Source organism: Candidimonas humi, from assembly GCF_019166065.1.
Lineage (GTDB): Bacteria > Pseudomonadota > Gammaproteobacteria > Burkholderiales > Burkholderiaceae_B > Candidimonas > Candidimonas humi.
This window is the reverse complement of record NZ_JAHTBN010000012.1, coordinates 1-56279: the sequence shown is the minus strand read 5'-3', so window position 1 is coordinate 56279 and position 56279 is coordinate 1. Positions and strand designations below refer to the sequence as shown.

The following is a 56279-nucleotide window of genomic DNA, read 5'->3' as shown; positions in this document are numbered from 1 at the left end:
CGGGCGACGCCAACCTGCAGCGCGCCTTCGCCCAGGGCGAGGACATCCATCGCGCCACGGCTTCCGAAGTGTTCGGCACGCCCCTGGCCGAGGTCACCGCGGAACAGCGGCGCGCGGCCAAGGCCATCAACTTCGGCCTGATCTACGGCATGGGCGAATTCGGCCTGGCCTCGGCCCTGGGCATCACGCGCGATGCCGCCAAGTCCTACATAGACCGGTATTTCGCGCGTTATCCGGGGGTCGCTTCGTACATGGCCGATATCCGCGTCAGGGCCAAGGAACAAGGCTACGTCGAGACGGTATTCGGCCGGCGCCTCTGGTTTCCGGAACTGCGCGGCGCCGGCGGCCCGCGCGTCGCGGCGGCGCAGCGCGCGGCGATCAACGCGCCCATGCAGGGCACCGCGGCCGATCTGATCAAGATGGCGATGTCGGCCGTGCAGGACTGGCTGGACGCCGAACACTTGCGCACGCTCATGGTCATGCAGGTGCATGATGAACTGGTGTTCGATGCGCCGGCCGACGAGGTCGAACTGCTGGTGCGCAATCTGCCGGGGCTGATGTGCAACGTGGCGACCCTGGCCGTGCCCCTGGTTGCCGAGGTCGGCGTGGGCCCCAACTGGGAACAGGCGCACTGAGGGAATCGCGCCCGTGGCGGCGGCCGCTCGGGCGGCCCTGGCCATAGCGCTGCGGCGGGACGGGTCCGCGGCCGCGGCTTGGCGCAGGGCCGGCGTCAGGCCTATTCGCGGGGGCCGGGCCGGCGCGACATGTTTTCCTGGTTTTTTTTGCGCGCGCTTTTCTTGGCCTGATCCATTATCAGGCTGATCAGCGCGAACCAGACGGCGCAGCAGGCCATCAGGAACAGCATGGGCGCGGGCCTGGCCCCGCCCTCGGTCATGAGCCACAGCGGGCGGCCGAACACCAGTCCGTAGATGGCCAGAAAGAAGCATAGCTGCAGCTTTCTGGAAGTGAGTTTGATTTTCATGGCTTAGGCAGGCCCGCGCCGTAGGCCATGCGATCGGCGCGGCAGCTTGCAGCATGGCGCCGCCACCCGGCCGGCGCACATGGGATGGCTCTTTGATTCTAGCGCATCGCCCGGGCGATATAAAATTTGTGCACGATTCTTTGTGCACGATTCTTCCAAGGAGCTGAAATGTCTTTTTCTCCCATCACCGGAGCCGCCGACACCACCTTGCATACTTCGGCCGAAGGGCTCAAGCATGGCCTGGTGGACATGCCTACTTTCGACGGCACGATCAAGGCCTATTTCGCCGCCCCGGCCGACCGGGCGCATTGCCCGGTGGTGCTGGTCATCCAGGAAATCTTCGGCTTGCACGAGCATGTCCAGGACGTCTGCCGGCGCTTCGCGCACGAGGGCTACTTCGCGGTCGCGGTCGAGCTCTACCAGCGCCAGGGCGATGCCAGCGCCTACACCGAAATCCCCAGCCTGGTGAAGAATATCGTCGCCAAGGTGCCTGACGAACAAGTGCTGGCCGATCTGGACGCCAGCGCCAAATGGGCCGAATCGCAAGGCGCCGATGCCAAGCGCCTGGGGGTGACGGGCTTCTGTTGGGGCGGACGCCTGGTGTGGCTCTATGCGGAACACAATCCCGTATGCAAGGCGGGGGTCGCCTGGTATGGGCGCTTGACCACCGGGCATGGCCCGCTGCAGGTGCGCAATCCGATCGACGTGGCCGCCAGCCTGCATGCGCCGGTGCTGGGCCTGTACGGGGCGCAGGACACGAGCATTCCCGTGGAAGACATACGCAAGATGGAGGCCGTGCTGGCCCACGGCGGGGCCGCTTCCAAGGCCTCGCGCTTCGTGGTTTATTCCGATGCCGGCCATGCCTTCTACAGCGACTACCGCCCCAGCTTCCGCAAGGCCGAGGCCGAGGACGGCTGGGCCAAGGCCCTGGACTGGTTCCGCCGCTATCTCTGAACCCGGGTTGCCGGCCTTGCCGGGGGGCAGCCCCGATCTGGGCCTGTATCCATGCGGCGCCCGGCTTGCCCGCCCGGCATGCGGCACATGAGCGCCGCATGCCCTTGCATTGCTACGCACACATCAATTCGTCCGTATCACTCAGCTCGTATCACTTAGCTCGTATCACTCAGCCCGTATCTCTTTTGTGGATCTTTCCATGGACCAGCCGACACCGACTTATGAAGACGTCGCCGCCGCCGCAGGGCGGCTGCGCGGCCACGCGCACCGCACTCCCGTGCTGGTGTCGCACACCGCCAACCAGGAGTTCGGCGCCGAGTTGTACTTCAAGTGCGAGAACCTCCAGCGCATGGGCGCCTTCAAGTTCCGCGGCGCCTTCAACGCGCTGTCGCGTTTCAACGCAGAGCAGAAGCGCCGCGGCGTGCTGGCGTTTTCCTCGGGCAACCATGCGCAGGCCGTGGCATTGGCGGCGCGCGTGCTCGGCATAGAAGCCACGATACTGATGCCGCAGGATGCGCCGGCCGCCAAACTGGCCGCGACCAAAGGCTACGGCGGCCATGTGGTGCTCTACGACCGCTACACGCAAGACCGCGAAGAGCTCGCACAAACGCTGGCCGCAGAGAAGGGCCTGACCTTGATCCCGCCCTACGATCACCCCGACGTCATTGCGGGGCAAGGCACGGCCGCCCGCGAACTGCTCCAGGAAGCGGGCACGCTCGACTACTTGTTCGTGCCCCTGGGCGGCGGCGGCCTGTTGTCGGGCTCGGCGCTTGCGGCGCGCGCCTTGTCGCCCGACTGCAAGGTGTACGGCGTGGAGCCCGAGACGGGTAACGACGGCCAGCAATCCCTGCGATCCGGTGCCATCGTGCACATCGACACGCCGCGCACCATTGCCGACGGCGCCCAGACCCAACATCTGGGCAAGCACACTTTTGCGATCATCCGCCGCGATGTGCAGGACATCGTGACGGCTTCCGACGCCGATCTGGTAGCAGCCATGCGATTCTTCGCGGCACGCATGAAGATCATGGTGGAACCTACCGGCTGCCTGGGCTATGCGGGCGCGCGCGGGCTGGGCGCGGAATTGCGCGGCAAGCGCGTGGGCGTCATCCTGAGCGGCGGCAACGTCGATCTGCAGCGCTTCAGCGAGCTGCTTGCGTCCTGAACCCCCGCTCCGGGGCCGCGAGGCGGCGCCGGGGCGATAACGCCGAGCCAAGCCTGAGCCGCGGCTCGGAGCCCGCCTGTCCGCCGCTCGGCCCACACAGATGTGGACGCTGTACAGAATATTTGCTATCTTATTGTGTACGCCGTACACAAATATCCGGAACACTCTCCGGAAGGACTGCGTATCGCGGCTTGCCGCAAGAGGCCTGCCGCAAGAAATTCCCGTTTTCGTATCTATCGCCCAAGGAGCAATCCATGCAGCTACATCCTTATCTATTCTTCAACGGCCGCTGCGACGAGGCCCTGGCTTTCTACGGCAAGGCGCTGGATGCCGAAATCGTCGATCTCATGCGCTACAAGGATGCGCCGGCGCCGGCCGACGCCGGCCAGGGCTCTTCTTCCGCAGCATGCCCGTCAATGGCCGGGCGCCTGGAAAAAGTGATGCATGCCACTGTGCGCATCGGCGACACGGTATTGTTCGCATCCGACGGCAACGAAGACGGCGGCCCTCAGTTCCGCGGTTTCGGAATAACGATAGAGGCCGCCGGCCAGGCCGAAGCACGGCGCTTTTTCGACGCACTGGCCGATGGCGGCCAGGTCACGATGCCGCTCGGGCCGACCTTTTTTGCCGAGTCCTTCGGCATGGTGGCCGATCGCTACGGCGTACTGTGGCTGATCATCGTCCACGCGCGTTGAGTACTGCCGGGCCTGGTGTGGCCGCAGGCGGGCAGCATTCCGGCGCCTGCCGCAACCGCCCGTGCCACGTATTTGGGGGCGCGGCACAGTAGCGGGGCCCGGCCCGGCACACATGCGCCAGCCCGCGCCGCTGCGCGGTGGCCTGCGTTCGTGATATATTTTTTTACGCGGCCGTCAGCGGCCGCGACGTTCTCAGGGCGGGGTGCAAGTCCCCACCGGCGGTGATTGCGCATGCGCGCACAGCCCGCGAGCGCCCGTCGCCATGGCGGCGGGGTCAGCAGATCCGGTGCGATTCCGGGGCCGACGGTCATAGTCCGGATGAAAGAGAGCGGGTCTGCGGCTGTGTGTCCGCGCCGATGCGGGCGGGCTCCCGCGCGATCGCTCTGCGCCCTATTTATGCGACATTGATAAATAGGAGCTACACAGAATGTATCCCCCGAAAATTTCCCCTGCAGCCGTTCCCTCCGCGGGCGATGCCGTGCGCGGCGCGCTCAGGGTCGCCTTCGTGCAATCCTGCTGGCATAGGGACATCGTGGACGAATGCCGCGAGGCTTTCTGTTCGACGTTGCGGGCGCGCGCCGGCCAGCACGACATCGTCGACGCCTTTGAGGTTCCCGGCGCGTTCGAGCTGCCGCTGCATGCCCAGTACCTGGCCCGCAGCGGGCGCTACGATGTGATAGTGGCGGCCGGGTTCGTCGTCGACGGCGGCATTTATCGCCACGAATTCGTGGCGCAAGCGGTCATAGACGGCCTCATGCAGGTCCAGCTTTCGACCGGCGTACCGGTGATATCGGCAGTATTGACGCCGCAGAACTTCAATGCCCAGGCCGAGCATGTCTCGTTCTTCCGCGGCCATATGCAGGTCAAGGGCGCCGAGGCGGCCCATGCCTGCTTGTCGACGGTTGCCGGCTTGCGGGCGCTGCAAGGCCCCGGCCTTGCGCCCGTCGGCGCCCCGGCCCCCCCTTACTTGCGGAACAGCCCGCGTAGCAGGGTGAGCACGGCCAGCACCAGAAAGATGTAGAACAGGATCTGGGCGATCGAAGCGGCGCCGGCCGCTATGCCGCCGAATCCCAGCACGGCTGCGATGATGGCAATGATGAAGAAAACGACCGCATAGTACAGCATGATGATTCTCCTTTAGTCGGGAACATGTCGGTCTGCGACATGCCGGCGCCGGTTTGTTCGGCATTGGCGCCGATGGTTGGCGATATTGTTCCTGAGCTGCGCGGACGGGTGCTTCGTTTCGAGTTTCCCTGGTCTTGACATGGCCACACTAACTGGCGCCGATTTGCCGGGTCAAGCCTGCGAGCGGCAAAATGTAACAGGTCGCGGCACGGGCTATCGTGCTTGCGGCCCGTCCTTGGCATAGACGGAGGCACGGGCCCGCGTACTGGCCGCAAGCGCAACATCTACTTAACAAAGAGATGCGCCTGTAACTCGAATGACTCCCGGTAACGTCCGGTTCGCGCATTGCGGCCGTTCCAGGCCGCGGGGACTCATGGGCGCTGCCTCGCCGCCATGCGAAAGACGGCGCCGCGCAGGCGCAGGAGGATAATGTCCCTGCAACGGCCCCTGCGCATGCACACATTCCCGAGGGCCGGTATCGTGCTGCGCCGGGAGGGCTTTGATTTTGACCGAGCATCATATCGTCGTCCTGGCCGGTATCGGCATCGTCGGAGTCTTGTGCCAATGGGCCGCATGGCGCGTGCACTTGCCGGCTATTTTGTTCCTGCTGATAGCCGGCCTGCTGCTTGGGCCGGTGGCGGGGTGGCTGCATCCCGACGCGTTGTTCGGAAACCTGCTCTTTCCATTCATTTCCCTGTCGGTGGCGGTCATCTTGTTCGAAGGCAGCCTGACTCTGCAACTGCACGAGATCCGCGGCCTTGAAAGGGTAGTGCGCAGGCTGGTCGGGGCGGGCATGATGATCACCTGGCTGGTCACCACGCTGGCCGCGCACTGGATCATGCGGTTTCCCTGGCGGCTCTCCTTCCTGTTCGGCGCCATTACCGTAGTGACCGGGCCCACGGTCATCGCGCCGCTGTTGCGCACCGTGCGGCCGGTGGCGCGCGTGGCCAACACGCTGCGCTGGGAAGGCATAGTCATCGATCCGCTGGGTGCGCTGCTGGCGGTGCTGACTTATGAATTCATCGCCTCCATCCAGGGCGGCATGGTCTGGGGGCATACCCTGCTGACGTTCGGCGAAATCGTGATCATCGGCGCCGGTATGGGCCTGGTCGCGGGTATCGCCCTGGGCGAGGTACTGCGGCGCAACTGGCTGGCCGACTATCTGGTGAACGTGACCGTGCTGGCTGTGGTGTTCGCGGTCTTTGCCTTGTCCAACGCCATGCATTCCGAATCGGGCCTGCTGAGCGTGACCATCATGGGCATCTGGATGGCCAACCAGCCCGACCTGCCGGTCGACGAAATCCTCGAGTTCAAGGAAACCCTTAGCCTCATGCTGCTGTCGGCGCTGTTCATCATCCTGGCCGCACGCATGGACCTGGGTTCTTTGCTGCAACTGGGCTGGCGCGGGCCGGCCGTGCTGGCCGCGATGTTGTTCGTGGCCAGGCCGCTGAAAGTCGCGTTCGCCACCTGGGGCTCGGGGCTGCCCTGGCGCGAGCGGGCGCTGCTGGCCTGGATCGCGCCGCGCGGCATTGTCGCCGCGGCGGTGTCGGCGCTGTTCGCCATCCGACTGCAGCATCTGGGCCTGCCGCATGCCGATCAATTGCTGCCGCTGACTTTCGTGGTCATCATCGGCACCGTGGTGCTGCAAAGCGCCACCGCCAGGGCCATGGCCGTGGCGCTACGGGTGGCCGAGCCCGACCCGGTGGGCTTCCTGATCGTGGGCGCGAATCCGGTGGCCCTGGCCATAGGCCTGGCCCTGCAAACCGAGGGCGTTCCGGTGCGCCTGTGCAGCAGCGATTGGGACGCCATCGCCCGGGCGCGCATGCAAGGCCTGCCGACCTATTACGGCAGCCCGGTGTCCGAACACGCGCAGCGCAACCTGGACTTGTCCGGCCTGGGCAGCATGCTGGCGCTGGGGCCGCGCGACGACTTCAACGCGCTCGTGACCACCCGCTACCGCGACGAGTTCGGCAAGAATCGCGTCTATGTGTTGCCCAGTTCGCGCCGCGACGATGTCGCGCGCAAGCACAAGGTGGCGTCTCCGCATCGCGGCCGCAGCCTGTTTGCCGAAGACGCTACCTACTGGAAGCTGGCGAGCCTGCTGGGCCAGGGCGGCGCCATACGCGCGACCAGCCTGACCGAGGCTTTCGGATTCGAGCAATACTGCGAGAGCTACGGCGGGCGGCTCATGCCCTTGTTCGCGCTCTCGCCCAAGGGGCTGGCCGAGCCCTACACCACCGAACGCAGGCCGGACGTCGAGGCGGGATGGACAGTGCTCAGCCTGTTTCCTCCGGACGTCGAGAGCAGCCGCAGTGCGGCGCGGTCCGAAATAGAAAAACCCGGCCGCGAGGGCCGGGTTCCAGCGTGATGTGCGCTGTTGTTGCAGCGACTATCAGTTGCTCAGCACGATCTGGGCGATGAGGCCAGTGGCGATGGCGGCAAGCACGTAGTCGCCCCCGGCTTGCACCCAGTAATAGCCGCGCGGAGGTGCGCTGAGGTGATGGGCGCGCCAGTTGTCTATGACATATTGCCGGCTCCGGTATTCGGAGGGCAGGCGATCGCCTTTGTAGAAGTTATGATGCGGGCCGGCTCCGCGTCCCCGGTGCTCGACCGGATGAGGGGGGCGATGCGGGGGTGCCGCATGGCGTGGCGGCGGGGCGTGACGTATGGCCGGCGGCGCCGAATGCTGGGGCCCACGATGGTCATAGCCTTGCGCCAGAGCGGAACTGCCTGCAAGACAGGCGGCTACAAAGGTGGAGACAAGGATCTTGCTTTTCATTTTCATGTAAAGGCTCCTGCTGTTTGTGGTGCTACGATCCGCGACGCCGCGGGTTGTCACGATGCCCGAAGATCCGTCATGCGGAAGGCGGGTCGGTTCCTGCCTTGGCTCTATTTGAGCATCAAAAATATTTCAAACCAATGGCGCAGCGGCATTCGTAGTTACAAAGTTTATCTCTCCGCGGCCGTCGTCGCCATGGTGGTATAAAAGAAATGTAAAGAACAGCGCCGGCCGGCTTGGATACTTCTGGCCGGCGCTGCTTTTGCGGGCCGGCGGCCGCCGGATTCCTGTCAGTAGCAAAGCAGAGGTGCATCGATGCAAAAACGCATGTTGGGCAGAACCGGTCTTGAAATCGCGCCCTTGGTATTCGGCGGTAATGTGTTCGGCTGGACGGCGGATGAAAAGACTTCCTTCGGCCTGCTCGATGCCTGGGTGGACGCTGGGCTCGATGCGATCGACACCGCCGACATCTACTCGGCCTGGGCGCCGGGCAACAAAGGCGGGGAATCCGAAACCATCATAGGCAAGTGGCTGGCCGCGCGGCCGGCCAATCGCGACAAGATCACGCTCATCACCAAGGTCGGTTCCGAGTTCAGCAAGGAAAAGAAAGGCCTGTCCGAAAGATGGATCATGCAGGCGGTGGAAGATTCGCTGCGCCGCTTGCAGACCGATCACATCGATCTATATTTGTCGCACTGGTTCGACCCGGCGACGCCGTACGAAGAAACGCTGGGCGCGTATCAAAAACTGAAAGAGCAGGGCAAGGTCCGCGCGATCGGAGCGTCCAACCTGAACGCGGAGCAATTGGCCGAGTCGCTGGAAGTGGCGCGCAGCAAAGGCCTGCCACGCTACGACGTGCTGCAGCCCGAGTACAACCTGTATGACAGGGCCGCTTTCGACGGCGCGCTGAGCGAACTCGCGATACGTGAAGACATAGGCGTCATCACCTACTATTCGCTGGCCTCGGGCTTTCTGTCGGGCAAGTACCGGTCCAAGGCCGATTTGAGCAAGAGCGTGCGCGGAACCCGCGTGGCCAAGTACCTGGACGCGCGCGGCGCACGTATCCTCGAAGCGCTCGAGCAGGCGGCCCAGAGCCTGGATGCCAGCATGGCCGAAGTGGCGCTTGCCTGGGTGATGGCGCGCCCCGGCGTGACTGCGCCGATTGCCAGCGCCACTACGCAACGCCAGCTCGAAAGCCTGGTGCGATCCGTGAGCCTTGAACTCGGCCCCGCACAGCAGGCCTTGCTGGATGCGGCCAGCCGCTGAGCCGATGTGTCCAATGGTAATGCAGTGTCCCACCATGTTGCCTGTAACAATGGCATGAGCGCGCTGCGGTGCGCGTTCGCCTGATGCCTATGCCTCGCGGCTTGTAGAGGCGGTCTCGCGCCCGAACGAGCCGGTGCCTAGGGCAGGGACGTGGCATGGCGCAGCGCTGCGCCTGGCAAGGTTTTCCGGCCTTGTCTGCAGCCCTCCGCTTGATGCTTCCCCAATATCTATATACATCACCGTATATTTATTTACATACGCAGACGCCGCCTCTTTATAAACTTTATGTGTATTAATTGTAGAGTCGGCTGACGCAGGCTACCCGATGGCGGGAACCGCGGATCCGATGGGCGCTAAGGGGATATCAATGGAACAAAAATGGCTGAAGCTGGCTCTGGCCGGTGGCGCATTTGCTATGTCGGCAATGGCTTACGCCGAAACTTCGGTAACGCTCTACGGCGTGGTCGATGAGGGCATAAGCTATACGCAGGTTCGCGGCGGCAGCGGCAAGCGTTCCCGGTTTGGCCTCAGCAACGGGCTGGCGAGCGGCAGCTTGTGGGGCTTGAAGGGAACCGAGGATCTCGGCGACGGCCTGCAGGCGACGTTCCAGCTCGAAAGCGGTTTCGATGCGCGCACCGGCTACTCGCAGCAGGACGACCGGCTCTTCGGCCGGCAGGCGACCGTGGGTCTGCGCTCCGATTCCTGGGGGCGCATCGATCTGGGCCGCCAGACCAACATCGCTTCGAAGTATTTCGCCAACGTGGCCAGCCCCTTCGGATATAACTACGGCCAGGCTTCGGTTGGCACCGCCTTCAGTTCGGCCAACGAGTTGCGTTATGACAATATGGTCATGTACCAGACGCCGAATTTCTCGGGCTTCCAGGCGGGCATAGGCTATTCCTTCAACGCATCCGGCTCGCAAGAGTTCCGCCATAGCGGCGACGGGGAACCCAACACCCGCGCGCTTACCGCCGGCGTGCGCTATGACAATGGTCCGCTGGGCGCCGCCCTGGTCTACGACCAGTTCAAGACTGCCGATAACGGCCCGGTCATCGGCGAGCATGGCATCAACGTCCGTTCCCTGGATCTGGCGCTGAGCTATGACTTCGACGTGGTCAAGCTGTACGCTGCTTATGGGCAGACGCGCAACGGCTGGTTCTCCGGCCCGAACATCGGCGACAGCGTGCCCAGCAATATGTGGGCGCGCAGCGGCCTGCGCGTGAACTCGTACACCGTGGGCGCGAGCGTTCCGGTTACGTCGAATGGCAAGCTGATGGCGTCGTGGACCATGGCCGATCCCAACGACGATTCCTACACGCAGCATGTCTACAGCCTGGGCTACGACTATTCGCTGTCCAAGCGTACCGACCTGTACGCCATGGCCTCGTATGCACACCATGTGCTGTTCCAGCCCGAAGGCAGCATGAAGGCCGCCACGGCCGGCGTCGGCATCCGCCATCAATTCTGACCACGAATAAGCCCGGCCGCAGCGCGGCCGGGAGTTCCTGTTGCACGGCGCAAGCGAGCAGAGCGCTATCTGGCCCCTTTACCAGGGGCTTCTTTTTTTGTGGCGCCGGCGCTTCGGGCGGCGGCGCGCCCGGTTCGATGTCCGATGGCGGTCCGCGGCCGGCCACGGCAGTCGCATGCCTGCATGGGCGAGCACGCCGGCAGGCCGCGCATTTACTGACAGATTGCTTAATTTCATCATCCCGCAAGCTGCGGCATGAGGCAAAGTGCGCGGCGCGCGACGGCAGCAGCGGATTCTGCTGGAAAATGGGCCGCACTAGCCTTATGCTAAACGCACCGATGCAGGAGCGCCCGCCTATTGCGGCGCATGTTCGATGACACACAGCGATGCCCGCGCAACGCGGCTCGCGCGGCCCGCGAGGCCAGTCATCTCGAATCATCACCACGCAGGTCCTGCGACGGCTATACCATGCTGCGGGCGGTCTTGCCCGCTGGGGCCGGGCGCCCAGGCATGCCGGACGTATCTACCCGGGTAGATATGTCCCTGCCTCGCGCCGGCGTTGTGAGCGCCGGCGGACTTCATCATTCGGAAGGCGCAGGAGATATTCATGAACGTTCCACAATCCGCGGAAATTGCGGCCAGACTCGACCGGCTGCCGCCGTCGCGCACGGTCTGGACCATGGTGATACTGATATCGCTGGGCGGCGTGTTCGAGTTCTATGATTTGTTCTTCACCGGCTACGTGGCCCCCGGCATGGTGCAGTCGGGGCTGTTCAAGCCCGAGTCGCTCGGGGCCTTCGCGTCCCTGGAGCCTCTCGCGGTGGCCGGTTTCGGCACTTTCGTATTCGCCACGTTTGCGGGGCTGTGGCTGGGCACGCTCATATTCGGCTATGTGGCCGATCGTTTCGGCCGGCGCCAGATCTTCACCTGGTCGCTGATCTGGTACATGATCTGCACCGCCATCATGGCATTCCAGACTTCGGGCTTCGCGCTGAACGTCTGGCGCATCATCGCCGGCATCGGCATAGGCGTGGAACTGGTCACCATCGATACTTATATTTCGGAACTGATTCCCAGCGCCGAGCGCGGCCGCGCCTACGCCGTCAATCAGTTCATTACATTCGCGGTCGTACCCGTCATCGCCTTTCTCGCTTTCGTGATGAAAGGCACCAGGCCCTTCGGCCTGGAGTACTGGCGGGTGCTGATCCTGATCGGTTCCGTCGGCGCCATCATCGTCTGGATCTTGCGCCGGCATATCCCCGAAAGCCCGCGCTGGCTGGCGCGCAACGGGCGCGGCGCGCAAGCCGACCGCATCGTCAGCGAGATCGAGCGCAAAGTCATGGCCGAGAAGGGCCTTACGGCACTGCCGCAGCCGCAGGCCCTGCGGCCCGAGAAAGAAGGAGAGGGCGCGCTTGCGGAAATCTTTCGCGCACCCTATCTGGGGCGCACGGTGCTGCTGTCCATTTTCAACATGGCCCAGGTCATCGGCTTCTATGGCTTCGCGGCCTGGGTGCCGACGCTATTGATCAGCCGCGGCATCCATGTCACGCACAGCCTGGAATACGCCTTCATCATCGCCATCGCCAATCCGTTCGGCCCCTTGCTGGGAACCCTGTTCGCCGATCGCATCGAGCGCAAGACGCAGATCATCGGGGGGCTGTTGATCATGGCCATCGTGATAGCGTTGTTCGCGCGCTCGTCGGCGCCGTGGCTGCTGATCCTGCTGGGCGTGTTGTTCACGCTGGCGGCCAATGTCATGTCGTACGCCTATCACAATTATCAGGCCGAGCTGTACCCCACGCGGGTACGCGCCCGCGCAGTGGGTTTCGTCTATTCGTGGAGCCGGCTGGCCGCGGCCTTCGCCGGCCTGGCGGTCGGCATATTGCTGCATGGCTACGGCGTGCAGGGCGTGGCGACCTTCGTCGGCATTTCGATGCTGGTAGGCATCGTGATGATCCTGCTGGGGCCGAGCACCCGCGGCCGGGCGCTGGAGCACATCAGCCATTGACCGGCGCCGCCGCGGCCGGCCCGCAGGTTAATAGTTGCGGACCCAATGCCCGGGCACCCACGCCCACTGGTTGCCATACCAGCGGTAGTGGCCCTTGACCCAATGGTAGCCGGGTGCGGGGGCGCGCGGCATCACTTCCACCCGGGGCGCCGGCCGCGGCGGCCGGGCGGGCTCGACCACGCAGGCCGACAGCAGCGTGGAACAGGCGCCGGCAAGCAGCACGGCGCTCAGTGTCGATCTTATCTTCATTGTAATTCTCCTTGTGCTTGGGGAGGCCGCGGCGGCGAGCCGCCGCGCGCCTGGGTGCGGGGCAGCGGCGCAGCACCCGGCCTTCAGCGCCGGCTCCAGTGGCCTTCCATCCAGCGCCAGCCGCGACGGCCCTGGACCCAATGGCCCGGGATCCAGCGGTGGCCGGGGCGGACTCCCTGCCAGTGTCCCGGCACCCAGACATAGCGTCCGTGCGCCCAGCGCCAGCGGCCTTGATCCCATATATAGCCAGGCCGGGGCGCAGGCACGACCTCGACGCGCGGCGGCGGCGGAGCCGTCGGCGCAATGATGATGGCCTGGGCGAAACAGGTCGATACTGCCAGCGAGGCGCCTGCAGCGGCTGCCAGCCGTTCAAGGTTGATTAGCCTCATGCGTTTCTCCTTGATGTTGCGCGAGGCCGCAACCGGCCTCTGCACTATTTGAACCCGGCGGCGCGGAAAAATCGCTGCTCTGACACAGCTTGGAAATAGTTTCTTGAAACGATCTGTGTCCGGTGCCGAGTTCTGCGCAGAGTCCTTTTGCCGGGGGCGGGCCGATGCCGGCGGGCCTGTGGCTGCAGCAGCCGTGAGGGCATGCCGGCCGGCCCCTTTGATGTGCGTTTTTCCGGGCCGCCGGGTGCTGCGCCGGCCGCGCCCGCATTCTTGTTATCCGCAGCAGCGTCCCGCGGCTTCGCCGCCGTCGCAGCAGTCGTCTTCTTCGATCTGCACGGTTACATGCGTGATGTTGTAGCGTTCGGCCACGCGCTGCTTGACCGCGGCCACGACCTCGCGCGGCTGTGCATGGCCGCTGGGCACCACGTGCACCGTCAGCAGATGCTGGCCGGAGGTAATGGACCAGACGTGGATGTGGTGTGCGTTGCGGATCTGGACGACGTTCTGTTCCAGGTCGTCCTTGATGGCGGCTATGCTGATGCCAGCCGGCGTGCCTTCGAGCAGGATGTGGCCCGAAGAGCGGATGATCTGCCAGGCGCCGCGCAGCACGATGAGCGCCACGAAAATGGACAGGATCGGGTCTATGGGCACCCAGCCCGTGGCCATGATGACCAGCGCTGCGACGATGGCGGCCGCCGAGCCCAGCATGTCGCCCAGCACATGCAGCAGCGCGCTGCGCATATTGAGGCTGTCGTGGCTGCCGCCATGCAGCACCATGAATGCCGCGATATTGGCGGCCAGGCCGGCGCATGCCACTGCCAGCATGGGGCCGCCCATGACGGCGACTGGCTGACGGAAACGTTCGATTGCCACGGCCACGATCCATAGCGCGATCAGGAACAGCGCCAGGCCATTGACGAAGGCGGCCAGGATCTCCATGCGGCGATAGCCGTACGACAATTGTTCGGTGGCCTGGCGCCGGCCCACGCGCAGGGCGAACCAACTGAAGCCCAGCGCGGCCGCGTCGCTGGCCATGTGGCCGGCGTCGGCCAGCAGCGCCAGCGATCCGGACAGCAGGCCGCCGATCACCTCGACCACCAGGAATACGACGATGATGCCGAAGGCCAGGATCACGCGGCGCTCGTCGGCTACGCCCGCGGCATGGCTGTGGCCGCCCGGGCCATGGTGATGATGGCCGTCATGGCCGTCATGGCCGTGGGCATGATCGTGGCCGCTCTCGGGTGTTTCGGTGTGGCCATGCCCCTTGTCGGGCTCGTGGACGTGGCCGTCTTCGCACTGGTGCTCGTGCCGGTGTTCGTGTTCTGCGCCGGTATGGCTGTGCTGGTGCATGCGTCTGGCTCCGCCCGCTGCAGGCTGGGCTGCATTTTCGGGGCCTGTGGATGGAGCCTTTATTGTATGCTGCACGGCCTCGGCCGAGGCCGGAGCCGCCACGACCGGAGCCGGCTTGCCGCGGTCGGCCGAGGAACGGACATGCGCGTCCGGAAGGAGAGGCCGATGCCGGCCCCGGGCCGTTCAGTTCAGGCCGGCCTTGTCCAGGCCGTAGACGGCGTCGGCCGAGCCCGGGACTGCGCTGAAAGCGATTGAAAGCCGGTTCCAGCCATTGATGGCGATGACGAGAAACGTGATGTCGGTGATTTCCTGCTCGGAATACACCTTGCGCATCTGTGCATAGCTTTCGTCGGAAATGCCGTGGGGCGGCAGCCGGGTGACGATTTCCGTCCATTCGAGCGCAGCGCGCTCGCGTTCGTCGAACAGCGGCGACTCGCGCCACACCGCGACATGATGCAGCCGCAATTCGCGTTCGCCGTGGATCTTGGCTTCCTTGACGTGCATGTCGACGCAGAACGCACAGCCATTGATCTGCGAGGCGCGCAGGAAGACGAGGTCCTTCAGCTTTTCAGGTATGGATCTGTCCTTCAGCGAGTTGCTGAAGTCCCGGTATTTCGCGGCGACTTCGGGGGATTGTTGGAAATAGTTCAAGCGTGCAGTCATGCTCGGGATTCCTCTGATAGGGCTTTGCGCTGCGCCACGCGATATTGGCGGAGCCCGCGTTGCGGTCGTTGCCGGCCCGGCTGGCGCAAACAGGCAAAGCATATAGGTATGCAAGCCGCCGGGCCCGGCATCACAGGCATATCATGCCGCCATATGGCCTGTCCAGAAAGTGCCAAGAAATATATTTTGTATTGGGCCATGATGCTGCGACACCTGCGACACCTGCGACACCTGCGACACCTACGACACCTACGACACCTACGAGCCGGCAAGAGGTGGCGGGGGCAGGCTATCCAGGCGCAGAGGGCATACCGGGCGCCATTCGGGCGCTGCGCCTACCGGGCTCGCGTCGCCTCGGCCCGCGTCGCCCCAGGCCTGCGTTCGCGCCGTTTCAGCCTTGTTCCGCGTAGGGGTAGATCCGTTCCCTGTGATCCGCGATGACTTCGCGCAGCGCCTGCGTGAATGCCTCCAGCACGGCGGGCTGTTCGCGGCCGCGCTTCATGATGAGCTGAAAACCCAGCGACAGCACCGGTTCGGTAAGCAGCGCGGTGGATATCTGCGCATCCATGCCTATCGGCGCGACGAACGAGGGAATGATGGTGGGGCCGACACCGGCCGCCGCCATGCCGATCAGGGATTCGAGCCGGTTCATCCTGATCCCGTCCGATCGCTTCATGCCGCGGGCGGCCCGGCATTTATTGACCTGTTCCTGCAGTTCCATGTCGGGCTGCATTTCGACGAAGGGGACATCCGGCAGCTCGCTCCAGGGCAGTTGCCGCGCTGTCTTGCCGCGCGTCTTTGCTCTCCAGGGCGCGGCGCGCGATTCGAGGTAAATGAAATCGAACTCGAACAGCGTGCGCCGCGAGACTTCCGGAATACGGCGCGGGAAGACCCCCAGCCCGCAGTCGAGCTCGCCGCTGCGGACCCCGAGCTCCACCTCGGGCTTGGGCAGGTCGTGGATGTGCAGGTCCAGAGTGGGCTGTGTCTGCCGCAGCTTCATGTATACCTTGGGCATGACGGTGGCCGAGAAAATGGGCGGCACGCCCACCCGCAAGGTGCGCCGGCGCTTTTCGGAAAGCTGGCTCAAGACGGGAGCAATGGCTTCCACTTCGTCCACGACCTGCTGGGCCACGGGCACCAGGCGCTGGCCCGCCGCCGTCAGGCGCACCGAGCGGGTGGTGCGCTCGAACAATCGGCAGGAAAGCTGGTTTTCCATGTCCTGCATCATGAGGCTCAGGCCGGGCTGGCTGATGTGCACGCGTTCGGCCGCGCGCGTGAAGCCGCGCGTTTGCACAATGGCCAGGAAAGCCTTGAAATGCCGGATCGTCAGATTCATAAGCAATGAAAATCAATAGATATTAGATATATATTAGACAAATCAAGGGATAGATTCTAGAGTTCTTGCAGCAGACGAGACCACAGACAAGAACACTTCAGGAGATCCCTCATGCGCGTCGCCAGCCACTACATAGACGGCCATTGGGTCGACGCCGTCGATGGCGCTGCTGCCGTGGGCGATGCTTTCAATCCGGCTACAGGCCTGGCGGTCGCGCGCTATGCCGACGCAGGCGCGGCCGAGGGCGAGGCCGCCGTCGCCGCGGCGCGGCGCGCCTTCGGGCAGACTGCGTGGCGCCACTCGCCGCGGCTGCGTGCCGACGTCCTGCTGCGTTTCGCCGACCGGCTGGAAGCGCGCAAGGACGAGGTGGCCGACTGGCTGGTCACCCTCAACGGCAAATTGCGCAGGGAAGCCATGAGCGAGATCCTGGGGGCGGCTTCCGAATTGCGCTATTACGCGGGCCTGGCGCGCAATCTGTTCGGCCGCATAGCCGAGGTCGAGCCCGGCTGCTACTCGTCCCTGGAGCGCGAGGCCGCCGGCGTGGCCGCCATCATTCTTCCCTGGAACGCCCCGATCATATTGTTGGTACGATCCCTGGCGCCGGCGCTCGCGGCCGGCTGCGCCGTAGTCATCAAGCCGGCGTTCCAGACCGCGCTGGCGCACAATCTGGCGCTTGAATGCCTGGTCCAGGACGAACGCATCCCGGCCGGGATCGTCAATTCGGTGATCGAGTCGGGCGCGACGGTGTCCCAACTGCTTTGCGCCTCGCCCGATGTGGACGTGGTGAGTTTCACCGGCTCCACCGCCGTGGGCAAGCGGATCGCGCAGGCCAGCGCCGGCACGCTCAAGCGCCTGTCCCTGGAGCTGGGCGGCAAGTCTCCCGCCGTGGTGTTCGCCGATGCGGCGCACGGGCGCAGCGCCGCGGGCATCGTGGCCGGCAGCCTGATCCAGGCCGGCCAGCAATGCACGGCGATCAGCCGGGTCCTGGTCGAGGACAGCGCATACGCCGATTTCACGCGCAGCCTGGCCGAGGCCTATCGCGCGGTGCGCGTAGGCCCGGGCAACGATCCGCAATCGCAGATGGGCTGCCTGATCGATGCCGCAAATCGCGATCGCATCGCCGGCCTGGCCGAACGCGCCGGCAGCGCCGGTGACGTGCTGGTGCAGGGGCGCATCCCCGGCGGCGAGCTGGCGCGAGGGGCATTCATCGAGCCCAGCCTGGTAGCCATCGAGGACTTGTCCTCCGAGTACATACAGCGCGAGCTGTTCGGCCCGCTGATAGTGGTCGAACGTTTTCGCGACGAGGACGATGCCATCGCGCGCGCCAACGCGACGCGCTACAGCCTGGCATCGAGCGTCTGGACGGCCGACGCCGCGCGCAGCCGCCGCATGGCCGGCCGCATGCGCTTCGGCACGGTTTGGGCCAATACCCACAACAAGCTCTTTGCCGAAGCCGAGACCGGCGGCCATGCCGACAGTGGCTACGGGCGCTTGCACGGACAGGAAGGCCTGAACGACTTCCTGGAAACCAAGCATTTTTACTACGAGGTATCGGCTTAGCCATTCCTTACACAATGACGGCCGCGGCGCGAGACCGCGGCGATTGGAGACGCAATGAACCAAGCAGCATCGCCCGCCGCGGCGGCCGCGGCTCCGGCCATGTCCGATGAGCCGCGCAGCACCGCACACTATTTTCTCGAAGGCCTGAACGATGTCGGCGTCGAATACATCTTTGCCAACCTGGGCACGGACCACGTCGAGCTGATCGAGGAGATGGCCCGCTGGCAGCGCGAAGGCCGGCCCATGTCGCGCATGGTCCTGTGCCCGCACGAGACCGTGGCGATACACATGGCCGCCGGCTATGCCGCCCTGACAGGACGCGGCCAGGCCGTGATGGTGCATGTCGACGCCGGTACGGCGAATTCCGCCATGGGCATGCACAATATGTTTCGCGGCCGCCTGCCGGTGATGCTGATCGCTGGCAAGGCGCCATACACCATGCGCGGCGAGTTGCCCGGCTCGCGCGACAACTATGTGCATTTCGTGCAGGACCCATTCGACATTGCCAGCCTGGTGCGGCCTTATGTGAAATGGGAATACACCTTGCCTTCGGGCGTGGTGGCCAAGGAGGCGCTGCGGCGCGGCCATACTGTGATGCACAGCGACCCGCCGGGCCCGGTCTACGTGAATCTGCCGCGCGAGACCCTGGCCGAGGAATGGCGGCCTGCGCAGGTGCGGGACTTTCCGGCCGAAGGCTATGGCAAAGTGGCCGTGGGCGGCATCGATCCGCGCGAGGCGGAGGCGATTGCGCGCCGCTTGATCGATGCGCGCAACCCCATAGCCGTGACCTCCTACCTGGGGCGCAAGGCGCATGCGGTGCAGGCGCTGGAGGCCCTGGCGCAACGCTGCGGCGTGCGTGTATACGAATTCATGCCCACATACCTGAATGTGTCGCGCGACTTGCCTTGCTTCGGCGGCTTCGATCCCAAGCCTGGGCTTGCCGATGCCGACATGGGCCTGCTGCTGGACGTGGACGTGCCCTGGCTGCCCAAGTTCGCCAGCGCCCGCGCCGAAACGCATTGGACGCATATCGATGTAGATCCGGTCAAGCGCGATTTTCCCATGTGGGGGTTCGCCACGCATACCCGCTTGCAGGCGGATTGCGGCCGTGCGCTGGAACAGGTGCTGGCGGCGGTCGAGCAACTGGCGACGCCGGAGTTCGAGGCGCGCGTGGCGCAGCGTGTCGCGGGCTGGGAGCAGCCCAACGCGGCGCGCCGCGCGGCCATGGTGCGTGCCGCCGAGGCTCCGGGCGCGGTGGGCGCGATCTCGCCGCATTACTTGTGCGCCACGCTGGGCGCGGCGCTGCGGCAGGACGATGTCGTCGTCAATGAGGCTATCCGGAATTCGCTGGCAGTGCTGAACCAGATCCGCCGCACGCAGCCGCTGACCTTGCTGGGCTGCGCGGGCGGCGGCCTGGGCTATAGCGGCGGGGTGGCGCTGGGCGCGAAACTGGCCCGGCCGGGCAGCCGTGTCGTGCAAATCGTGGGCGACGGCGGTTTTCATTTTTCGGCGCCCACCGCGGTGTACGCGGTGGCGCAGAATTACCGGCTGCCCATCCTGACCGTGGTGCTGGACAATGGCGGCTGGCAGGCGGTGAAAGAGGCCGTGCTGCGCGTCTATCCCGACGGCGAGGCCATGGCCGGCAACGAGTTCCAGGCCCGCCTGGAAGGCGAGCGGCGCCGCTTCGACGAGGTGGCGCAGGCTTTCGGCGCACATGGCGAACAAGTTCTTGATCCGGCCGAGCTCCCGGCGGCGGTGCAGCGCTGCCTGGATGCGCTGGATCGCGGCCAGGCCGCGCTGCTCAACGTGCGTATCGGGCAGGTCTAGAGCGAGAGGCCTTGCATGAATGCCGATCGACTTCGCATACTGGTGGTGGGCTGCGGCGCGATGGGCGGCATCTTCGCGGCTCACCTGGCCCGCGTGGCGGATGTGGCCGTATTGGATACAGACGCCGCCCACGTGGCGGCGATACGCCGCGACGGCCTGCGCCTCGAGGGCGGCGAGGGCTGCGCGGCTGCCCTGCGCGCCGAGACCGACGCTGCAGCCCTGCACGGCGAGGTTTTCGACACGATATTGTTCCTGGTCAAGTCGGGCCACACGGCCGGCGCCCTTGCCGGGCTGCAATCGCTGCTGGCTCAGGGGCCGCTATTGGTCACGCTGCAAAACGGCATGGGCAATAGCGAGATTCTCGAGGCCGGTTCCACGTGCAAGGTATTGCGGGGCATCGTGCTGGACGCCGGCCGCTACCTGGGTCCCGGCCGCGTCGAACATCTCATCCGCGGCAATCCCACTTGGCTGGGGCCCACGCGCGGTGCGGTCGGCGACTGCGCCCGGCTGGCCGAAGCCTTGAACGACGCCGGCCTGCCCACGCGTACCCTGGCCGACCCGATGGATGCGGTCTGGTCCAAGCTGGTCTTCAATTCCGTGATGAATCCCATCGGTGCGCTGCTCCTGGGCGTCAACGCCGCACGTTACGGCTCGCCCGAAGTCTGCGCGCTGGTGGACGATATGGCCGGGGAGTGCGCGCAGGTGGTCCGGGCCCTGGGCGGGCGTTATGCCTTCGACCCCATGGCGTTCGTCAAGGAAACGCGCGCCGGCCTGCGGCCCGTGACCCGGCATGCCGGGTCGATGGCGCTGGATATCGCGAATGGCGCGCCTACCGAGATAGACGAACTGACGGGATTCTTCGTGCGCGAGGGAGATCGTTTGAATGTGCCGGTGCCGGCCTGCCGCACGGTCTACCGGCTGGTGAAGGGGCTGGAAGCCGCGCGTGCCTGGCAGTTGCGGCAGCCGTGACAGATTCGGAACACGGCGCCGCGGCCGCCGAACAATATCAATATTCGAGGAGACAAAACACATGAAACAATCTGCTTTCTTTACGCGCCGTCGTGGCGTGCTGGCGCTGGCGCTGGCCTGCGCGGGCGGCATGGGGGCGGCGCACGCGCAGGGCGACTACCCGTCGCATCCCATCACCATCGTGGTCGGCTATAGCGCCGGCGGAGCCAACGACATCCTGGCGCGCATCCTGGCCGGCAAGATGTCCGACCTGCTCAAGCAGTCCGTCATTGTCGAGAACAAGCCCGGCATTTCTTCCATCGTGGGCGCCACCTACGTAGCCAAGTCCAAGCCGGACGGCTATACGCTGCTGATGGGAGCCAGCGGGCCGATTTCATTCAATCCGGCGCTGTACAAGACCCTGCCATATTCGCCAGACAAAGACCTTGCGCCCATCTCGCAAGTGGGGATCTTTCCGCTGGTCCTGTTGACCCAGGCGGCGAACAAGCAGACCGCCACGCTTGCAGGGCTGGAGGCCTATTCCAAGGCCCATCCCGACAAGTCCAACTACAGCGCCAGTTCGGCCTCGTTCCAGTTGATGACGGAACTGTTCAAGAAGCAGACCGGCACGCAATTCGTGCACATACCCTACAAGGGAAGCATGAACTCGATCAACGCGGTCGGCACCGGCGACGCCACGATGACGCTGGTGGACATAGGGCCGGCCACGGTGGGCGTCAAGGGCGGCCGGGTGCGCGCCCTGGCCGTCACTTCGGCGCGGCGCGCGCCCTACCTGCCGGACGTGCCGACCATGAAGGAATTGGGCATAGACATGGACGTGGAGCTATGGAGCGGGTTGTTCGCGCCCGCGGGCACGCCGCCCGCCGTGATCCAGAAGCTGGCGCGCACCGTGCACGAAGCCATACAGGCGCCCGACGTGCGCAAGCGCATCGCGGCCTTGTCGATTACGCCCGCCAGCGATACCCCGGCCGAGTTCGCCGCGCTGATCGCCAAGGAAATCCCGCAGTGGAAGCGCGTGGCCCGCGAGGCGGGCGTGGAACCCAACTGAAGCCGCCGGGCAGCGGCTGGCCTCATGAATACGCCGCCGGCCTGCCGCCGGCGCAACGACAGGCATATCCCTTTTTAATCAGGAGCACATCAAGTGAATGAAAACATGAAGGACGAGCTGGAAATCCGCCAGATGATCGAGCGCTGGGCAGTATGGCGCGATGCCGGCGACTGGGAACGCTTCGCCAGCGTCTGGCACCCCGAAGGCTACATGATGGCCACCTGGTTCCAGGGCTCCTATGCCGATTTCATCCGCGTCACGCGCGAAGGCTGGGACAAGGGGGTGAGCATCCTGCATTTCCTGGGCGGCACGGCGGTGGATATTGCGGGAGACCGGGCCATCGCGCAGACCAAGATGACGATTTCGCAGCGCGGGCCGGTTGAGGGCGTGGAATGCGATGTGCTGTGTACGGGCCGCTTCTACGATTTCGTGGTCAGGCACGAAGGCGAGTGGAAATTGCTGCATCGCCAGCCCATCTACGAGAAGGACCGCATCGATCCGATCGATCCCGCCGCGACGCTGGTCCTGGACCAGAAGGAATTGGCGCGCATGCCCCAAGGCTACCGGCACCTGGCCTATATCCAGACCCGCATCGGCTACTCGGTCTATATGCACATGCCCATGCTGCAGGGGGATGCCGTACAGAATCTGTACCGGCGGGGAGCCGCCTGGCTGGCCGGCGGCCCGCTGGAGCGTTGACTCCGAGGAGACTCCAACATGACGTTCGACAAACTTCTGGCCAGATTGCGCGGCGTCGCGGGCGCCGCCGCCGTGACGCTGCTGGCGCTGGCCGGCACCGCGCCGGCCCGGGCCGATTCCTGGCCCTCGCGTCCCATCACCATCGTGGTGCCTTATACCGCGGGCACCAGCATGGACACCCTGGCGCGTATCATCGGCCCTAAGCTGTCGCAGAAACTGGGCCAGCCCATCATCGTTGAAAACCGGCCGGGCGCCAGCGGCAATATCGGCACCGGCTACGTGGCCCATGCTGCCCCGAACGGCTATACATTATTGATGACGGTAGTCACCTTCGTGATGAACCCCAAGCTGCACAAGAGCGTGCCTTATGACCCATTGACCAGCTTCGCGCCCATAGGCCGCGTTGCCGACGGTGCGCTGGTGTTTGCGGTCAATCCGCGCTTCCCGGCCCATACGCTGGCCGAAGCCCTGGCGGCCTTCCGGGCGCATCCCGGCAAGTACGCCTATGCCTCGCCCGGCAACGGCACCCCCCAGCACCTGGCCATGGAGCTGTTCAAGATGCATACGGGGGCGGATATCATGCATATACCCTATAGCGGTTCGGCGGGCGCCATCACCGACCTGCTGGGTGGCCAGGTACAGGCCATGATTCTCCCGGCCAACACTGCCTTGCCGCTGAAGCAGTCGGGCAAGCTGCGCGTGCTGGCCGCCGCCCAGCCGCAGAGGATCCCGGTCATGGACGACGTGCCCACATTCGCCGAATGCGGCGTGCACGGCGCCGACGTCAGCCTGTGGTTCGGCATGCTGGCCCCGGCCCGTACGCCGGCGGGCATCGTCGACCGCCTCAATCGCGAGATCAAGCAGATCCTGGCCATGCCGGAAATAAAGTCCAGCCTGGACAAGCAGGGCCTGACGGTGGCGCCCGATACCCCGAAAGAATTCGCCGCGCTCATAGCGTCGGATTACGCACGCTGGACCGAGGTCATCAAGAAAGCGGGCATTACCCCGAATTGAATGGAATGATGGAATGAAGACGAAAGACAAGCCCAGAATCCTCATCGCCGGCGCCGGCATCGGCGGCCTGACCGCGGCAGCCAGCCTGCTCAAGCGCGGCTTCCCGGTGCGGGTATATGAACAAGCCGCGGCCCTGGGCGACGTGGGGGCCGGCATACAGTCCAGCGCCAATGCCGTGAAGGTGCTCTACGACCTGGGGCTGAAAGAGGCGCTCGAGTCTATCGTGGTGCGGCCCCAGGCCTTCGAGTTCCGGCGCTTCGACACGGCCGAGCTGATGTATCGCATCCCCCTGGGCGAAACGCACGAGCGGCTGAACGGCGCGCCGTATTTCCATATACATCGCGCCGACCTGCACGAATTGCTGGCCCGGGCGGTGCTGTCGCAGGATCCGGACTGCATCACCCTGGGCGCGCAGGCCGTGGGCTTCGAAGAAAGCGCCGATGGCGTTGCGCTGCGCCTGGCCGACGGCAGTCGCGCGGCCGGCGACGTCCTGGTGGGGGCGGACGGCATCAAGTCCGCCATCCGTGCGCAAATCCTCGGCCCGACGCCTGCCAGCTATACCGGCGACATTGCCTGGCGGGCCGTCGTTCCCACCGCGAGCCTGCCGCCCGGCATCATGGAGACCGTGTCGACCGTGTGGTGCGGGCCCAAGAAGCACGCGGTGATGTACTACCTGCGCGGCGGCAAGCTGATGAACTTCGTGGGGCTGGTGGAGCATGATTACCCCGAAAACGAATCCTGGACGCAAAAGCGGCCGTGGGCCGATCTCAAGGCCGACTTCGAAGGCTGGCATCCCGTCATCCAGACGGTCATCGATGCCAGCGACCATGACGGCTGCTACCGCTATGCCTTGAACGACCGTGCGCCGGTGGACAACTGGAGCACCGCACGCGCGACGCTGCTGGGCGATGCGGCGCACCCGACCTTGCCCTATCTGGCATCGGGGGCCGCCATGGCGATCGAGGACGGGGCGGTGCTGGCGCGTTGCCTGGATGCCTATGCGGACGTGGCGGACGCCCTGCAGGTATACCAGGACAGCCGCATGAGCCGCAGCGCCAAGGTGGTGCTGGAATCGGCCGGCAACCGCGACCTGTACCGCATCGAAGACGAAGAGGAAATGCGGCGCGCCTTCCAGCAGAAGAACATGAGCAAGAGCCGTTCCGAGTGGCTGTTTTCCTATGACGCGCTGACGGTTCCCCTGGACGATAGCCGGGTCGGCGAGCGCGGCCGCGGCGGCCCCGGCCATGCTCGCGCCGCAGGCGCCGCATGAGCGCATTTGGACTATATTTCTCTCATGGGCAGCGCAAGGCCGCCGGGCACGAAGGAAGATCATTGTGCGCAATCTGAATCACGAAACCATCACCGAAGCCGTCCTGGCTCGCCACGTCGATACTGCGGACCCGCGTCTCAAGGAAATCATGGACAGCCTGATCCGGCACCTGCATGATTTCGCGCGCGAAGTGCATTTGACGGAAGACGAATGGTTCCAGGGCATCCAGTTCCTGACCCGCTGCGGCCACATCACCGACGACCGGCGCCAGGAATTCATCCTGCTGTCGGATGTACTGGGGCTGTCCATGCTCACGGTGGCCATGAACAACGACAAGCCCGCCCAGTGCACGGAATCCACGGTGTTCGGCCCTTTCCACGTGGACGGCGCGCCGCATTACGAACTGGGCGCGGACATCTCCAACGGCGCGCACGGCATACCTTGCCTGGTGCGCGGCACGGTGCGGGGGCTGGACGGCTCGCCCATAGCGGGCGCCAGCATGGACGTATGGCAGTCCGACGAGGACGGGCTCTACGATGTCCAGCACGAGGACATCGACCATGCCCAGGCGCGCGGGATTCTGCACACGGATGAGCAAGGCCGCTATGACTTCCGCTCCATCCTGGCGGTTCCCTATGCCATTCCCCACGACGGCCCGGTCGGCGACCTGCTCGCCGCCAGCGGGCGCCATCCGTGGCGGCCGGCCCACCTGCATTTCATGATCGAGGCGCCCGGCTACCAAACCTTGATCACCCATGTGTTTCGCAGCGACGACCGCTATCTGGATTCGGATGCCGTCTTCGGGGTGCGCCAGTCGCTGATCGCGGACTGGAAGCAGCAGTCCGATGGCACTTATCTGGTCGAGTACGATTTCGTGCTCAACCCCGTCGATGGGAGCTGATGTGCAAGAGTTCATCTATAGCAGCCTGCCGTCCAGGGTCGTGTTCGGGCGCGGATCGCTGGCCGCCCTGGGCCGGGAAATAGAACTACTGGGCGCTGGCCGCGTGCTGGTCCTGTCCACGCCGGGCCACGGCGATCAGGCACAGGCGGCCGCCGACAGCCTGGGTGCGCGTGCGGCAGGGGTTTTTGCCGGCGCCGTCATGCATGTGCCGGCCGAGATCGCGCGCGCGGCCGGCGACGAAGCGCGCCGGCTGCACGCGGATTGCACGCTGGCGATGGGCGGCGGGTCGACCATAGGCCTTGCAAAGGCGGTCGCCCTGGATCTCGGCCTGCCCATCCTGGCCGTGCCCACCACCTATGCCGGCAGCGAGATGACGCCCATCTACGGCATTACCGAAGCCGGCGCCAAGAAGACCGGCAGGGACGCGCGGGTATTGCCGCGCACGGTCATCTACGATCCCGACCTGACGCTGGGGTTGCCCGCGGGCCTGAGCGTCACCAGCGGCATGAATGCCATTGCCCACGCCGCGGAAGGCCTGTATGCGCGCGACGGCAACCCAATCATGAGCCTGATGGCCGAAGAGGGGATACGGGCGCTGGCGCAGGCGCTGCCGGCCATCCAGCGCCGTCCCGGCGAGATCGAGGCGCGCGACGCGGCCTTGTACGGGGCCTGGCTGTGCGGCACGGTATTGGGCAATGTGGGCATGGCCTTGCATCACAAGCTGTGCCATGTGCTGGGCGGCACCTTCAACCTGCCGCATGCCGAGACGCACACCGTCGTCCTGCCGCATGCCATCGCTTTCAACGCGCAGGCCGCTCCCGAGGCGATGCAGCGCATCCGGCGCGCGCTCGGCATCGAAGGCTCGGCCAGCGCCGCCGCGGGCCTGTTCGACCTGGCGCGCGACCATGGCGCGCCGGTGGCCTTGAAGGACATTGGCGACATCACCGAGGCGGATATGGCGAAGGCGGCGGACCTGGTCGTGGGCGCGCCGTATTGGAATCCGCGCCCGATCGACGCCGCGCAGCGTGCAGGCATACACAGGCTGTTGCTGGACGCCTATCACGGGAACAGGCCCGCGTAAGCCCTGCCCGGGCGGCGGCTGTCGGCCTCGCGGCTGGTCGGCGGGCTGTCCGGCGCCGCTGCCGCGTTCCCCGGTTGATGCGGCGGCAGTGTCGGCGGTATAACAGGGGACGAAAAATGGCGCGGACGGTGGGCCGCGCCATGGCATGTTCCTGTCCTTACGGAGAAAACACCATGGATGACGCTGAGGATCCGTCGCTGGCCGACTGGATCATCGAGCAGGTATCCGATGCCCTGATCTACGCCGACCGCAACGGCAACATCGCGCGCTGGAACCAGGCAGCCGGCAGGCTGTTCGGCTTCAGCGCCGACGAGGCGCTGGGCAAAAACCTCGACCTGATCATTCCCGAGCATTTGCGCGCCGCCCATTGGGCCGGTTTCGACGCGGCCATGGATAGCGGCAGGCTCAAGCTGCAAGGGCATCCGACGCTGACGCGCGCGGTGCGCAAGGGCGGCCAGAAGCTGTATGTGGAAATGACCTTCGCCCTGGTCAAGGACGCCGGCGGGGCGCCGGTGGGTTCGGTCGCCATGGCGCGCGATGTCACCGAGCGGATCGAAAAAGAACGCGCGGCCCGCAAGGCGGCCGCGCCGGGCGCCTAGCGCCTCGCACCGCAAATTTCCGGGGGCGGGCTTGCGGCCCCGGCTGCAGGTATCAGGTCCCGCCTCATTTGCGGGCGGCCCAGGGCGGCGGGCGATGGGCCCATTCCTTGAGAAATTCCAGCAGGTGCCTGACGCGCGCAGGCATATTGCGGCGGGTGGAGAACACGACATTGATCTCCACAGCCTGCGGCACCTCGTTCGGCAGCAATATTTCCAGCAGGCCCTGTGCGATGTCGTCGGCAACCATATAGGTGGGGTGGATCGACACGCCTGCGCCGTCCAGGGCGGCGTGTTTCAGTGCATCGCCCAGGTTGGAACGTATCGTGCCCCTGACGCGCACTTCCTGCGGCGGCGTGCCTTCGAAGCGCCAGATTCCCGAATGCGACTTGATGGTGTGGATCAGGCAGTTGTGCTGCGCCAGGTCCGCCACGTACGCGGGGCGGCGGTGTTTTTTCAGGTATTGCGGCGAGGCCACCACGAACTGCGGCGCCAGCATCAGCGGCAGGGCCACGTAGCTCGCGTCTTTCAACGAGGGCGCGATGCGGATGGACAGGTCCAGGGCTTCGGCGAGAATGTCCGAGCGCCCGTCGTCGTGGACTATGGTTACTTCGATATCCGGGTAGCGCTGCGTGAACGCCGCGATCACTTGCACGAGATGGTGGGCGCCGAAAGAGGGCGGCGTGCCCACGCGTATCGCGCCGCGCGGCAACTGGACCGCGTCGCGTACTGCCGACTCCATGGCCTCGTAGCTCTGGATCATGTCCCTGGAGCCCTGCAGCACTCGTTCCCCCGCCTCGGTAAGGGCGACCTGTTTCGGATTCCGTTTCAGGAGCTGAGCGCCCATGTCGCGTTCGAGCGCGGCGATGTGCTTGGTGACCGTGCTCTTGGGCAGGGACATTTGCATTGCCGCGCGGACAAAGCTCCCGCAGCGGGCGACCTCGCAGAAAACTCGCAGGCTTTGAAGCTTGTCCATGCTTTCAATGTTTCTGGAATAGAAACTTTAAATTGTAATTTAGGTGGCTACAGGGCGCAAAAACAGCAATAGAATTTTCAACAGGATCCGGCCCGGGCCTTGGGCCGACAGATCGCAAACAGGAAACATTGATGCAGGAACCCCATACGGCGACCGAGCCGCCCCGGCTTCCGCCGCAGTTCGTGCAGCGCTATTCCGCAAGCAGGCTGGTAATGGGCAGTAACGCAATTGCGTCGCTGCGATCCGAACTGGCGGAAGCGGGCATTCTGCGCCCCATGGTGCTGGCGGGCGCGCGTACGCGCCGGTCGGATATGTATGCGCGCGTCGAACAGTCGCTCGAGGGCGTCGCGTGGGTGGACACCCGGCCCGTTCCCGCGCATTCGAATGTGGAACTGGTCGAGGACCTTACCCGCCAGGCCCTGGAAGCAGGGGTCGACGGCTTCGTGGCCGTCGGCGGCGGAAGCGCCGCCGATACGGCGAAGGCCATCGCCATCGTGATGGCGGAGGGCGGCCCGCTGGCCAGGCACGCGGTGCGTTTCACGCCGCCGTCCACGCTGGTGGCGCCCGCCTTGCGCAAGCCCAAGCTGCCCATCGTGTCGATTCCAGGCACTGCCTCGGGCGCCGAAGTCACGGCCAGCCTGGGAGTGCGCGACGCCAGCGGCGCCAAGCTCTTGTTCTCCGATCCCGCGGTGGCCGCTCGTGTCGTGTTGCTCGACCCCAGTGCCAATCTGTGCGTGCCGGCCGCCCTCATGTGCTCCACCGGCATGAATGCACTGGCGCATTGCATCGAAGGCCTGTATTCGCGCGAGCGCGTGCCGCTCGCCGAGACCTACGCGCTCGAGGCGTTGGCGCGCCTGGCCTACGCCGTACCGGCCGTGCGGCAGCGGCCCGACGACGAACAGGCGCGGGGCCAGTTGCTGTATGCCGCGCACCTGGCCGGCCTGGTGCTGGTCTACGCGCGCACCTGTGTGCACCACGCCTTGTGCCACGTCATAGGCTCGGTTACGGGCGCGCCGCATGGCGAGGCCAATGCGGTGATGTTGCCGCATTGCGTGGCTTTCAATGCGGCGGCCGCGGCCGGTCCCCTGGCGCGCGCCGCGGCGGCGCTGGGGCTGGAAGATGGCCCGCAATCGCTGGTGGACGCACTGTGCGCGCTGCAAGTGTCCGCGGGCGTGCCCATGCGCTTGCGCGATATCGGCGTCGCCGAGCATGACCTGGACCGTATCGCGGCCAAGGGCATGGGAGAGCGCGGCCTTTACTACAACCCGCGCCAGGTCGCCGGCGCCGACGAACTGCGCGGGATTCTCGAAGCGGCCTATTGAGGCTGCAGTGCTATTGGCCTATAGGGATGGGCCGCCGATATTTCTTACGAGGATTGCATCATGGCATTGAAGATTGTTCCCACCGGACGTACGCTGGGCGCGCGCATCGAAGGGCTGGACCTGTCCCGGCCGCTGGCGGATGCCGAATTCGCGCAGTTGCTGCAGGCTCTCGGGCAATACGGGGTGCTGAGCTATCCCGACCAGCAGCTCAGCCCCCTCGACCTGCGTGAATTCGCGCGCCGCTTCGGCGATCTGGAAATCAATGTCGCCGGGGCCTACCAGGAACCCGGGCTACCCGAGGTGATGGTGCTCTCGAACATCGTCGAGAACGGCAAGCCCATAGGCCTCTCGGACGCGGGGCAGGATTGGCACACCGACATGTCCTACAGCAAGATGATCGCTTTCACGAACATTCTCTATGGCATCAAGATTCCCTTCCGCGACGGCCGGCCCTTGGGCAACACCGAATTCTGCAATATGCATGCGGCCTACGAAGGCCTGCCCGAGGACATGAAGCGGCGCTTGGACGGCATGACCGTGCTGCACGACTTCAACAAGTTCTGGGAAATGATGCGCCGCGAGCGCGGCAGCCAGCGTCCGCCGCTGACGCCGGCCCAGCGCGCGGCAAAGCCTCCCGTGTCGCACCCGCTGTTCCTGAAGCACCCGATCACCGGGCGTAAAGTGCTGTATTGCAACCCGGGCTACGCCATGCGCATCAATGAACTCGAGCAGGCCGAAAGCGACGAGACCCTCGATTTCCTGTTCAAGCACCAGACTCAGGAACAATACCGCTACGCTCATCGCTGGCAGACTCGCGATGTCCTGATGTGGGACAACATGGGTACCGTCCATAATGCGATCCCCGATTATCGTCCCGACGAGCCGCGCCTGATCAAGCGCTGCCAAGTGATGGCCACGCGTTTCTTCAACGCGGACGGCAGCCCGCGCGGCAACAGCGAGCCCGCCGAGGCCGCGACGGCGTGAACATATCGCGCCGCCCGGCGCCGCGCAGCGTCGCGGACTGTTGCTCGATCGCCGACCTGCGCGCGCTTGCGCGCCGCCGGCTGCCGCGGGCCGTATACGACTTCTATGCCGGCGGCGCCGAAGACGAAAGCACCTTGCGGGACAACCGCGGCGCCTATGCGGCGTTGCGGTTCGCGCCGCATGTCCTGGTCGATGTGGCCAAGGTCTCCACCGAGTGCAATTTGCTGGGCGCGCCTGCTGGGATGCCCGCGGCCATCGCGCCGACCGGGGCGGCCGGCTTCGGCCGGCGCGATGCCGATCTGGCGCTGGCCAAGGCCGCCGCCGACTATGGTATTCCGTATACCTTGTCGAGCAGCGCGACCACCGCCATCGAGACCATCGCCCGCGCGGCGCCCGGGCGCCACTGGTTCCAGGCCTACGTGCTCAACAATCGCGAATTTTTCTGGAAGCTGCTCGGCCGGGCGCTGGCCGCCGACTACGAGGCGCTGGTCATCACGGTGGACCTGCCCGTGGGCGGCAAGCGGGAACGGGATTTACGCAATCATTTCTCGATTCCTTTTCGCTTTTCCGCGCGCAATATGCTGGATTTCGCGAGCCGGCCGCGCTGGGCGCTGGACATGCTCGCGCGCGGCCTGCCCGTCATGGAGAACCTGCGCGGCTTCGAGCTCGCGGCCAAGAGCGCGGTCGCCATAGCGTCGTCCGTGGGCAGAAGCTACGACCCCGGCTTCGACTTCGAGCGCCTGGCGCAGGTGCGCGAGCGCTGGCCCCGCAAGCTGATCGTCAAGGGCGTCTGCCGCGGCGACGATGCGGCCCGGCTCGCGGCGCTGGGCGTCGATGCAATCGTCGTATCCAACCACGGCGGGCGCCAGCTCGACGGCGCGGTCGCCACGCTGGACGCCTTGCCCGAGGTGCTGCAGGCGGTAGCGGGCCGCCTGCCGGTGCTGGTGGATGGCGGCGTGCGCCGCGGCGGCGACATGGCCAAGGCCCTGGCGCTCGGCGCCCAGGGGGTGCTGCTGGGGCGTGCGACGCTGTTCGGCGCGGTTGCGGCGGGCGAATCCGGAGCCCGCCGGGCCTTGGAGATCCTGCAGGACGAATTGCAGCGTACCCAGAAGTTGTGCGGCGTAACCCGCGCGGACCGGTTTTCCTCCGAACTGCTGCGTCCGGCACGGCGCATGCCGGATCTTGTTTATTGACCCTGGAGATTCCGATCTACAGGGCGATCTTTACCACCACCTCAAGGAGACAAACCATGAAAATCAATCTATCCAAACGCAAGGCTGCCATCCGCCTGGCCGCGGCATGTGCCGTAGGCCTCGCGGGCGCGGCGGCCATGCCGGGCTCGGCCTGGGCGGCTTCCGGCCATTATCCCGACCGGCCCATCCGGCTGATCGTGGGCTACAGCGCCGGGGGCCCGACCGATGTGCTGGCTCGGCTGCTGGCCAAGGAAATGGCCACCAATCTGGGCGGTTCGATAGTCGTCGAGAACAAGCCCGGGGCCAATGGCTATATCGCCACCGAGTACGTGCAGCGTGCGGCGCCCGATGGCTACACGATATTGATGAACACCATTTCTCACAACGTCAATCCGCTGATCAAGCCCCACCTTATCCACTACGACCCGATCAAGGACTTCACGCAAATCGCCCAGGTCGCGGTGCTGCCGCAATTGCTGGTGGTAGGCGGGCATTCGCCCTACGAGTCGCTGAAGCAACTTCTGGACAAAGCCAAGAAGCAGCCCGGGCAGGTGAGTTTCGGTTCGGCGGGCGTGGGCGGGTCCGCGCACTTGGCCGCGGCCTTGCTCGAAGAGCGTTCCGGCACGAAGATGAATCACATCCCCTTCCAGGGCAATGGCCCTGCGCTGACCGACGTCATGGCCGGCCGCGTGGATTTCATGTTCTATCCGATGGTCGGCCTGAAGGATTTCGTGTCCAGCGGGAAGCTGCGCATTCTTGCCGCCACCACCGCCAAGCGCCTGCCCGATTATCCCAAGGTGCCGACGATGTCCGAATTGGGGTTCCCCGGCTTTGAGGACTACGCCCAGCCCATAGGGTTCGTCGGTCCGGCCCATATACCCGAGGCGATCACCGCCAAGCTCGCAAACTCGGTCAAGACCGTCCTGGACAAGCCCGAGGTCCAGGAAAGGCTCAAGACCCTGGGCGCCGAGATCAAGTATCGTGATTCGAAGGACTACAGGGAATGGCTGGGCCAGGACAGGCAGCGCTGGGCCGATTTGATCAAAAAGGCCGACATACGCGCCGAATGAACGCCTGTGGGCGATGTAAGATCGGGGCAGGGCCGTATCGCGGGCGGCCCCTGCCACAAAGGATGGAACCATGCGCTGGATAAATTTTTCTCTTCCCGGCTCGGGCCGGCGGGCATACGGCAGGCTCGATGACGACGACCGGGTCCATGAAATCCGCGGCATCCCCTGGGCCGGGCACGAGCTTGCAAGCGCGAGCTACAAGCTCTCCGAGGTCAAGATCGAGGTGCCGGTGGTTCCGCCCACCTTTTATGCCGCGGGCCTGAACTACGTCACGCACATACGCGAGCAAGAAACCCTTACGGGAAGAAAGATCGATGTCCCGCCGCAAGCCGACATCGGATACCGGGCCGTCAACGCCCTGATCGCCCACGAAGAAAACGTCGTCATCCCCGAAGATGCCACGCACATCGAGTACGAGGGCGAACTGGTGGTCGTAATCGGCAAGAAGGCGCGCAATGTGTCCGAGGCCGAGGCGCTGCAATGCATTTTTGGCTACACCATCGGCAATGATGTCAGCGAACGGGCCTGGCAGCGTTCCGACCGCACTTTCTGGCGCGCCAAGAATTGCGACACGTTCAAGCCCATGGGGCCCTGGATCGAAACCGGGTTCGATCCGGCTCGGGCCGAGACCCGCGTGCTGGTCAATGGGCAGGTGAAAAGCCATTTCAATACTGGCGACATGCTGTTCGGCATTGCCACATTCATCAGCCGCATGACGCGCTACCTGACCCTGTATCCCGGCGACATCGTCTGGATGGGCACCGATGGCCATTCGCCGAAGCTCGCGCACGGCGATACAGTAGATGTCGATATTTCGGGCCTGGGGACGCTGCGCAATACGTTCGTCCGTGCCGCGGGAAACCCCCTTGCCGGAAATTCCTGATGCTGCACGCTGCACTGCAGCGCGGCGCCCGCCCGGCCGCATGAGCGGGCCGGGTATCGGCGTGTAGCAAAGAAGTGGCTCGTTCTCTGAACTTCGAGCGTAAACAGGTGTCCAACTTCATAGACATCGACGTTTCGAGCTTGAGCCCCCACTGACACGGGTTCATACACATACGGCCAGGGTCAGCAGGCGGCTCAACTCCGCGCTTGGAGAAGAGCCATGACCGATCGCAACGAAGATACAGAACGACATCGTTCTGAGTTTGTCGAGTCGCTGGCGGACTATTCGCGCAAGCAGCAGGCCCAGCATTGGGCGGGCAGCTTCAACGACTACCTGCGCGATATTGTTGCCGATAACCCTGCGCGCGCAGCCAGGTCCAGCCACCAATATATCTGGGACATGATTTGCTGGCGCGGCCTCGAGGCCCCCAAGCAAGCCGACACCGCAAATCGCTACAAATTATTCGAAGACGATCTGTTCGGAATCGACCAGGCGCTGGAGCGCGTTGCCAATTATTTCAAGGCGGCCAGCGAAGGGTCCGAGGTAGGACGCCGCCTGCTGCTCCTGCTGGGCCCGCCGTCCGGCGGCAAATCCAGCCTGGTGACACTGCTCAAGCGCGGCCTGGAGGCCTATAGCCGCATCGACGAGGGGGCGCTGTATGCCATCCAGGAAAGCCCCATCCAGGAATCGCCGCTGCTTTTGATACCGCACGGCAAGCGTGCGGAGTTCAGGGATTCCTATGGGGTCGAAATCAGCGGGGACTTATCGCCATACACGCGCGCGCTGGTCGATGAAAAATACGGCGGCGATTTTGCCCGCGTGCCGGTGCATCGCGTTTTCATCGACGAGGCCGGCCGCCACGCAGTGGGCACCTATGCGCCGCACGATCCCACCACGGCCGATATCGCCGACCTGGTAGGGTCGGTCGATCTGTCCAAGGTGGCCGAATACGGGGACGAAGGCGACCCGCGCGCCTGGTCGTGGTCGGGCGCGGTCTATGCAGGCAACCGCGGGCTTCTGGAAATGATCGAAATCCTCAAGGTCAAGCGCGAGTTCCTGTACTTGCTGCTGACCCTGACCCAGGAACAAGTCGTAAAGGTTTCGCGCTTTCCGCTCATTTATATCGACGAGACCATAGTCGCGCACACCAATATGGCCGAGTTCCGCCGGTTCCTGCAGGAAAAGGAAAATGAAGCCTTGCTCGACCGCATGGTCATCGTGCAGGTGCCATACACCTTGTGCTATACCGACGAGGCGCGCATTTATCACAAGCTGACGTCGGCTACGCCTTCGTTCCGGCAGGTGCATCTGGACCCGCACGCGCTGGCGGTGGCGGCGGTGTTTGCCATACTGACGCGCCTGCGGCCGTCCGAGCGCCCGGATCTCGACCTGAGCAAGAAGCTGCGCATCCACGCGCACGAAGAAGTCGAAGGAGTGTCGGACGCAGAAGCCGAGCGCATCGTGCGCGAGCAGCCCGACGAAGGCATGGACGGCGTTTCTCCGCGCTTTGTCGTCAATGCCCTGGCCAGCGCCATCAGCCAGTCCGAAAGCAAGAGCCTGACCGCCATGGAAGTCATGCTGGCGCTCAAGGACTCGATCGACTCCGATGCGCGCATGGACGCCAAGGTGAAGAAACAGTGGATCGATTTCCTGGTCACCACGCGCAAGGAGTTCTATAACCGCTGGGTCAAGGAAGACGTGCACAAGGCGCTGTTCGTGTCCTTCCAGGACGAAGCGCAAGAGCTGCTGGAAAAATACCTGGACGAAGTCGAGGCGGTGCTCGAGAACCGCAAGGTGGACGATCCCATTACCGGCGAAGAGCGCGATGCCGACGAGCGTTTCCTGCGCAGCGTGGAAACCAAGATAGGCATTTCCGATTCGGGCAAGACCTCGTTTCGCCAGGAGATCGTGCGCAAGGCCCTGAGCACCTACAAGCGCGGCGCCAAGTTCACGCTTTCCGAACACGCCCGTTTGTGCGAGGCGATCAAGCAGTACCTGTTCCAGGAGCGGCGCGACGTGTTGCGCCTGGTCACTTCCAGCACGCGCGCCGACGCCGAGACCATGGAAAAAATCTCCGCGGTCGAGGCGCGCCTGGTCGACGACTATGGCTACGATGCGCACAGCGCGCATGAAGCGCTGAACTACGTGACCACGCTGCTGGCGCAGGAATAATCCGGATATGCGAGGCCATCATCATGACGGGGCCGGTATTCCAGCAATTGTCCAACCTGGCGCACGCGCATCGCTGGTACAGGCTGTTTTCGCGCGGCGCCCGGGACTGGCTTAGGCACAATGAAAAAGTCCGGGACGCGGTGCGCGAGCAACTGCCGGAGATGATCGCGGGCGCCGACATCCTGAGCCGTCCGTCCAGCCACACCGTGCAGATTCCGGTGCATTTCCTGGAGCACTATCGTTTTCGCCTGAACACGCCCGATGAGCAGGCGGGCGTAGGGCAGGGGGGCGGCCGGCCGGGCGATTCGTACCACCAGGGCCAGGGAGAAGGGGGCGAAGCCGGCCAGGCCGGCGCGGGAGGCAGCGGCGGCGGCGAGCTGCGTTTCCTGCTGGAGCTCAGGATCGAGGACATCGTCGACTGGATCTGGGAGGAACTGCACCTGCCCGACCTGAAGCCGCGCAGCAGCGATGCGCTCAGGGACGAAGACCTGGTGCGCGAAGGCTGGAGCCGCCACGGCCCCAATTCGCGCCTGGATCGCCGCCTGACCCTGAAAGAGGCGATCAAGCGGCGGCATGCCCAACTGCCCGAGGATGCGGCGCCGTTCTCGGACGAAGACCTGCGCTTTCGGCAACTGGCGCGGCGCCAGCGGCCCGCAAGCGATGCGATCGTGGCGCTGGTGCTGGACGTGTCCGGCTCTATGGATGCGGAACGGCGCAAGCTTGCCAAGTCCTTCTTCTTCTGGGCGATACAGGGCCTGCGCCGGCAATATGGCAATGCGCTGGAAATCGTCTTTATCGCGCATACCAGCGACGCCTGGGAATTCACCGAAGAGCAGTTCTTCCAGGTCAGCGCCACCGGCGGCACCACGGCCTCCAGCGCCTTCAGGCTGGCGCTCGATATTTTTTCCCAGCGCTACCCGGCGCGGCGCTACAACCATTACCTGTTTTACGCCTCCGACGGCGAGAACTTTGCCGATGACCGCAGCCTGGCCGACAGCCTGCTGTGCGAACTGGGCGACATCGCCAACTTCATAGGCTTTTTGGAAACCCCGCAAAACCCGCATGAATCCGGGCTTTCCGAAATCGGCAGGCTGTTCCGCTCGCTGGAATCGCGCAATTATCCCGTCGGCACCTATACCGTGCATGAACGCAGCGACGTATGGAATGCGGTACGCCGCTTCTTCCAGCGCCAGGCCGACGCGCAAACGGGCAGGGAGGCCTGATATGCAAGCCGCCTACGCGCATGGCCTGGAGCGCCTCTCGGACTACATGCCCAGGATCGAGGCGCTGGCCAGGCACGACGGGCTGGATTTCGACCCGGTCGATTTCGAACTGGTGCCCAATACCTTCATGATGGAAGTGGCCGTGTACGGCCTGCCCATACGCATGCCGCATTGGTCTTTCGGGGTACGCTACATCCATCAGCAGGTGCAGCACCGGATGGGCGGCTCACACATATTCGAGGTGGTGTTTCCCGGCAACCCCAACCGCGCCTATCTCGTCACCGACAACGGGTTGGCGCAAAACACGCTGGTGACGGCGCATGTCCTCGGGCATGCCGATTTTTCCAAGAACAACGCCTTGTTCGCGCGCATGCAGCAGCAGGTGGGCTATCACATCGTGACCGAGGCGGCGGAAAGAGCCCACAACATCCAGGCTGCGATAGAAGAGCACGGCCAGCGGCGCGTCGAAATGGTACTGGATGCGGCGCTGGCGCTGGAGCAGCACATCGATGTGGACCAAGCCATACACCGGCGCGACTATCCGACCCACATCTTGCCCAAGGCGGGTCCCAGGCCCTCGGGCTTTCTTTCCCGCTATGCCGAGCTGCCCGGCGAAGCGGCGCCTGCGGCGCGCCGCGGCCAGCGGGCCCCCGTGCCGCCGCACCCCGAATCGGATCTGCTGTGGTTCATGGCGCGTTATGCGCCCGACATGGAAGGCTGGGAACGCGACATCTTCCTGGCCGTGCGCGAGGAGTCGTTTTACTTCTACCCGGTGTTCGCCTGCCAGATCATGAACGAAGGCTGGGCCAGCTACTGGCATGCGCGCCTGTTGCGCGAAGCCGATTTCCTGCCCGACGACATCTATCTGGACGCCATCAAATCGCATTCCGACGTCATACGCCCCTATGCCGCAGGCAAGGACATGGCACTGGCTATCAACCCCTACCATGTCGGCTTCGCCATGTGGGAATACATCATCGAAACCGAAGGCCTGGACAGCGCCTTGCGCATACGCGCCGAAGAAGACGACTTCAGCTTCATCCGCAATCACCTGGACGAGGCCCTGGCGGAAAAGCTGCAGTTGCTCGGCTACCGCTCGCATCGTGAAGGCTCGACCGGAATGCGGGTCGACATCGAGGACGTGGACATCGAAACCCTGCGCGAACGATTGATCGCGCCCAAATTCAATTTTGCCGCGCCCCATGTGCAGGCCGTAGAGCTCAGCAATGACGGCAGCCTGATGCTGCGCCACGACTACGCCGCCGACGGCCGTGGCCTGGACCTCGAGCGCGCAAAGAAGGTGCTGGACTACATCGCCCTGGTGTGGCGCCGTCCGGTGGCGCTGGAAACAATAGACGGCGAGGGCAACAAGAAGACGCTGACCGCGCATTGAAGGCGCGAGCGACGGGGGGTGTGCCCATCGTGCAGGCGGCCGGGAAAATTGCTCGAGTCTGTACGCGACTATCCTCGATACAGCAGTTTTCCGACCACGCCCTCATCGACTTCGATGCCCAGCCCCGCTCCGGCGGGAGGCGCCACCTCGCCGCCGCATTGTGCTATGGGGTCGTGTACCAGTTCTTGCTGTACCGAAACAGGAAAGGGCTTGAGTTCGAACAATCGCGCATTGTGCGACGCCACAGCCAGGTGCAGGCTGGCGGCGCTGGTGATGGCTGTGCTCCAGGCGTGGGCATTGATGGTCAATTTCGCCCGGCCGACCAGAGCATCGATTTTGCGAAAGCCTGTAATACCTTCCGCACGCGCCGGATCGACTCCCACGATGTCTACCGTGCCCGTGTCGATCAGGTTTGCGTAGGCGGCAACCGTCCATTCCCGTTCGCCGGCGGCGATCGGTACTTCGACGGCCGACTTGAGCGTACGGTAGTCGTCAATGCGGTTCGGGTAAAAGGGTTCTTCGATCCAGCCTATATCGTATTCCGCCATGGCACGGACCGTATCGATGGCTGCCTGGCGGCTCCAGCGGGTGCCGTTGCCCGCATCGACCAGGATTTCGACATCCGGCCCGGCGGCACGGCGTATGCCGGCCACGAGCGCGATGCTGCTGTCGGGGTCGTGGCCTACTCCGGACAGGGATTTCTTTGCCAGGCCCAGCTTCACGCTGCGGTATCCCATGGCGAAGAATCCCAGCACTTCATCGATACACGCCGAGAGACTTCCCTTGTTCACATGGCAGCTCGCGTTGGCGGGCAGCCTGGAGTGCACGCGGCCGAACAGTTCGCACAAGGGCTTGTTTTCGATCTTGCCCTGGATGTCCCACAAGGCGATGTCGATGGCGCTATAGGCGAAGCAGGCGATTCCACCCTCGCCATACCACCAGGTATGCGAACGCATGGCCTCCCAGGCTGTCTCGCATGTGAGTTCGCCGCGGGCGATGAGCATGGGCGCAAGGCCCTCGTCGACAAGGGTTGCGGTTGCGCGGCAGGCTTCGGGCCACATGGCGATGCCTTCCCCCCAGCCGACGATTCCATTAGTGGTTTCGACTCGCACCAGAACCGTCATGCGCGGCTGATCGAGATCGTTGGGGTCGGGGTAGCGCAGGACGTAACTCTGGATGTGAGCCAATTTCATGGTTTTCACAGTCTTGACGAAGCGATGGCACAGTGTATATCATCTGGCCATCAAATAGTAAGGTTATTAGGTTGTCAGGCCAATTTTGATAGCCATGCCTGTAGCAGGCCGCTGGGGCCAGGCGGTTCGCAAGGTGTCGGCTTGTGCAAACCCTCCAAGACAAGTAGGAATCGGCATTCATGACGCGCCCTTCACTCACAATCACCAGCCTTGACCGCGAGCCCGTCTCGGAACAAGTCGTGACGCAATTGCTGGGCATGGTGAAAGCCGGCAATCTCAAGCCGGGCGACCACCTTCCCCCCGAACGGGAGCTGGCGCAATCGTTCGGCGTGAGCCGGCCGACCATCCGTGAAGCCGTGCGGGCGCTGGTCGTGCTCGGCGTGCTCACCACCCGGCAGGGCGGCGGCATCTACGTATCGAATCTGCGTGCGGAGACCTTGCTCGGCCCCCTGCAATTCTTCCTGTCGCTTGAAGATACCGCCGTCGATACGCTTTACGACGCCCGGCAACTCATCGAGGGAGGCATTGCCGGGCGCGCGGCGCACGCTGCCACGCCGGATGACGTACGTGCCTTGCAAGAACTGATTGTGCTGCAGAAAGGGGCAGTCACCGACCCGCAGGCCTATCGAAAACTGGACATCGCATTTCATGAACGTATCCATGCGATGGCGGCCAATCCGTTTCTGGCCCGGGCCGCAACCAGCCTCAATACATTGGGGCTGGAATTTCGCACGGTTGCGTCCGAGTCGCCGCAAGTCATCGCGCAGAGCCTGCTCGACCACGCGGCCATCGTCGCGGCCCTGGCGGCAAACGACCAGGCCGCCGCCGAAGAGGCCATGCGGCAGCACATGCGCAACGTGCTCGAATCCACACAGGAATCCATACGGCAGCGCCAGGAGGCCGAAGCGTCGGGCCGCCTCACGAATGCCAGCTAGATCCCGGTAAAACGCAAGCGAAGGGGATGGCTTTGAACGTCGCGAACTTGGACAACAAAACAGTGGCGGTAACAGGCGCCGGCCGGGGCATCGGCTCGGCGGTCGTGTTGCGTCTATTGCAATCGGGCGCGCGCGTCCTGGCCCTTGTGCAGCCCGATGCACCGGTTACGGGCCTGGACGGCATCCAGGCGGATCATGCCTCGCGCTTGGACATTATTCCCGCTGATGTCACCAGCACCGAGAGCATTGCCGCGGCAGTACGCCGCTGCCGCGAGCTCGGGGGCGCCGTCGATGTACTGGTCAACAATGCCGGCATCATCCAGCCTATCGGCAAGGTGGCCGATATCGACCCCGGCGCGTGGGGCAGGGTGCTGGCCGTCAACGCTACGGGGGCCATGCGTTGTACGCACGCGTTTCTACCGTTGCTGATCGAGCGCCGGGGCACACTCATCAACATCAGTTCCGGAGCTGCGTATCGGCCCCTGGAGGGGTGGAGCGCCTATTGTGCGAGCAAGGCTGCGCTCGTCATGCTGGCCCGTGCAGTGGATCTCGAATATGGCGATCGGGGCCTGAAGGTATTTTCCCTGGGTGTTGCGCCGACCGATACAGCGATACAGGGCGATATACGCGAGTCGGGCATCAACGAACTCAGCCGTATTCCCCGAGAAAAACTGAGCTCGCCTGCGCAGGTTGCGGAAGTGGTGGCCTGGTTGTGCGGGAATGACGCCGCCGCGATCACGACGCTCGAGATCGACATGCGCGACAAAATCTTTGAACCGCTGGTGAGGCAATGGCAATGAGTATCTCCGCAGCACGCGTCGTCGTTACGGACTATAACTTTCCCGATGTCGAGCGCGAGCGGGCCGCTGCGCAAGAGCTGGGCGCAGACTTCGCTTTCTTCCAGTGCAAGACTGCGGAAGAGGTCGCCGAGGCGGTAGAGGGGGCACGGGTCGCAGTCGTGCAATTCGCTCCCATGGGCGAATCGGCGCTGGCGCGCATGGCGCCCGGTGCAGCGGTTATCCGGTACGGAATCGGCTACGACAATATAGACCTCGCCGCTGCCGCGCGCTGCGGGATCCAGGTGGGATACATTCCCGATTACTGCGCCGCCGAGGTCGCCGACCATGTCGCGGCGCTCATTCTGGCCGCCTTGCGCAAGCTGCCTCAACTCGATGCGTCGGTGCGCGCGGGGGCCTGGGCCGCCGTAGGCACGGCTCAGCCCATAAAGCCGTTTTCCGAGGTTGCCATAGGTTTTCTAGGCCTGGGGCGTATCGGCAGTGGCGTGCTCGAGCGCTTGAAGGCATTCGGGTTCCGTTTCCTGGTGTCCGATCCGTACCTGGATCCGGCCAGGGCGCAAGAGCTCGGAGCCAAGCAGGTAAGTGTCGAAGCCCTTTTCGCGCAATCCGATGTCCTGACCCTGCATGCTCCGGCCACGCCGCAAACGGACCATATCGTCAACGCGCGCACTCTGTCCACCATGAGCAAGCACGCCGTCATTGTCAATGCCGCGCGCGGCAAGCTGGTGGATGAAACCGCACTGGCCGACGCGCTGAGTTCGGGCGGCCTGGGGGGCGCCGCGCTCGATGTCTTCGAAACCGAGCCCCTGCCGGCGGACTCTCCTCTGCGCCATGCGCCCAATGTCATTCTCACTCCGCACGCGGCGTGGTATTCCGACGCCGCCATCGTCAGGCTGCAAGAGCTTGCGGCGCAGGACATTGCGCGCGTACTGAGGGGCGAGGGGCCGCGTTGCCCCGTGCCGAGTCCGAGGGCCTGAACCGCGACCGTGGATGGCCACGCACACGAATGTTCGTCTCATCATCGAGGGGAAGAAAGCCATGCCGCAGTACACCGAAGCCAAGCGCCGCATCACCGAGGAGGAAATCTGCGCCAGCGGGTTTTCGACGCCGCTGGACGCGCCCACGATTCCGCCGTTTCCGTTTGAATTTCGCAATGCCGAGATTCTCACGCTGACTTATCGGTCCGACCCCCGGAAAATGGCCTGCCTGCTGCCGCCCCCGTTGGAGCTTGCGGGCGATGTGGTGCTCATCCATATCTACAAGATGAACGATACCGATTGGCTGGGGCCGTATGGCGAGGCCAATGTGATGTTCGGGGCACGGCTGCCCTCGGCGAATGCTGCAGGAGCATATTCATCCCACCTGTACTTGAGTTCCGATGCCGGGGTGGCGCATGGGCGCGAGGTGCATGGCCAGCCCAAGAAACTGGGCGTGCCTTCGCTTGCGGCCCGGGGCGATGCATGGGTGGGTACGGTCAGCCGTAATGGCATAGATATTATTACGGGCACGCTGGCCTACAAGCAGAACCGCGGCGATCTCGCTCATCTGTCCAGCCTCGTCGACTTCAGCAACAACTTCAACCTGAAGGCTGTCGATCATATCGACGGCACCCCGGCCATACGCCAGATCACATCCAGGCGGCTGACGAACGTCACCGTGCATGAGTGCTGGGAGGGGCCGTGCACGGTGGAGCTGAGGCCGAACATCCAGGCCCCCGTCTATCGGCTGCCGGTGGTCGAAATGCTGAACGCCTTTTACTGGCGCGCGGATTTCACGCTGGTACCGGGCGTGATCCTGCACGACTACCTTGGCGCCTGAGGCCTGCGCATCATCTATCACATACCCCCGTGTGCATAAGGAGTGCGCCTGGGTTTCTTCGCATGAAATTCATAAAGGGAGACAAACATGCCATCAAGCAACGAAGCGCCATATGCGACGAATATGGCAAGCGCCGGCGGGCAGGGCCGTTCCGTTCCTGTCGGCGGCGCGATACCCGAGGTTTCCGCCAAGAAGCTTCGCCAAGTCCTGTGGGCCTCGATCATAGGCACCGTCATCGAGTGGTATGACTTCGTCTTGTTCGCGGTGGCATCGGGCCTGGTGTTCAACAAGCTGTTTTTCCCCGAACTGTCGCCCGTTGCCGGCACCCTGGCTTCGTTTCTGACCCTGGCCGTGGGCTTTCTCGCGCGACCGCTGGGAGGCCTCATCATTTCCCACTTCGGCGACAAGAAGGGGCGCAAGCCGGCGCTCGTCTTCACCATCGCCTTGATGGGCCTGGCTACCGTGATCACCGGCAGTCTGCCGACCTTCCAGCAGATCGGCATCCTGGCTCCGATACTGCTGGCCATCCTGCGCCTGTTGCAGGGCTTGGGGGCAGGGGCCGAATACGCGGGCGCCTTGATACTCGTGGCCGAATACGTGCCGGAGAAAAAGAAGGGCTACTACACGGCGTTCGTGCTTTCGGCCACTGTGGTCGGCTTGCTGCTTGCGTCCACGACATTCCGACTCGTGTCCCAATTGCCGCAAGATACATTCATGAGCTGGGGCTGGCGCGTGCCGTTCTGGATATCGGCGGCGCTCGTGGTGGTCGCCCTGTATATACGCATGCACCTCGAAGAGACCCCGGAATACCGGGTGGCGGTCGCGCGCGCAGCAGAGCGCGAGCGTGCTTCGAAGCTGCCTCTGGGCGAAGTATTGCGCAAGCAGCCCAAGGCCCTGCTGTGCGGATACCTGGCCATGTGCGGCGCCAATGCGGGAACCTATACGCTCAACACCTTCGCACTGGCCTATATGGTGAACCGCCTGGGTTTTCCGCGGGCGGACGCCTTGAACGTGCTTATTCTCGCGGCCATTGCAGGCATCGTTTGCACTCCGATCATGGGCGCCATATCCGACCGGTATGGCCATGCCAAGGTATACCTGCTGGGGACGCTTTTTATTTTGTTGTATGCGGCGCCCATGTTCTGGCTCATGGACTCTCGCAGCATCATGCTTGCGGGCGTGGCGATGGTGATCGGCTACGGCATCGGATTCGGTTCGGTCGCGGGCTCGCAAGGTGCTTTCCTGACCAATTTGTTTCCCACTCGATACCGCTACACCGGGATTGCGTTCGTGCGGGAAATCAATGGCGCGACTATTGCCGGGCTGACACCCTTCATCGCCACGTGGCTGACTCAGCTCAATGGCGGTAAATCCAACTATGTCGTGGCATACCTGGTCATCATGTGCCTCGTGTCCATCATTGCCGTGTGGGCGATACGCCACGAGAAGCCGCAGGAAGCCTAGCGAGCTGCACAGCCCCGGCGTGCCCGGGGCTGGTCGTGCCGGGGGCTGTGCTATGCGTGATGGGTTGCCGGCCGAGGCCGCGTGGGCACCGCTTTTCGGCTGGCTCAGGCGCCAGCGCGGCATGTCCGCCGTGTCGGCGCCCAAGACCATCGCCTTGCCTCGCGCCACTTCTGGGATCCGGCCACGCGGGCCCGCATGCTCCGCGCGCCGGCTTGGGCAAAGCCGCCCCTTTATTTACGCTTGAACCAGCCCGCGAAACCGCCCAGGACCAGAATGGCGCCCACCACGATGCCGGAAATGCCCAGCCATTGGGGGATGGCTTTCTCGTGCGTGGCTTTCAGGGCGGCCGAGCCAATCTTGACGACGGTTTCGGTGTCATGGTAGCTGCCGTTGCCCGCTACCACCCAAATGCCCGCTACGAGCAGGACAAGGCCGATGATAATCAAAACCTGGCGCATGTTTGAGTTTTCCTAAGTGTTTGAGTGACTGAAAATTTACTACACTCACCCAAGTACGCAGGTAACATCTTTATACCTCGCCGATTTTGGCATCGCCGCCTTCCATGTCCGCGGCGGCGCCCGGCGCACGCCTAGTTCCCTGTGTCACACGCCCGTGGCGAGCCTTGCCATGACGATGATGATGGCAACCTGCATGAGCCCCTGGCTGGCCACCACATAGTAGAAGCGGCTCATCATACGGCCGATCTTCGGGCCGTCGGGGTTCGGTTTTTGCAATTCGAGACAGACCCGCACGCTGGTGGGCAGGAGGTAGCCCAGTCCCTGGATGGTCATGAGCGTGATGAGGACCAGGGCTGCCGCGATCCAGCCGAACTGGGGCCAGGGCAACTGGATGAACCCCATCCGAACCGCCAGGAACCAGCCCGCGGTGCCGGTCAGGACCGACAAGGTCGGCAGCAGGAATAGCGTGACCGGCGTGAGCCGGATTATGAATTCTTTGCGCACCGGGATGGCTACGCTGCGGATGATCGGCCCGATGACGAACCCCATGAACAGATCGATGCCTGTCCACAGCACACCGCTCATGACGTGCACCCAGTTGAGGAACCAGACGTTTCCGTACAGAATTGCCAGGACCAGCACGGCAAGCGCTGCCGCGACATACCAGAGGTAGTGCCAGCGGATGAGCTGAGGTTGCGCTGCGGATGATGCCGTGAATGATGCACCCATAGAACCTCCGGAGCTGCTGTGCCGCGGCAGCCAGGCATTTGCACATATGATACTGTCGGGGTCGCCGCCTGCGTTCATTGTGCGGCGCAGCTATTGCATGACCGGGAACCCCGTTGCCGAGTGGCTGCGATCCGCTCGTGATCACGCCAGTATTTCTGAACCGTCCAATCGTAGGAAACAGCCGTGAACTCAAACAGTGGCCAGCAGGATCTCGGGTTCGCCCCCGTGCACGACCAGCCCATCGCGTACATGCGACGAACCCGCGAGTGGTACCTGGCCCTGGGTTATGACAACCCCTACACCTGGGCTCACTATGCGGATGTTCCCTTTCATGCGCTGGGCAAGCCATTGTCCGAGGCTACCGTGACACTCATCACGACGGCCGCGCCGTACCAGGAAGGCAAGGGCCCGCAGGGGCCGGGGGCGCCGTACAACGCGGCGGCAAAGTTCTATGAGGTGTATTCAATGCCTGGCGAGCGCGATGCCGACCTGCGCATTTCCCATGTCGCGATCGATCGCAAGCACACCAGCATGGAAGATGCCCGGGCGTGGTTTCCCTTGGCGGCGTTGCGCACCGCGGTGCAGGAAGGGCGGCTGGGGCGGCTCGCCGCCCGGTTTCATGGCGTGCCCACGAATCGCAGCCAGCGGCACACACAGTCCGTGGATTGCCCGGAGATTCTGCGGCGCTGCCGGGAGGATCGCGTCGACGCAGCCATCCTGGTGCCCAACTGCCCCGTCTGCCACCAGACCGTCAGCCTCGTGGCCAGGCATCTGGAAGCCCATGGCATTGCCACAGTGATCATGGGCTGCGCCAAGGATGTCGTCGAGTACTGCGGCGTGCCCCGTTTCCTGTTCAGCGATTTTCCCCTGGGCAATGCAGCCGGCAGGCCACACGACGCCGAGTCCCAGCGACAGACGCTGGCACTTGCACTGCAAGTGCTGCAAAGCGCGCCCGGGCCGCGCACGACGGTGCAGAACCCGCAACGCTGGTGCGACGATCCGGACTGGAAGCTGGATTATTGCAATGTGGAAAGAGTCGGCCCCGACGAATTGCAAGCCTTGCGCGATGAAGCCGAGTCCGCGAGAAAACTGGCGCGTGGCCTGCGTGAGAAAAGCCTGGCAGGCAAGCCCGCTCCCGGATAGGGATGCGGCCTATAAAAACAAAACGCCTGACTGAGAGCAGTCAGGCGTGAATTCTGGTGGAGACGAGGAGGATCGAACTCCCGACCTTCGCATTGCGAACGCGACGCTCTCCCAGCTGAGCTACGTCCCCAGAAAGACGAGCATTCTAGCAGATTTGCGGGGCTCGTGGGTCGAGTCCAGGCCGACGATTAGCCTGGGCCGGCAGCCGGGTGGAAAGGGCGAAGCGGCCAACCGGTGGAACCCGGCGGCCCGGGGTTTTCTTAACCGTCCACGATCTGCGGCGGTTATTTATCGACATCTTCGTCTTTGGGCGGCTCGCCAGGCGCGGGCACACCCCCCAGCCATTCGGGAATGTCCCGCATACCGTGCAGCACACGCCAGACATCGATGTGATCGGGCTGCTCGATATAGAACACGAGGTACGGATAGCGTTTCAGGCGCCAATGGCGCAGGTCCGCCAGGCCGAGTTCGTGGGCATAGCGGGGAGAACCTGCGTTCGGATGGCGGGAGATACGCACATACGCCTGTTCGAGCGAATCGACAAAGCCCAGCGCTACCCGTTCAGATGCTACATTGAGAAGGTAATCCAGAGCATCCTCGACATCCCGCCTGGCGAGGGCTCTGGGAATGACGGGCTTGGGCCTCATTCCCGCGCATTGCGCACGCGGGCCCGCAGCGCGGCAAAATATTCCTCATCGGCGGGTGGCGTTTGGGCTGTAGCGGCTCCTGCCAGAAGCAGACCGCGCAGATGCTGGCGGTCTTGATCTTTCCGGATCAGTTCTCGCATGTATTCGCTGCTGGTGCCATAGCCGCGCTGGCTGACTTGCTCGTCGACAAAGGCCTTGAGTGCGCCGGGCAGGGAAATATTCATAGTGCTCATGATGCCATCCTAGCTATCTTGCCAAAATTTGGCAAGCCGTTCAGCGGCGTCTCCTGAACGGAGACGCTCCGGGCGTTCAATAACATCCAGGAGAAATATCGGCATGACTACGCAACTACCGGCGGCCGCGTCGGGGCAATTTTTCATCGGCGCTGATCTGCCCGTCAATCGCCTGGGCTACGGGGCCATGCGCATCACGGGCGAGGGCATATGGGGCGAGCCGACCGATCTGAAGCAGGCACGGGCCACGCTGACGCGGACGCGGGAGCTGGGCGTCAATTTCATCGACACGGCCGACAGCTACGGTCCATATGTCAGCGAAGATTTGATCCGCGAGGCCTTGCATCCGTACCCCGACATGGTGATCGCCACCAAGGCCGGGCAGACGCGCCATGGCCCTAACATTTGGAAACCGCTGGGCCGGCCCGAATACCTGCGCCAGTGCGCGCTGATGAGCCTGCGCCGGCTGGGGCTGGAGCGCATCGACCTGTGGCAGCTGCATCGTATCGATCCCCAGGTGCCCGAGGCCGAGCAGTTCGAGGTCATTTCCGAAATGCGCAAGGAAGGCCTGATACGCCACGTGGGCCTGAGCGAAGTGAGTGTGGCCCAGATTGAGGCGGCGCGAAAATATTTCCCGGTCGCCACCGTGCAGAACCGCTATAACCTGAGCGACCGGCAGAGCGAGGCCGTACTCGATTACTGCGGACAGCATGCCATAGGCTTCATTCCCTGGCATCCGCTCGCCGCGGGCGCGCTGCCCGGCCCCAATTCAGCGGTCGCGCAAATTGCCCGGCGGCTGGGCATCACGCACGGGCAGCTTGCCCTGGCGTGGCTGCTGAAGCGTTCGCCCGTGATACTGCCCATTCCCGGCACGAGTCGGATCGCCCATCTGGAACAGAACGTGGCGGCCGCCACGGTGGAGCTGTCCGACGAAGATTTTGCCGCGATAAGTGCTCAGGCCGCTTAAACCGACGGCCTTTCCGCAGGCAAGTTACTGGATGCTGATGTTCGCCTGTTTCGCCACCTCGGTGTATTGGGCGATCTGGCTTCTGATCGTGGCCTCCAGTTCTGCCGCGCTGCTGCCTATCGGTTCGATGCCCAGTTTGTCGAGGCTGGCTTGCATTTTCGGGTCGCGTAGCGCTTGTTGCACTCCCGCCTGCAGCGCCGCCACGATGGAGGCAGGGGTGCCGGAGGGTGCGAAGAGCCCAGACCACAGCAGCATCTGGTAGTCGGGCCCGCCCGCTTCGGCGACGGTGGGCACCTGGGGCAGCGAGGCGATCCGCTTGCCGGTGGTGACCGCCAGGGGTCGCAACTTGCCGGCGCGGATTTGCGGGATGACAGCGGCGCTGTCGCCGAAGGTCATGGGCACTTGGTTGGCGAGCACAGCCTGAACCGCCTGGGCGCTGCCCTTATAGGGGATGTGGTTGAATCGCAGGTGCGCCTGCTGTGCGAACATTTCCGTTGCCAACTGGAATGATGTTGCGGCGGATCCGTAGTCTATGGTTCCCGGCTTTGCCTTGGCGGCGCCGACCAGATCCACCAGGCTGCGATAGGGCGTGGCCGGATTGACGACAATCAAGAGCGGGAAGCCGCCTATCATGCTGACGGGGGAAAAATCAGCAACCGGGTCGTAGGGCAGCTTCTTGTACACGGCGGGGTTGACCGTCATGCCGCTGCTGGGGCCAATCAGCAGTGTGTAGCCGTCGGGCTTGGCCCGCTTGACCGTGTCGAAGGCGATGAAGCCGTTGGCTCCGGGGCGGTTTTCCACAACGAAGGGCTGGCCCATTTGCGCCTGCAGGCGTTCGGCGAGCAGGCGGGCCAGTACGTCGTTACCTCCGCCGGGAGGAAAGCCCACGACGATTTTCACCGGCCTGTCCGGATAGCCTGCCGCGGCCGCAGTGGCTGCGGGGAACAGGCTTGCGGCCGCAATTGTGCATAGGGCCAGGGCCGCGGCTGCGGCCTTCTTGATGGGCTTCATATATGTTTGCCTCCTGATGAATGTGATGGTGTGGCGCCGCCGGTGTCTAGCGTATGCCGTACTTGCCGGGCGCGATGACGCCGTTGGGGTCCAGGGCACGCTTGATTGCGTCGCATGCTTGGACGATGCCGGACATGCGCTGCTCTTGATGGAACTGCTGGTACATGGTGGGCGCCCGGCCGACGAAGACGCCTCTTTCGGCATAACTGGCGGCCAGCGCCCGATAGCATTGGTCGGCGCGCGCCGCCTCGTCCGGGTCGTTGCGATTGAACACCAGTGTATGCACGCCGCGGGCGAAGCGCGGCCCGCAAACATTGGAAACCATATATTCCAGGCCATGTTGACGGCAGATTTCGCGCGCATGCTTCTGCATCTGGTGGGCGATCAGCCCGTTCATGGGCATGCCGGGAAGGAACCAGGCCGTGCCTCCGCCGGGACGCCAGTTGAGCATGCGCAACTCGCCGTCGCTGGGGATGCCCAGATAGTTTTTGCGGGCAATGTCAAGCGGCGCTACGGCCTGCGCCTCTTCGGGCGGGATGTAGCGGATCTTCGAGGACTTCGCGAAGTGGGCGCGCAGCCTGTCGATCTGCGGGGCGACGGCCTGCTTGCTGGCGCCGAAGAGGGCGCCGGAGATGTTCCATGACCCCAGGCCGTGCTTGTGCTGCAAGGCTCGCCGGGCTTCGTCGCTGATCTGTGTGCGCCCGCCCGAGGTGGTGTATTCGGGGTTGCTTTCGGCCGCGGCGATCAGATACAGATCATTGGTCACGCGGATCTGGGTCGGTACGAAGTTGGTCTGCTTCAGCGGGCGCACGAGTTCGATTACCTCGTCCAGGTCGTCGTCGTCGGCTGCGCTGAAGAAGAATGGTTCGATATGGGGAGGGCGCAGCATTAGCCAGATGCCGGCCCGCGTCACGATGCCGTAGTTGGATTGGGTGAACAGCCCGTCGAGTGCCGGCCCGAAGCTATACTTGGACACATGCCAGTTCAGGTGTTCGGCCGCTTGCAGGCTGCCGTCGCCGGTGCGGATGATGTCGCCGTTGCCGAGCACTACTTCCATGCCGCAGACGCTGCCGAAATGATCTGCCGCCGCGCCACCGCCGCCGCCCTTGTCCAGGGCATTGCCCAGCAGGCTGCCTTGGGGCGGGCCGGCGGTGGGGGACATCATGAGGCGGCTGCCGCGTTTGTTCAGTTCGTCATACAAAGATTGGAAACTGACGCCCGGCTCCACTTCGCAATAGCCCAGGACCTCGTTGACTTCGATCACCCGGTTCATGTGGCGGCCTAGATCGACCACGACCTGGCCCGGGCACATGGGGGATTTGCTGCCCAGGCCGATGTTCTGCCCGGTGCTGATGGGAAACAGCTGAACCTTGTGCCGGTTCGCCGCCTGGACGATGCGCTGCACTTCGGTGGTCGAAGCCGGGTAGAGCACGGCGGCAGGGCGGTTGTCGGGGCTGGGCAGCGTGTGTTCGCCGTAGCGGTCCAGGGTTTCCCCTGCGATCGAGACGGCGTCGGGTCCCAGCTCGCCGCGCATGTCCTTGATGAAAGCGTCGAAGCCGGATTCCGGTGCGGCCGGAGGGGCAGAGGGAAATGTGGTGGAAGTTTGCAAAATCGTGACTCCTTACCAAAGCAGATCGGAAGTTTCGGGCGCGGCGCTTGCTGCGTCGCGGGGAGGCGGGCTTTCGGTGCAGGCGGGGGTGTGCGCCGGGGGCGTGAAAGTTTCCATGCCGCGCGGCGGCGGGCCGCCGGCGGCCCAGTCCAGTAGCTGCACGGTGTGTGCAACCGGTATGTCGGTGTACATGGAGATCTGCACCAGGCATCCCATGTTCCCCGCCGCAATGACGTCGGGCCGCGTGGCCTCGATATTGCCGGCCTTGCGCTGCCCGAGCCGTTCGGCGATTTCGGGCTGCAGGATGTTGTAGGTGCCGGCCGAGCCGCAGCACAGGTGGTTTTCTGCGATGTCGGCCACCACGAATCCGGCGTGCTCGAGCACCTCTCTGGGCTCGCGCGTGATCTTCTGGCCGTGCTTGAGCGAGCATGAATCGTGGTAAGCGACACGCGCGGATAGCCGTGCGAACTGCAGTTCCTGTACGCGTGTGTTCAGGAACTGAGTGATGTCCACGCAGGCTGCCTCGACCCGCGCGGCGCGTTCGCGGCGCAGGGGGTCGTCCTGGAACAGTTCGCGATAGTGCCGGATGACGGAGCCGCAGCCCGACGTGGTGACCAGCACGGCTTCGATCTCGCCTTTCTCCAGCAGGGCATGCCAGGCATCCACCAGTTTTGCGGCATGGCGCTGCGCCGTATCGCGATGGCCCAGGTGCAGGTCCAGCGCGCCGCAGCAACGGCCCGCCAGGCCGTTGTCGACCACCTCTATGCCCATGCGGCCCAGCAGCCGGCGAGCGGCGGCATTGATCTCGCCCCCCATTACGGACTGCACACAGCCGTCCAGCAGCGCCACTTTCCCGGTCTTGCGGGAACCGGCGGGAGCGGCCAGGTCCTGTCCGCGCACGGCGAATGCGCCGATCGCCCGCGCGCCGGACAGGCGTGCCAGAGTGCCGAGGATACCGGGCAGGCGCGCACCCACACCGCCGGTGACGCGTGACGCCCGTATCGCGACGCCCAGCAGGCGCGGATGGGTCATGACGTATGACAGCGCCTTGCGCTTGACGCGTTCGTGGAAAGGGCGGACGCCGGACTGCTCTATGTATTCGCGCGCCGTGTCGACCAGGGTGCGGTAGTCTACGCTGGCCGCACAGGTGGTCACGCACGACAGGCAGGACAGGCACCGGTCGACATGCATGACCGTGGCTGCCGTGGGCTTGCCGCCTCGGGCCAACATGTCCTTGATCAGTGCGATCCTGCCGCGCGGCGAGTCGTTCTCTTCGTGGTCCAGGACATAGGTCGGACAGACCGAGGTGCAGAAGCCGAAATGTACGCAGGTGTCCGCGACTTTGCGGCCTTGATCCAGTCTCTCTGTCGGTATAATCGTTTGCATGATTTTTTGCGTGGCGCTGGGCTGTGGGCGGCCTTTGCCGTGAAAGCTCCCGCGTCGTGGCTGGCGCGGTTTCAGCCACTATATTGATGCTGCCCGACGGCGTCTCGGCTCTGTGTGCCACACGACATGACCGACAGCGCCACGGGCAACGAGCACAAGAGGTCCGGACTCATGGCAAAGGAATTGCAGCCGCACCGGCTCGCCGAAGACTGGCGTCGGTGGAAGGCCCAGGGCTCCAGGCAGCAGAGGGTCGACTATTGGAACGACGTCATTTGCCAGGCGGTGCTGGACGTCGATATGACGCTGCAGGACTGCGCCGTCGGCGAGAGCCTGTTTCGGGGTAGCATCGGCAGCCTGAACCAGGTGGGCGCGCGTTTCGTCAATTTCCGCTCGTCTGGCCACGAGGTCACCCGCACGCCGCGGCAGGTCGACCGCACCGACGGCGGCTATCTCATGATCAGCCTGCAGCACCGCGGCCAGAGCCGCCTGACGCAAAAGTGCAGCGACGTGGTATTGAACCCCGGCGACGTGGGCATCGTCGACAGCGGCCTGCCGTTCAGCCTGTTCTTTCCCCAAGAGGTCGAGCGGCGCATCGTGATGCTGCCCAAGTCGCTATTGGCCTCGCGCACGCGCAGCCTGGCGAACTGGGCGGGGCCGGTGCGCATCCCGTCGGACTTCGTGCTGTCGCCGCTGATCGCGCAAGTGCTGAGAATGCTGACCGAGCGCGCGCAGCCGCTCACGGATCCTCAGGCGCATTTGCTGCTCGAAAGCGTGGCCGATTATGTGGCGGCCTGTCTGGGCCGGCAGCCCGGCGCCGGCACCGATACCGACGCCGGCGCTGCCCGGGCGCGCTACGAAGCCGTGCTGCGCTACGTCGCGCAACACATTGCCGACGCCGAACTTGATGCGGGCGGGGCCGCAGCGGCGGCCGGCGTATCCGTGCGTACATTGCACCGGCTGTTCAAGCGCTACGCCGATTCCAGTTTCGAGCAGTACGTCATCGGGGAAAGGCTGCAATTGGCCAGGCGTAGCCTTGCCGCGCGCAGCCATGCCACGGTATCTGCCGCCGCATTTTCGGCCGGCTTCAACGACTTGTCGCATTTCACCCGGCGTTTTCGCGCCAGCTTCGGATTTTCCCCGTCGTCGCTGCTGGCCGAGGGCCGCGAAGACGAAGGCTGATCGCTGGCCCAGGCGTAGTTCCGCCTATGTAGCGGGGCCGGGCGAGGCCGCGGCCCGTTCAGCGCCGCGGGGCGGCAACGCTGCGTTGCGCCGGTCAGGCCTGCGCCTCCCGCAAGCGGTTGGGCAGCAGCTCGTTGTGCTTGGCCAGCACCGGATAGGCGGCCGCACCCACCAGGAAGGAATTGACGGTCTTGGCGTCGCGCAGGATTTCCAGGTACAGCGAACCGAGTTCGGCCGAATCGAGTTGGCCGGATTTGATACGGTCCAGGTGGCGCTCGGCGGCGGCGGTCTCGATGTTGCGGAAGTGGTCTTTCTCGACGGCCAACTGGCGGGCACTCTTCAGGTCTTCGGCGACGAACAGCGCCGCGGTCTGGCGCTGGTTGCGCAGCAGCCTGTCCAGCACCTCGGTCAGTTCCTCGCGCTGCTCGGGCTTGAGCGTCCAGCCCTTTTTGCGCAGGGTGCTGGTGTGGCCCAGCAGGCCGGTGGTGGTGATGCTGGCCGCGTGGGTGATGTTCGACGAGAAGGTAAGAATCTCGTCGAGGCGGCGCTGGTCGTCCACGCTCATGCTTTCGTGGTCCAGGGTAGCCAGGTAGGTGGTGATCAGGTTGTCGAGATGGCTGATGGCATGGTTGATTTCCCGGGCCTGGGCCACGCGCTGCCGGTTGTCGCGGCGAAAGCCGGCGCGCGTGATGTTGATCAGCGTCTGCAGCATGTCCGACAGGCGCAGGGCCTCGCGCGCGGCGTTGCCCAGTGCCACGGCGGGCACTTCGTGCGCCGACTCGTCCAGGTACAAGGGCTTGCTGGGGTCGTTGGGGTCTATGCGCTTGGGCAGCCACTTGACCAGCAGCCGCGAGTAGGGCTTGAGCAGGGGCAGGAACAGCAGCGCCGCGACCACGTTGAACAGGGTGTGGAAATTGGCCACGGCGCGCGCCGGATCTTCGGAAATGAAGTCCATCATGGCGGGTATCCAGGGCAGTACGATCAGGGCCAGGAAGCAGGCGACGATGCGCAGGCCCAGGTTGCCCAGCGGCACGCGGCGCGCGGCGGGGTCGCTGTCTGTCACGCCTTCGATCAGCGGGTTGACCGAGGTGCCCAGGTTGGCGCCCAGCACCAGGGCGTAGGCTACCGCTGGCGTGACCACGCCGTGGGCAGCCAGGGACATGATGAGCACCACGACGGCCACGCTGGAATGGGCCGCCCAGGCCAGGGCGGCCGCCAGCAGCAGGGCGATGACCGGCTGCGAAGCCAGGGCGCCCAATATGATTTGCAGTAGTTCGGAATGCTGGATGGGAGCGAACAGGGTGACCAGTTCGTGCAGGGAAATGAGCAGCAGCCCCAGGCCTATGAAGACGCGGCCCAGGTCGCGCCGGCGGCCGGGCTGGTGGCGCCTGAACAGCCATACCCCTATCAGTATCAGCACCGGGGCCAGGGCGGTCAGGTTGAAGGACAGCAGTTGGACGATCAGCGTGGTGCCCACGTTGGCGCCGAGCATGGCTGCCAGCGCGGGTGTCAGCGCCACCAGGCCGCCGGCGGCGAAGCCCGTGATCATCAGGCCGGTGGCGGTGCTGCTTTGCAGGGCCGCGGTAATGCCCAGCCCCGCGGCGAATGCCCGCAGCCGAGTGCCCAGCGCGTGGCCCAGGGCGGTGTCCAGGGCGGCTCCGAAGGCGCGCTGCACCCCGCTTTGCACCATGTGCACGCCCCACAGCAGCAGGGCGATGTAGCCCCCGAAATCCAGCAGTGCGAGTACTTCAGTCATAGACGGTGTTTATCGAATCCCGGCAATCCCGGCCGGGGAAATTATCAGAATAAGAGCCCTGCGAGGCGGCGCGTGCCGGGCCTCGGGCTGGCTGGGCCATTCATGGGTAAACCACCTGCATATCCGACAGGCGTTTCCATGAGTGGAACTCATTAGTTTGCGCCGAAAACCTTTACATGACAACGGCTAGCTCCGTTGCCTGTCGAGGCCAAGTAGAAATCTATGGTCAGCCCGATTTTTGCAAACAGGACAGTGTTGACGTAAATTGGGCTTGCTTAAATCTATCCGGAGTCTGCATGGGGACGGATCCCCGCTCCATGATGAGAGCCGCGCCGGGCAACCCT

At 64.5% G+C, this 56279-nt stretch carries 53 protein-coding genes, 1 tRNA gene and 1 riboswitch (1 of these 55 running past the window's edge); of the genes, 35 read left to right on the top strand and 19 right to left on the bottom strand.

The window, feature by feature from the left end:
• Positions 1 to 635, top strand: the end of a protein-coding gene (gene polA / locus KVP10_RS19040; RefSeq protein ID WP_217966325.1) for a DNA polymerase I. It extends 2098 nt beyond the left edge of the window; only the last 635 of its 2733 coding nucleotides appear in the window; the start codon falls outside the window, past its left edge; its stop codon occupies positions 633 to 635.
• Positions 636 to 736: 101 nt separating this feature from the next.
• Here the strand turns inward: polA and KVP10_RS19035 are convergent, their stop codons facing one another.
• Positions 737 to 982: a hypothetical protein gene (locus KVP10_RS19035; protein ID WP_217966324.1), complete on the bottom strand. Its 246-nt coding sequence runs from the start codon at positions 980 to 982 to the stop codon at positions 737 to 739.
• Between the two features lie 168 nt (positions 983 to 1150).
• Here KVP10_RS19035 and KVP10_RS19030 point away from each other — a divergent pair, with 168 nt between their 5' ends.
• The 4 genes from KVP10_RS19030 to KVP10_RS19015 all read left to right on the top strand — a co-directional run bounded on the left by KVP10_RS19030 (position 1151) and on the right by KVP10_RS19015 (position 4817).
• Complete coding sequence (locus KVP10_RS19030; RefSeq protein WP_217966323.1) at positions 1151 to 1936, top strand: dienelactone hydrolase family protein; 786 nt, start codon at positions 1151 to 1153, stop codon at positions 1934 to 1936.
• A gap of 199 nt (positions 1937 to 2135) precedes the next feature.
• Entirely contained in the window at positions 2136 to 3101 is a 966-nt protein-coding gene (locus KVP10_RS19025) for a threo-3-hydroxy-L-aspartate ammonia-lyase (protein WP_217966322.1), read from the top strand.
• Positions 3102 to 3355: 254 nt separating this feature from the next.
• Positions 3356 to 3796 (top strand): VOC family protein, encoded by a 441-nt coding sequence (locus tag KVP10_RS19020; RefSeq protein ID WP_217966321.1) that lies wholly within the window; start codon positions 3356 to 3358, stop codon positions 3794 to 3796.
• A 184-nt stretch (positions 3797 to 3980) separates the two neighbouring features.
• A riboswitch (FMN riboswitch) is annotated at positions 3981 to 4130 on the top strand.
• Between the two features lie 93 nt (positions 4131 to 4223).
• Positions 4224 to 4817, top strand: a complete 594-nt coding sequence (locus tag KVP10_RS19015) for a 6,7-dimethyl-8-ribityllumazine synthase (protein WP_217966320.1) — start codon at positions 4224 to 4226, stop codon at positions 4815 to 4817.
• Here KVP10_RS19015 and KVP10_RS19010 read toward each other — a convergent pair.
• On the bottom strand, positions 4760 to 4921 hold the full coding sequence (locus KVP10_RS19010; protein WP_088605018.1) for a DUF1328 domain-containing protein: 162 nt from the start codon (positions 4919 to 4921) through the stop codon (positions 4760 to 4762). The two genes, KVP10_RS19015 and KVP10_RS19010, sit on opposite strands and share 58 nt — an antisense overlap.
• A gap of 505 nt (positions 4922 to 5426) precedes the next feature.
• Between KVP10_RS19010 and KVP10_RS21465 the strand changes: the two genes are divergently transcribed.
• Positions 5427 to 7289 carry a cation:proton antiporter gene (locus tag KVP10_RS21465; protein WP_217966319.1) on the top strand — a complete coding sequence of 621 codons (1863 nt, stop codon included), beginning with the start codon at positions 5427 to 5429 and terminating at the stop codon, positions 7287 to 7289.
• A gap of 24 nt (positions 7290 to 7313) precedes the next feature.
• Here KVP10_RS21465 and KVP10_RS19000 read toward each other — a convergent pair whose 3' ends face one another.
• The gene (locus tag KVP10_RS19000; RefSeq protein WP_217966351.1) at positions 7314 to 7700 is read right to left on the bottom strand and encodes an RcnB family protein; all 387 of its coding nucleotides are present in this window, start codon (positions 7698 to 7700) and stop codon (positions 7314 to 7316) included.
• Positions 7701 to 8015: 315 nt separating this feature from the next.
• Here KVP10_RS19000 and KVP10_RS18995 point away from each other — a divergent pair, with 315 nt between their 5' ends.
• The 3 genes from KVP10_RS18995 (at position 8016) to KVP10_RS18985 (ending at position 12442) form a co-directional block, all read left to right on the top strand.
• Positions 8016 to 8966 carry an aldo/keto reductase gene (locus KVP10_RS18995; protein WP_217966318.1) on the top strand — a complete coding sequence of 317 codons (951 nt, stop codon included), beginning with the start codon at positions 8016 to 8018 and terminating at the stop codon, positions 8964 to 8966.
• Between the two features lie 367 nt (positions 8967 to 9333).
• The gene (locus KVP10_RS18990) at positions 9334 to 10434 is read left to right on the top strand and encodes a porin (protein WP_217966317.1); all 1101 of its coding nucleotides are present in this window, start codon (positions 9334 to 9336) and stop codon (positions 10432 to 10434) included.
• A gap of 679 nt (positions 10435 to 11113) precedes the next feature.
• Entirely contained in the window at positions 11114 to 12442 is a 1329-nt protein-coding gene (locus tag KVP10_RS18985) for an MFS transporter (RefSeq protein ID WP_217966350.1), read from the top strand.
• A 27-nt stretch (positions 12443 to 12469) separates the two neighbouring features.
• On the opposite strand, the gene KVP10_RS18980 is transcribed toward KVP10_RS18985, so the two are convergent.
• The 5 genes from KVP10_RS18980 to KVP10_RS18960 form a co-directional block, all read right to left on the bottom strand.
• Positions 12470 to 12691, bottom strand: a complete 222-nt coding sequence (locus KVP10_RS18980; protein WP_217966316.1) for a YXWGXW repeat-containing protein — start codon at positions 12689 to 12691, stop codon at positions 12470 to 12472.
• An 83-nt stretch (positions 12692 to 12774) separates the two neighbouring features.
• The gene (locus KVP10_RS18975) at positions 12775 to 13080 is read right to left on the bottom strand and encodes a YXWGXW repeat-containing protein (protein WP_217966315.1); all 306 of its coding nucleotides are present in this window, start codon (positions 13078 to 13080) and stop codon (positions 12775 to 12777) included.
• Positions 13081 to 13353: 273 nt separating this feature from the next.
• Positions 13354 to 14430 (bottom strand): cation diffusion facilitator family transporter, encoded by a 1077-nt coding sequence (locus KVP10_RS18970; protein WP_217966314.1) that lies wholly within the window; start codon positions 14428 to 14430, stop codon positions 13354 to 13356.
• 183 nt (positions 14431 to 14613) lie between these two features.
• Complete coding sequence (locus KVP10_RS18965; RefSeq protein ID WP_217966313.1) at positions 14614 to 15093, bottom strand: carboxymuconolactone decarboxylase family protein; 480 nt, start codon at positions 15091 to 15093, stop codon at positions 14614 to 14616.
• Positions 15094 to 15484: 391 nt separating this feature from the next.
• Positions 15485 to 16429 carry a LysR family transcriptional regulator gene (locus KVP10_RS18960; RefSeq protein ID WP_217966312.1) on the bottom strand — a complete coding sequence of 315 codons (945 nt, stop codon included), beginning with the start codon at positions 16427 to 16429 and terminating at the stop codon, positions 15485 to 15487.
• A gap of 111 nt (positions 16430 to 16540) precedes the next feature.
• Between KVP10_RS18960 and KVP10_RS18955 the strand changes: the two genes are divergently transcribed.
• The 10 genes from KVP10_RS18955 (at position 16541) to KVP10_RS18910 (ending at position 27397) form a co-directional block, all read left to right on the top strand.
• Positions 16541 to 17989 (top strand): aldehyde dehydrogenase family protein, encoded by a 1449-nt coding sequence (locus KVP10_RS18955; RefSeq protein WP_217966311.1) that lies wholly within the window; start codon positions 16541 to 16543, stop codon positions 17987 to 17989.
• A gap of 54 nt (positions 17990 to 18043) precedes the next feature.
• Entirely contained in the window at positions 18044 to 19816 is a 1773-nt protein-coding gene (locus KVP10_RS18950; RefSeq protein ID WP_246600841.1) for a thiamine pyrophosphate-requiring protein, read from the top strand.
• A 15-nt stretch (positions 19817 to 19831) separates the two neighbouring features.
• A complete protein-coding gene (locus KVP10_RS18945) occupies positions 19832 to 20785 on the top strand; it encodes a ketopantoate reductase family protein (protein ID WP_217966310.1) in 954 nt (317 codons plus the stop codon).
• Positions 20786 to 20846: 61 nt separating this feature from the next.
• Positions 20847 to 21833: a Bug family tripartite tricarboxylate transporter substrate binding protein gene (locus KVP10_RS18940; protein WP_217966309.1), complete on the top strand. Its 987-nt coding sequence runs from the start codon at positions 20847 to 20849 to the stop codon at positions 21831 to 21833.
• Positions 21834 to 21926: 93 nt separating this feature from the next.
• A complete protein-coding gene (locus KVP10_RS18935; protein ID WP_343218772.1) occupies positions 21927 to 22532 on the top strand; it encodes a nuclear transport factor 2 family protein in 606 nt (201 codons plus the stop codon).
• Between the two features lie 18 nt (positions 22533 to 22550).
• Positions 22551 to 23546 (top strand): Bug family tripartite tricarboxylate transporter substrate binding protein, encoded by a 996-nt coding sequence (locus KVP10_RS18930; protein ID WP_217966308.1) that lies wholly within the window; start codon positions 22551 to 22553, stop codon positions 23544 to 23546.
• 13 nt (positions 23547 to 23559) lie between these two features.
• Positions 23560 to 24816 carry an FAD-dependent monooxygenase gene (locus tag KVP10_RS18925; protein WP_217966307.1) on the top strand — a complete coding sequence of 419 codons (1257 nt, stop codon included), beginning with the start codon at positions 23560 to 23562 and terminating at the stop codon, positions 24814 to 24816.
• Between the two features lie 64 nt (positions 24817 to 24880).
• Positions 24881 to 25717 carry an intradiol ring-cleavage dioxygenase gene (locus tag KVP10_RS18920; RefSeq protein ID WP_217966306.1) on the top strand — a complete coding sequence of 279 codons (837 nt, stop codon included), beginning with the start codon at positions 24881 to 24883 and terminating at the stop codon, positions 25715 to 25717.
• Position 25718: 1 nt separating this feature from the next.
• Positions 25719 to 26798: a maleylacetate reductase gene (locus tag KVP10_RS18915; protein WP_217966305.1), complete on the top strand. Its 1080-nt coding sequence runs from the start codon at positions 25719 to 25721 to the stop codon at positions 26796 to 26798.
• Positions 26799 to 26971: 173 nt separating this feature from the next.
• A complete protein-coding gene (locus KVP10_RS18910) occupies positions 26972 to 27397 on the top strand; it encodes a PAS domain S-box protein (protein ID WP_217966304.1) in 426 nt (141 codons plus the stop codon).
• 64 nt (positions 27398 to 27461) lie between these two features.
• Here the strand turns inward: KVP10_RS18910 and KVP10_RS18905 are convergent, their stop codons facing one another.
• Positions 27462 to 28370, bottom strand: a complete 909-nt coding sequence (locus KVP10_RS18905) for a LysR family transcriptional regulator (protein WP_217966303.1) — start codon at positions 28368 to 28370, stop codon at positions 27462 to 27464.
• Between the two features lie 131 nt (positions 28371 to 28501).
• Here KVP10_RS18905 and KVP10_RS18900 point away from each other — a divergent pair, with 131 nt between their 5' ends.
• The 8 genes from KVP10_RS18900 to KVP10_RS18865 all read left to right on the top strand — a co-directional run bounded on the left by KVP10_RS18900 (position 28502) and on the right by KVP10_RS18865 (position 38610).
• The gene (locus tag KVP10_RS18900) at positions 28502 to 29692 is read left to right on the top strand and encodes an iron-containing alcohol dehydrogenase family protein (protein ID WP_217966302.1); all 1191 of its coding nucleotides are present in this window, start codon (positions 28502 to 28504) and stop codon (positions 29690 to 29692) included.
• Between the two features lie 60 nt (positions 29693 to 29752).
• Positions 29753 to 30676, top strand: coding sequence for a TauD/TfdA dioxygenase family protein (locus KVP10_RS18895; protein WP_217966301.1), 924 nt, complete (start codon positions 29753 to 29755; stop codon positions 30674 to 30676).
• Positions 30673 to 31869, top strand: coding sequence for an alpha-hydroxy acid oxidase (locus KVP10_RS18890; RefSeq protein ID WP_343218771.1), 1197 nt, complete (start codon positions 30673 to 30675; stop codon positions 31867 to 31869). The genes KVP10_RS18895 and KVP10_RS18890 overlap by 4 nt, the downstream gene beginning before the upstream one ends.
• A 56-nt stretch (positions 31870 to 31925) precedes the next feature.
• Complete coding sequence (locus KVP10_RS18885) at positions 31926 to 32939, top strand: Bug family tripartite tricarboxylate transporter substrate binding protein (protein WP_217966300.1); 1014 nt, start codon at positions 31926 to 31928, stop codon at positions 32937 to 32939.
• Between the two features lie 70 nt (positions 32940 to 33009).
• The gene (locus tag KVP10_RS18880) at positions 33010 to 33822 is read left to right on the top strand and encodes a fumarylacetoacetate hydrolase family protein (RefSeq protein WP_217966299.1); all 813 of its coding nucleotides are present in this window, start codon (positions 33010 to 33012) and stop codon (positions 33820 to 33822) included.
• Positions 33823 to 34041: 219 nt separating this feature from the next.
• The gene (locus KVP10_RS18875) at positions 34042 to 35994 is read left to right on the top strand and encodes a serine protein kinase (RefSeq protein ID WP_217966298.1); all 1953 of its coding nucleotides are present in this window, start codon (positions 34042 to 34044) and stop codon (positions 35992 to 35994) included.
• A 23-nt stretch (positions 35995 to 36017) separates the two neighbouring features.
• Positions 36018 to 37217: a DUF444 family protein gene (locus KVP10_RS18870; RefSeq protein ID WP_217966297.1), complete on the top strand. Its 1200-nt coding sequence runs from the start codon at positions 36018 to 36020 to the stop codon at positions 37215 to 37217.
• Between the two features lies 1 nt (position 37218).
• On the top strand, positions 37219 to 38610 hold the full coding sequence (locus KVP10_RS18865; protein WP_217966296.1) for a SpoVR family protein: 1392 nt from the start codon (positions 37219 to 37221) through the stop codon (positions 38608 to 38610).
• A 68-nt stretch (positions 38611 to 38678) separates the two neighbouring features.
• Here the strand turns inward: KVP10_RS18865 and KVP10_RS18860 are convergent, their stop codons facing one another.
• Positions 38679 to 39803: a mandelate racemase/muconate lactonizing enzyme family protein gene (locus KVP10_RS18860; protein ID WP_217966295.1), complete on the bottom strand. Its 1125-nt coding sequence runs from the start codon at positions 39801 to 39803 to the stop codon at positions 38679 to 38681.
• A 179-nt stretch (positions 39804 to 39982) separates the two neighbouring features.
• On the opposite strand from KVP10_RS18860, the gene KVP10_RS18855 reads away from it, so the two are divergent.
• From KVP10_RS18855 to KVP10_RS18835, 5 genes are all read left to right on the top strand, one after another.
• Positions 39983 to 40738 (top strand): FadR/GntR family transcriptional regulator, encoded by a 756-nt coding sequence (locus KVP10_RS18855; protein ID WP_217966294.1) that lies wholly within the window; start codon positions 39983 to 39985, stop codon positions 40736 to 40738.
• Between the two features lie 47 nt (positions 40739 to 40785).
• The gene (locus tag KVP10_RS18850; protein ID WP_217966293.1) at positions 40786 to 41538 is read left to right on the top strand and encodes an SDR family NAD(P)-dependent oxidoreductase; all 753 of its coding nucleotides are present in this window, start codon (positions 40786 to 40788) and stop codon (positions 41536 to 41538) included.
• Positions 41535 to 42512, top strand: coding sequence for a C-terminal binding protein (locus KVP10_RS18845; RefSeq protein ID WP_217966292.1), 978 nt, complete (start codon positions 41535 to 41537; stop codon positions 42510 to 42512). Before KVP10_RS18850 ends, KVP10_RS18845 begins: the two co-directional genes overlap by 4 nt.
• A 61-nt stretch (positions 42513 to 42573) precedes the next feature.
• A complete protein-coding gene (locus KVP10_RS18840; protein ID WP_217966291.1) occupies positions 42574 to 43353 on the top strand; it encodes an acetoacetate decarboxylase family protein in 780 nt (259 codons plus the stop codon).
• A gap of 87 nt (positions 43354 to 43440) precedes the next feature.
• Complete coding sequence (locus KVP10_RS18835; protein WP_217966290.1) at positions 43441 to 44817, top strand: MFS transporter; 1377 nt, start codon at positions 43441 to 43443, stop codon at positions 44815 to 44817.
• Between the two features lie 230 nt (positions 44818 to 45047).
• On the opposite strand, the gene KVP10_RS18830 is transcribed toward KVP10_RS18835, so the two are convergent.
• Positions 45048 to 45275: a hypothetical protein gene (locus KVP10_RS18830; protein ID WP_217966289.1), complete on the bottom strand. Its 228-nt coding sequence runs from the start codon at positions 45273 to 45275 to the stop codon at positions 45048 to 45050.
• A gap of 144 nt (positions 45276 to 45419) precedes the next feature.
• On the bottom strand, positions 45420 to 46004 hold the full coding sequence (locus tag KVP10_RS18825; protein WP_217966288.1) for a hypothetical protein: 585 nt from the start codon (positions 46002 to 46004) through the stop codon (positions 45420 to 45422).
• Between the two features lie 183 nt (positions 46005 to 46187).
• On the opposite strand from KVP10_RS18825, the gene KVP10_RS18820 reads away from it, so the two are divergent.
• A complete protein-coding gene (locus KVP10_RS18820; protein WP_217966287.1) occupies positions 46188 to 47147 on the top strand; it encodes a glycine/sarcosine/betaine reductase selenoprotein B family protein in 960 nt (319 codons plus the stop codon).
• A gap of 54 nt (positions 47148 to 47201) precedes the next feature.
• Here the strand turns inward: KVP10_RS18820 and KVP10_RS18815 are convergent.
• The 3 genes from KVP10_RS18815 to KVP10_RS18805 all read right to left on the bottom strand — a co-directional run bounded on the left by KVP10_RS18815 (position 47202) and on the right by KVP10_RS18805 (position 48027).
• Positions 47202 to 47277 (bottom strand) — tRNA-Ala (locus tag KVP10_RS18815).
• A 154-nt stretch (positions 47278 to 47431) separates the two neighbouring features.
• A complete protein-coding gene (locus tag KVP10_RS18810) occupies positions 47432 to 47794 on the bottom strand; it encodes a type II toxin-antitoxin system RelE/ParE family toxin (RefSeq protein ID WP_217966286.1) in 363 nt (120 codons plus the stop codon).
• On the bottom strand, positions 47791 to 48027 hold the full coding sequence (locus KVP10_RS18805; RefSeq protein ID WP_217966285.1) for a ribbon-helix-helix domain-containing protein: 237 nt from the start codon (positions 48025 to 48027) through the stop codon (positions 47791 to 47793). Before KVP10_RS18805 ends, KVP10_RS18810 begins: the two co-directional genes overlap by 4 nt.
• Positions 48028 to 48130: 103 nt before the next feature.
• Here KVP10_RS18805 and KVP10_RS18800 point away from each other — a divergent pair, with 103 nt between their 5' ends.
• The gene (locus KVP10_RS18800; protein WP_217966284.1) at positions 48131 to 48994 is read left to right on the top strand and encodes an aldo/keto reductase; all 864 of its coding nucleotides are present in this window, start codon (positions 48131 to 48133) and stop codon (positions 48992 to 48994) included.
• Between the two features lie 24 nt (positions 48995 to 49018).
• On the opposite strand, the gene KVP10_RS18795 is transcribed toward KVP10_RS18800, so the two are convergent.
• The 3 genes from KVP10_RS18795 to glcF are packed head-to-tail and all read right to left on the bottom strand — an operon-like array spanning position 49019 to position 53000.
• Positions 49019 to 50005 (bottom strand): Bug family tripartite tricarboxylate transporter substrate binding protein, encoded by a 987-nt coding sequence (locus tag KVP10_RS18795; RefSeq protein WP_217966283.1) that lies wholly within the window; start codon positions 50003 to 50005, stop codon positions 49019 to 49021.
• A gap of 46 nt (positions 50006 to 50051) precedes the next feature.
• On the bottom strand, positions 50052 to 51614 hold the full coding sequence (locus KVP10_RS18790; protein WP_246600839.1) for an FAD-binding oxidoreductase: 1563 nt from the start codon (positions 51612 to 51614) through the stop codon (positions 50052 to 50054).
• Between the two features lie 12 nt (positions 51615 to 51626).
• Positions 51627 to 53000: a glycolate oxidase subunit GlcF gene (glcF, locus tag KVP10_RS18785; RefSeq protein ID WP_217966282.1), complete on the bottom strand. Its 1374-nt coding sequence runs from the start codon at positions 52998 to 53000 to the stop codon at positions 51627 to 51629.
• Positions 53001 to 53126: 126 nt separating this feature from the next.
• Here glcF and KVP10_RS18780 point away from each other — a divergent pair, with 126 nt between their 5' ends.
• Positions 53127 to 54179, top strand: a complete 1053-nt coding sequence (locus tag KVP10_RS18780) for a helix-turn-helix domain-containing protein (RefSeq protein WP_217966281.1) — start codon at positions 53127 to 53129, stop codon at positions 54177 to 54179.
• A gap of 94 nt (positions 54180 to 54273) precedes the next feature.
• On the opposite strand, the gene KVP10_RS18775 is transcribed toward KVP10_RS18780, so the two are convergent.
• Positions 54274 to 55935 (bottom strand): Na/Pi cotransporter family protein, encoded by a 1662-nt coding sequence (locus tag KVP10_RS18775; protein WP_217966280.1) that lies wholly within the window; start codon positions 55933 to 55935, stop codon positions 54274 to 54276.
• Positions 55936 to 56279 lie beyond the last annotated feature (344 nt).

Bases quoted from the DNA above. Each gene is read 5' to 3' on its own strand.
- glcF (WP_217966282.1), bottom strand. From the start codon at position 53,000: ATGCAAACGATTATACCGACAGAGAGACTGGATCAAGGCCGCAAAGTC.
- KVP10_RS18830 (WP_217966289.1), bottom strand. From the start codon at position 45,275: ATGCGCCAGGTTTTGATTATCATCGGCCTTGTCCTGCTCGTAGCGGGC.
- KVP10_RS18805 (WP_217966285.1), bottom strand. From the start codon at position 48,027: ATGAGCACTATGAATATTTCCCTGCCCGGCGCACTCAAGGCCTTTGTC.
- KVP10_RS18835 (WP_217966290.1), top strand. From the start codon at position 43,441: ATGCCATCAAGCAACGAAGCGCCATATGCGACGAATATGGCAAGCGCC.
- KVP10_RS18905 (WP_217966303.1), bottom strand. From the start codon at position 28,370: ATGGACAAGCTTCAAAGCCTGCGAGTTTTCTGCGAGGTCGCCCGCTGC.
- KVP10_RS19020 (WP_217966321.1), top strand. From the start codon at position 3,356: ATGCAGCTACATCCTTATCTATTCTTCAACGGCCGCTGCGACGAGGCC.
- KVP10_RS18950 (WP_246600841.1), top strand. From the start codon at position 18,044: ATGAACCAAGCAGCATCGCCCGCCGCGGCGGCCGCGGCTCCGGCCATG.
- KVP10_RS18775 (WP_217966280.1), bottom strand. From the start codon at position 55,935: ATGACTGAAGTACTCGCACTGCTGGATTTCGGGGGCTACATCGCCCTG.
- KVP10_RS18800 (WP_217966284.1), top strand. From the start codon at position 48,131: ATGACTACGCAACTACCGGCGGCCGCGTCGGGGCAATTTTTCATCGGC.
- KVP10_RS18895 (WP_217966301.1), top strand. From the start codon at position 29,753: ATGGCATTGAAGATTGTTCCCACCGGACGTACGCTGGGCGCGCGCATC.
- KVP10_RS18930 (WP_217966308.1), top strand. From the start codon at position 22,551: ATGACGTTCGACAAACTTCTGGCCAGATTGCGCGGCGTCGCGGGCGCC.
- KVP10_RS18825 (WP_217966288.1), bottom strand. From the start codon at position 46,004: ATGGGTGCATCATTCACGGCATCATCCGCAGCGCAACCTCAGCTCATC.
- KVP10_RS18960 (WP_217966312.1), bottom strand. From the start codon at position 16,429: ATGAATCTGACGATCCGGCATTTCAAGGCTTTCCTGGCCATTGTGCAA.
- KVP10_RS18945 (WP_217966310.1), top strand. From the start codon at position 19,832: ATGAATGCCGATCGACTTCGCATACTGGTGGTGGGCTGCGGCGCGATG.
- KVP10_RS18965 (WP_217966313.1), bottom strand. From the start codon at position 15,093: ATGACTGCACGCTTGAACTATTTCCAACAATCCCCCGAAGTCGCCGCG.
- KVP10_RS18940 (WP_217966309.1), top strand. From the start codon at position 20,847: ATGAAACAATCTGCTTTCTTTACGCGCCGTCGTGGCGTGCTGGCGCTG.
- KVP10_RS18860 (WP_217966295.1), bottom strand. From the start codon at position 39,803: ATGAAATTGGCTCACATCCAGAGTTACGTCCTGCGCTACCCCGACCCC.
- KVP10_RS19015 (WP_217966320.1), top strand. From the start codon at position 4,224: ATGTATCCCCCGAAAATTTCCCCTGCAGCCGTTCCCTCCGCGGGCGAT.
- KVP10_RS19025 (WP_217966322.1), top strand. From the start codon at position 2,136: ATGGACCAGCCGACACCGACTTATGAAGACGTCGCCGCCGCCGCAGGG.
- KVP10_RS18975 (WP_217966315.1), bottom strand. From the start codon at position 13,080: ATGAGGCTAATCAACCTTGAACGGCTGGCAGCCGCTGCAGGCGCCTCG.
- KVP10_RS18870 (WP_217966297.1), top strand. From the start codon at position 36,018: ATGACGGGGCCGGTATTCCAGCAATTGTCCAACCTGGCGCACGCGCAT.
- KVP10_RS18780 (WP_217966281.1), top strand. From the start codon at position 53,127: ATGACCGACAGCGCCACGGGCAACGAGCACAAGAGGTCCGGACTCATG.
- KVP10_RS18900 (WP_217966302.1), top strand. From the start codon at position 28,502: ATGCAGGAACCCCATACGGCGACCGAGCCGCCCCGGCTTCCGCCGCAG.
- KVP10_RS18865 (WP_217966296.1), top strand. From the start codon at position 37,219: ATGCAAGCCGCCTACGCGCATGGCCTGGAGCGCCTCTCGGACTACATG.
- KVP10_RS18910 (WP_217966304.1), top strand. From the start codon at position 26,972: ATGGATGACGCTGAGGATCCGTCGCTGGCCGACTGGATCATCGAGCAG.
- KVP10_RS18810 (WP_217966286.1), bottom strand. From the start codon at position 47,794: ATGAGGCCCAAGCCCGTCATTCCCAGAGCCCTCGCCAGGCGGGATGTC.
- KVP10_RS18845 (WP_217966292.1), top strand. From the start codon at position 41,535: ATGAGTATCTCCGCAGCACGCGTCGTCGTTACGGACTATAACTTTCCC.
- KVP10_RS18970 (WP_217966314.1), bottom strand. From the start codon at position 14,430: ATGCACCAGCACAGCCATACCGGCGCAGAACACGAACACCGGCACGAG.
- KVP10_RS18855 (WP_217966294.1), top strand. From the start codon at position 39,983: ATGACGCGCCCTTCACTCACAATCACCAGCCTTGACCGCGAGCCCGTC.
- KVP10_RS18880 (WP_217966299.1), top strand. From the start codon at position 33,010: ATGCGCTGGATAAATTTTTCTCTTCCCGGCTCGGGCCGGCGGGCATAC.
- KVP10_RS19000 (WP_217966351.1), bottom strand. From the start codon at position 7,700: ATGAAAAGCAAGATCCTTGTCTCCACCTTTGTAGCCGCCTGTCTTGCA.
- KVP10_RS18985 (WP_217966350.1), top strand. From the start codon at position 11,114: ATGGTGATACTGATATCGCTGGGCGGCGTGTTCGAGTTCTATGATTTG.
- KVP10_RS18990 (WP_217966317.1), top strand. From the start codon at position 9,334: ATGGAACAAAAATGGCTGAAGCTGGCTCTGGCCGGTGGCGCATTTGCT.
- KVP10_RS18795 (WP_217966283.1), bottom strand. From the start codon at position 50,005: ATGAAGCCCATCAAGAAGGCCGCAGCCGCGGCCCTGGCCCTATGCACA.
- KVP10_RS18875 (WP_217966298.1), top strand. From the start codon at position 34,042: ATGACCGATCGCAACGAAGATACAGAACGACATCGTTCTGAGTTTGTC.
- KVP10_RS18980 (WP_217966316.1), bottom strand. From the start codon at position 12,691: ATGAAGATAAGATCGACACTGAGCGCCGTGCTGCTTGCCGGCGCCTGT.
- KVP10_RS18885 (WP_217966300.1), top strand. From the start codon at position 31,926: ATGAAAATCAATCTATCCAAACGCAAGGCTGCCATCCGCCTGGCCGCG.
- KVP10_RS19030 (WP_217966323.1), top strand. From the start codon at position 1,151: ATGTCTTTTTCTCCCATCACCGGAGCCGCCGACACCACCTTGCATACT.
- KVP10_RS19010 (WP_088605018.1), bottom strand. From the start codon at position 4,921: ATGCTGTACTATGCGGTCGTTTTCTTCATCATTGCCATCATCGCAGCC.
- KVP10_RS18955 (WP_217966311.1), top strand. From the start codon at position 16,541: ATGCGCGTCGCCAGCCACTACATAGACGGCCATTGGGTCGACGCCGTC.
- KVP10_RS18925 (WP_217966307.1), top strand. From the start codon at position 23,560: ATGAAGACGAAAGACAAGCCCAGAATCCTCATCGCCGGCGCCGGCATC.
- KVP10_RS19035 (WP_217966324.1), bottom strand. From the start codon at position 982: ATGAAAATCAAACTCACTTCCAGAAAGCTGCAGCTATGCTTCTTTCTG.
- KVP10_RS18995 (WP_217966318.1), top strand. From the start codon at position 8,016: ATGCAAAAACGCATGTTGGGCAGAACCGGTCTTGAAATCGCGCCCTTG.
- KVP10_RS18840 (WP_217966291.1), top strand. From the start codon at position 42,574: ATGCCGCAGTACACCGAAGCCAAGCGCCGCATCACCGAGGAGGAAATC.